The following is a 55823-nucleotide window of genomic DNA, read 5'->3' on the forward strand; positions in this document are numbered from 1 at the left end:
ATGGCTGCCCTTGATCATTGGAACGTTTGATGAAATCGATGGCTGCTGCGACGGTTTCTTCGTCAACAGTTTCCATGCGCTTCTTCGTCAAAGGACCAGTGTCTTCAATGGTACCATCGGCAGAGGACTTGATCACACCGCGCGGACCAAACCGCTCCCGGAACGCCGGATCGGTTGGATAGTCTTCGTTTTCTGGCTCTTCTTCTGCATTGAGGTGATACAGATTGCCAAAGAACTCATCAAACCCATGGTTGGTTGGCAGCATTTCATCGCGGTCACCAAGGTGGTTCTTACCGAACTGCCCCGTGACGTAGCCCTCAGCCTTCAGAAGACCAGCAATTGTCGGATCTTCGACCTGCATACCTTCTTGGGCACCCGGCATGCCAACTTTGGACAATCCTGTTCGAAAAACCGATTGCCCCATGATGTAGCTTGAACGACCGGCAGTACAGGATTGCTCACCATAGTAGTCGGTGAAAATCATACCCTCGTTGGCGACCCGGTCGATGTTGGGAGTGCGGTATCCCATCAGCCCCATGGTGTAGGCTGAAATGTTAGATTGCCCAACATCATCACCCCAAATGACGAGGATGTTAGGTTTGTCTTGTGCGAGTAGCCCGGAGGCCATCGTGGTCAAGACTACGGCCGCCGCCGAAAATGTCCTGACTGTCTTGAGAGGCGTGAAAACCATTGCGTCAAACTCCCTGATAAAAATGCCTCTATTTCAATCAGCGTGTTAAAATTTACAGATCGAAAAAAAGTTGAGGCAACGCTTATAGCGTTTAACGACATGCCCCACTCTGTCAAACAAAATGACGAGAAACCTACGCCGAATACGCTAAGTATCGGGAAAACCATACCAAAGTCGCAGACCCATCACCCAATGCGCAAAGCCTCAAATTTCTGATCTAACCTTTTGGCCTCGTCATCCAGACCATAGGGAGCGTTGATCACAAACATGCCAGACCCAACCATCCGGTGTCCTTGGCGCGCCGGGGGAAATCTAACTTCATGGTGCAATGTCTTGGGGAAGTTTTTGCCTTTAAGCGCAATGACCATGTCGTCCTGCGGTCCATCAACCAAAATCGGATACCAAAGCGCAATGACGCCCACGTTCCACTTTCGATGGACGTCAGCAATCCAATTAGGCAAATTTTTGTAGTCCGACTTGATCTCGTAACTAGGATCAATCAGCAAGATGCCGCGCTTTGGTGTGGGTGGGCAAATCCCCATCACGGTCTCAAATCCATCGCGCACATGTACCTTTGCGCCGCTGCCCTGCATGGCGTTTTTCAAGGCGGATGATTCCTGCGGATGCAACTCACACAACTGCAGGCTGTCCTCCGGGCGCGTCAAGGCCGCCGCCAAAGCTGGAGACCCAGGATAAGCGGCAGCACCGTGTACCGCGCGCACCCCTGCCAAAGCCCTCATGTATGGATGCTCTTTGGCAAACCAGTCCTCAGCACGGCCGATCCCGGCCGCAGCCTCTTGGGTTTTTAAGGCCGCTGCATCATTCAATTGATACACGCCGCGCCCGGCATGAGTCTCCAAGTAGCTTAAAGGTTTGGGTTTTTTTCCCATATAGTCCAACATCACCGCCAAAAGCGCGTGTTTCTGAACATCGGCCAAATTGCCGGCGTGGTAGATATGTTGATAAGACAGCATGTCGCCTTCCTACCCGAGCGCGCAAGCAATGCCCAGACAACGTTCGGCTCCAAGGTCGCCGGATTTTCAAGCATTTGTCTGCAATGGGCGTGTCATCGACCTTTTTTCCTGCATATGAATACCATATATCGAGGCGGAATGTCGCCTTTCGACCACAGCGGGTCTTTCACAACAGGCTTTGTCTTCCTATAAGAAGGTCGCCCGCGCTCGACAGAGTCGCGGGCTTTGGGAATTTCTGGGGAACGATATCATATGCTGGGAAATTTGGCTGGCCTGTTTACATCTGACATGGCCATCGACCTTGGGACCGCGAACACGCTGGTCTACGTAAAAGGTAAAGGTGTTATTCTCAGCGAACCATCTGTGGTGGCCTATCATGTCAAAGATGGCGTGAAAAAAGTGCTCGCAGTTGGGGAAGATGCGAAGCTTATGCTGGGGCGTACGCCTGGCAGCATTGAGGCAATCCGGCCGATGCGTGACGGTGTGATTGCTGACTTTGACACCGCCGAAGAGATGATCAAACATTTCATTCGCAAAGTGCACAAGCGGTCCACGTTCTCCAAGCCAAAGATCATCGTCTGCGTGCCACACGGCGCGACACCGGTGGAAAAACGCGCGATCCGACAATCGGTTCTCTCTGCTGGTGCACGTCGCGCCGGTTTGATTGCTGAACCTATTGCCGCGGCCATTGGCGCTGGGATGCCAATCACTGACCCAACTGGCAACATGGTTGTGGACATTGGCGGCGGCACCACTGAGGTCGCGGTTCTCTCGTTGGGCGACATTGTCTATGCGCGCTCTGTGCGTGTCGGTGGTGACCGTATGGACGAAGCCATCATCAACTATTTGCGCCGCCAGCAAAACTTGCTGGTTGGTGAGGCCACAGCCGAGCGCATCAAAACCTCTATCGGCACGGCGCGCATGCCCGACGATGGCCGCGGTGCATCCATGCAAATTCGTGGTCGTGATCTGCTGAACGGCGTCCCAAAGGAAACTGAGATTTCCCAAGCACAAGTTGCGGAAGCGTTGGCCGAACCGGTGCAGCAGATCTGCGAAGCTGTGATGACCGCTTTGGAAGCCACCCCCCCAGACTTGGCCGCAGACATCGTGGACCGTGGCGTGATGCTTACCGGTGGTGGCGCGCTCCTCGGCGACCTTGATTTGGCTTTGCGCGAACAGACCGGCCTTGCCGTATCTATCGCCGATGAAAGCCTGAACTGCGTGGCGATGGGCACGGGCAAGGCGCTTGAGTATGAAAAACAACTCCGCCACGCGATCGACTACGACAGCTAAAACCACCCCCGCGCATCGCCAGTTTGGAAACAGACTGCTGGCGGTGTAAACTGGGCCAAATCACGTCAGATCCGGAGGCACTTTGGCCAGAGACCGAAATCAGGGCGATGAATTCTCTGCCCCGCTTCGGCGGCTGTTTCTCGGCGTCTTGCTTCTTGTACTCCTCGGCGTTTTCCTCGTCTGGCGCATCGACAGTCCGCGTGTCGAGCGCTTCCGAGCCCAGATCACCGACGCTGTGGTGCCAAACTTTGATTGGGCCATGGCGCCTGTCACCGGCGCAGTGAACCTCCTGCGTGACTTCCAAAGCTATCAACGCATCGTGGATCAAAACCGCGAATTGCGTCGCGAATTGCAACAAATGAAAGCTTGGAAAGAGGCCGCCAGCCAGCTCGGTGAAGAAAACGCCCGCTTGCTTGATCTTAACAATGTGCGTCTGGACCCACAGCTGACCTATGTTACAGGCGTGGTTCTGGCTGACAGTGGCTCCCCTTTTCGGCAATCGGTTCTGCTGAATATTGGCGCGCGCGATGGCATCATCGATGGCTGGGCCGCAATGGACGGTATCGGCCTTGTTGGGCGCATTTCAGGGGTCGGGAAATCCTCCTCTCGCGTGATGTTGCTCACAGACAGCTCCAGCCGCATCCCTGCACGCATTCAGGGGTCAGGCCAAACCGCCCTTATCGTGGGGGACAACACCGTTGCTCCACATGTGGATTTTGTCGAAACCCCGGATCTTGTGCGCCCCGGGGATCGCGTGGTCACCTCTGGTGATGGCGGTGTGTTTCCCGGCGGCCTTCTGATAGGGCAAGTCGCCACAGACCCGGCTGGCCGCCTGCGGGTGCGACTGGCTGCCGATTATGAGCGCCTAGAGTTCCTACGCGTGCTGCGTCACCACGGACAGGAAAGCCTTGAAAGCCCCGGTTCTTTGGTGGCCCCTCTCAGCCCTGACAGCTTTGTGGACAACGGCGATGGCTGAAGCGGCGCTGTCCAACAAATGGCTGATGCGCGTCGTGTTTGCAGTGCTGTGTCTGATTTTGATATTCTCACAGCTCTTGCCGCTGGAAACCACACCTCGGCGCTGGGCGGGACCAGACTTTATGGTGGTGCTGGCCTTGGCTTGGGCGGTGCGCCAACCAGATTATACCCCCGCTTTGCTTGTGGCAGCGATGTTCTTGTTGGCAGACTTTCTTTTGCAGCGGCCACCGGGATTGGGCGCGGCCATCATGGTCGCAGCCTGCGAAGCCCAACATCGTCGCTCTTATCGCCTGCGCGACGCCACTTTTGCTTCAGAATGGTTCAACGCAACTGTGGTGCTGGTATTGATCACACTCGGATACCGGCTGGTCGCCGCAATTTTTCTGTTGCCCTTGCCATCTTTGGGGCTGATGCTGATGCAGATGATGATGAATGTGGCACTTTATCCCGCAGTTGTGTTTCTCTCACATGTGCTGTTTGGCATCCGCCGTGCGACAGTGCATGAAGCCACCATGGGGGCAAACTGATGCGCAAGACCCCGACCGAAATGGCCGAAGTCCACAATCGTCTGTCGCGACGATCACTCCTGCTCGGCGGCACCATGCTGACCTTTATGGCGGGCCTCGGCTTTCGCATGCGCCATTTGCAGTTGGATCAAGCGGACCAATATCGCTTACTGGCAGAAGAAAATCGCATCAACATTCGCCTGATCCCCCCCGCGCGCGGTGAAGTGTTTGACCGCAATGGCGTGGTTTTGGCGCGAAACGAGCCTTCTTATCGCGTCACGCTGGTGCCAGAGGACGCAGGCGATGTTGACAAGGTCATCGAAAAGTTGGCCACGCTGATTGAACTGGACCCCAATGAATTGGACCGCGCGGTCACCGAAATGAAACGCTCGCCACCGTTTTTGCCGGTCACCATCGCAGATCGTATCAGCTGGGATGAATTGTCGCGCATTGCGGTGAACACCCCGGCCCTGCCCGGCATCACACCAGAGGTGGGCCTGTCACGCTATTACCCGCTGCGTGGGGATCTCGCCCATGTTCTGGGCTACGTTGGCCCCGTGTCTGACTATGACCTGTCCAAGATCGACAACCCTGACCAATTGCTGCGGATTCCGCGATTTCAGATCGGCAAAGTGGGGCTTGAAGGCCGCATGGAGGATGAACTGCGCGGGGTTGCGGGCACCAAACGCGTCGAAGTCAATGCCGTAGGCCGTGTCATGCGGGAACTGGATCGGCGTGAAGGCGAGCAAGGGGATGATGTCCAACTGACCATCGACCAGCAATTGCAATCCTACACACAAGCCCGCCTGAACAACGAAAGTGCGGCGGCCGTGGTGATGGATTGCCAAACCGGTGATTTGCTGGCGATTGCGTCCGCCCCAAGCTTTGACCCAAACCTGTTTGTCGAGGGCATCTCGGTGGCGAAATACTCGGCACTGACCAACAATGAATACCGCCCCTTGGCGGCCAAATCCGTGCAGGGCACCTACCCACCCGGCTCAACCTTCAAAATGATCACAGCCCTTGCCGCTCTGGAAGCAGGTGTTGTGGGATATGAAGACACGGTCTATTGCCCCGGTCACATGACAGTCTCAAACCGCCGGTTCCACTGCTGGAAACGTGGCGGGCACGGTCATATGAACCTCAGCCAAGCGCTGCGCGAAAGCTGCGATGTGTATTTCTACGATCTTGCCCTTCAGGTTGGCATCGACAAAATCTCAGAGGTCGCCGGAAAGCTGGGGCTGGGTCATAAATTTGACCTCCCCTTATCCGGGGTGGCGCGCGGTCTGAACCCATCACGTGATTGGAAATCCACTGTACGCGGTGCAGATTGGGTGATTGGAGACACCGCCAATGCCTCAATTGGTCAGGGATTTGTGCTGGCCTCCCCTTTGCAACTGGCGGTGATGACCGCACGTTTGGCCTCTGGGCGCGCGCTCGAGCCTCGGCTGGTAAAATCCATAAACGGTGTTGATCAGGCCCCTCCTCCCGCCGAAGCGCTTGATTTGTCTACCACCCATTTGGGGGAAGTCCGGCGCGGGATGTACGCTGTGTCCAACCATCGACGCGGCACCGCCTATAGCAAACGGATCATCGAAGACCGCTTCCGGATGGCCGGGAAAACCGGCACATCACAGGTGCGCAACATCACTGCCGCCGAACGTGCCCGCGGCGTGACCCGAAACGAAGACCTGCCATGGGAGCGCAGAGATCACGGCTTGTTTGTGAACTACGCCCCCTTTGACAATCCTAAAATTGCGGTTGCGGTGATCGTGGAACATGGCGGCGGCTCCAAAGCAGCCACCCCCATTGGCCGAGATATCACTCTGCAGGCTCTTTACGGTGGCACCCCGCCCCTGACAGCCTATCCCACAAAAGACCGCGACCAGATCAAGATCCAGCAGGACGAGCTAGAAAAACTCATACCAGGGCGTGAAATCACACGCCGCAACCGGGCGTGATACAGCCATGAGTTATCTTGAATATAACGTCAAACATGTGCCCACCGGCCTGCGCAAAGTGTTCTATCTGAACTGGCCCATTCTGCTGTTGGTCTCTGCTGTGGCCGGTGTGGGCTTTCTGATGCTGTATTCGGTGGCGGGCGGATCGTTTTCACCCTGGGCTGAGCCACAGATGAAACGCTATGCACTTGGCCTGTTTGTCATGGTCTTTGTGGCCATGGTGCCGATCTGGTTCTGGCGATCGGTGTCTGGGTTTGCTTACCTCGTGAGCCTTCTGCTGTTGGTGCTGGTGGAGGTCATGGGCAGCATCGGTATGGGCGCACAACGCTGGATCGACCTTGGCTTCATGCGCTTGCAGCCCTCTGAGTTGATGAAAATCACCTTGGTGATGTGCCTTGCAGCCTACTATGACTGGCTACCAACCCATAAAACCTCCAAGCCGCAATGGGTGCTGGTGCCTGTGTTGTTGATCTTGATCCCCACCGCCATGGTCTTGCGACAACCGGATCTCGGCACGTCAATTCTGCTGCTGACGGGCGGCGCCATTGTGATGTTTCTGGCCGGGGTTCACTGGGGGTATTTTGCCGCTGTGATCAGCATGGTTGTGGGGCTTGTCGTCGCCGTGTTTCAATCGCGCGGCACCACATGGCAGCTTCTGAAAGACTATCAGTACCGCCGCATCGACACCTTCATTGATCCGTCCTCTGATCCGCTTGGCGCGGGCTATCACATCACCCAATCCAAAATTGCGCTGGGCTCTGGCGGCTGGACCGGACGTGGGTTCATGCAAGGCACACAAAGCCGGCTGAATTTTTTGCCCGAAAAACACACAGACTTCATCTTCACCACATTGGCCGAAGAGTTTGGCTATATTGGCGCGGTTTCGCTACTGGCGCTTTATGCGCTGATTGTGGTGTTTTGTGTCGCCTCAGCAATGGCCAACCGGGACCGCTATTCGGCCCTGCTGACGCTGGGCATCGCCGGGGCGTTTTTCCTATTCTTTGCGGTGAATATGTCGATGGTCATGGGGTTGGCACCGGTGGTTGGCGTGCCTCTGCCTTTGGTCAGCTATGGAGGATCTGCGATGTTGGTTCTGATGGCCGGCTTTGGTTTGGTTCAAAGCGCACATGTGCATCGCCCGCGGTAAAACATCCCGAGGGGCTCCCGCACAGCACAGACGCCCTGCCGGGCGCCAGAGCCATTTTGGGCGTGGCTCAGCAAGCTGAGCCTAGACATCCAACGTATGAAGGGTTTGCCGCAACAATTCCATCACCGGTCGACGGCTGTCGCGCGCCCAACTCAACAGGCCCACCTCGCGGCTTGTTTCAGAGAGAGGCCGAAACGAAAGATTTGGGTGGTGACGCTCTAACCCGCCCCACCGCGGCAAGACTGCCTGTCCAAGGCCATCTGCCACCATTTGCGCGAGGATTTCCACAGCATCCATGTCACAGAGCACCTGTGGCGTTGGCGCATGCGCAAGCAATGCACGCCAACACAACGCTCCCCCCAGGCCGCGCGGCTATAAACCAAAAACGGCATGCTCTGAGGTGTGCCTGGCTTTTGAAGAAGACCAATGGGTTGCTGCGCCAACACGTCAAACCGCATGGTTTTGGGCAAGGCAAACGGCGGCGCAACCAACACCCCCGCATCAAGGCGTCCAGCCTCAAACTGGGCGAAGACCTCAGCGGAACTCGCCGGGCTGAGCATAAGCTCAACCTCGGGGGCATCACGGCGCAACTGCTGGATCAACGCCGGGCCAAAATCACTCAACGCGGTTGAAATCGCCCCAAGTCGGAGCGGCCCGACCAAACGTTTTTCGGCCAATCGACCTTCCAGTCCTGATCTGAGGATCACCATCTGGCGCAGGTCTGACAGTAAAGCTTCGCATTCCGGGGTCGCAGACATGTATCGCCCATCACGCACCAACAGCGGCACGCGCATTTGTGCCTCCAGTGCAGCCACCCGCTGTGATGCGGCGGCGGGTGTAATGGCTTGTTGGCGGGCAGCTGCCGCCAGAGAGCCCTCTTCAATTGCCATCAGGAGCGTTTCGACAAACCGTATATCCATAGTTTTTCTTATGTTTGAATAATCAAAAATAAGCTAGACTAAATTGAGGGGGCCTTTTACGCCTAGGCCAACGCCATTTCTTGCACAAACAGGACCCCTCATGAGCATTTTTCACCTTGCCTACAACGTGCGCGACCTAGATCAGGCCCGCGCCTTTTACGGCGACCTGCTAGGCTGCAAAGAAGGCCGCAGCACTGACAGCTGGGTCGACTACAACTTTTTCGGCCATCAACTGTCGCTTCACATCGGCGCGCCTTTTGCCACAGCCGCCACCGGGCACGTCGGCGACCACCTTGTGCCAATGCCGCATCTTGGGGTGATCCTGCCCAAAGCCGAGTGGGATGTTCTGGCCCAGCGCCTGCAAGATGCAGGGGTTGATTTTGTGTTGGCACCCTTTACACGTTTTGCAGGGGAGCCGGGCGAACAAAGCACAATGTTCTTCCGCGACCCTTCAGGGAATCCAATCGAAATCAAAGGCTTTGCCGATATATCCGGAGTGTTCGCCACATGATCAACATCCTGTTTGCCGCCACAGAAGAGCGCTGGGCCGACTATGAAGCGCCGCTGAAGCGCGCCCTGACCGATGCAGGTCTTGCGGCAAATTTGCGTCAAGATTTCCCACCTGAGGACGTCGACTATATCGTCTATGCGCCCAACAGCACAGTACAGGATTTTACGCCCTACACACGGTGTAAAGCCGTGCTCAACATATGGGCCGGGGTGGAAAGCATCGTCGGCAACACAACCCTGAACATCCCACTTGCACGTATGGTCGACCCCGGCATGACCCAAGGTATGATCGAATGGGTCTTGGGTCATGTGATGCGCTATCATTTGGGCATGGACCGCAACATCCTTGTACAGGACGGCACGTGGCAGCCCCATGTTCCACCTTTGGCGGCCGAGCGCCGCGTGACGGTGCTTGGCATGGGCGCATTGGGCAGCGCTTGCGCGCGCACCATAGCTCAGGTGGGTTTTGACGTGACCGGTTGGAGTCGCGGTCCCAAAACCGTCGAAGGTGTCTCATGTCTTCATGGCGATGACGGGCTGGCTGAGGCTCTTGAGCGCGCTGACATTCTGGTGCTCCTTCTGCCGAAAACCGCAGCGACCGAGAACCTGCTGAATACCGAACGTCTCGCACAAATGCCAAAAGGGGCAATGATCATCAACCCGGGACGCGGGCCGCTGATTGACGACGACGCATTGCTGGCAGCACTCAAAAGCGGCCATATTGCCCATGCGACGTTGGATGTGTTTCGCATAGAACCGCTTCCTGCAGACCATCCTTATTGGGCACATCCCAATGTCACCGTGACGCCTCATATCGCCTCAGAAACACGGGTGAGTACGGCAAGCCAGGTGATTGTTGAGAACGTGCGGCGTGGAGAGACCGGTGAGCCGCTTTTGCATTTGGTTGACCGCAGCTCAGGATACTAGAGGTAAGCGGCCTAGGCGCAGCCTCTTTTGTCGCTGCGCCACCACGCTCAAGCATCTGAACGCATCGCGTCTTTAACGCAACTTGGGCGGCTGATCCGGATTACGGCCCGGCGCGGCTGGCGCATGCTCTTGCGCCTGCGGTGGCTCTGGCAAATCAAAACGCAATCCCGCACGGGCGAGCTGTGCGGCCACGGGATCCGTTGCGGCAAAGAACCCCACATCCAAAGCACCGGCCTCAATGCCTGAAAATGTGAGCACCTCACTGACGGCCTGCGCCAAGGCCTCTTCCGCTCCGGGCATCGCTTCGACAAAACCCAACATATGAGAACGCATACCGCTTTCATATGTTGTGCCCACCAAGTAAGCCATTTTGGCCAACCCGGCCGTGGTCGACAGTTTTGTATCAAGCGCCGCAATGAGCTGTTCTGGCAGTCCCGCAGGAGCCAAGAAACTCTCGATTTTGGCCTCTACCTCTTCGGGCGCATGGGTCAGCGTCTCTGACAACCACCCCAACGCCTCATTGGGGATCAAAATCGCCGAGGGTGCCACTTCTGGGTTCACCGCCAGACCAATGCCTTGGCCTGCAAGCATGTTTGCAATCGCCCGCCCCGACAGGGCAACGTAAGGCGCCGCACGCCCAACAAACTCTGACAGCCGCTCCTCCGTATCAAACACCAGCACAAACCGCGCGTCAGAGGTTTCAAACACCTCCGGCGCAATCTTGTCGTTCTCAGGCTCTTTCTCGAGTAAAAGAAACAACTCTGCATCCGCCAGCCGCTCGTAAAATCGCAGGCGCGCGGCATCGTCCTGGGTGGCGGCCTCCATGGAGGCATGCGCCTGATCAAGTGGGGTCAGATCGCTCATGACAGAGCCTCCTTTATACGGGTCTGTAGAGACGGCAAAAGTTGAGCCTCAAACCACGGATTCTTTTTCAACCATGCCGTATTGCGCCACGAGGGATGTGGCAAGGGAAAGACGTTAGGGGCAAAATCTCGCCACGCCGCCACAGTGTCGGTGACACCAACCTTTGTGCCGAGATGCCACTTTTGCGCGTAGCCGCCAATCACCAATGTCAACGGGATGTCTCCCAGTTCGTCCATCACCATCGCGCGCCATGTTCTGGCACAAATCGGCGGCGGCGGAAGATCACTGCCTTTGGCGTTATAGCCCGGAAAGCAAAACGCCATGGGCACGATGGCAACACGTGTTTTGTCATAAAATTCAGACGGTTCCACACCCATCCACGCCCGCAATCGATCACCGCTTGGATCGGTGAACGGTCGACCGCTTTCGTGCACGCGCGCGCCCGGGGCCTGCCCCACCACCAGCACCTTGGCGCCCTGTTGAAACCACGCCACGGGCCTGGGGTGATGCGCGGTGGCGGTTGCTGCAAAGCGATCAGCACAGATGTTACAGGCACGGATTTTGTCACTCAAACTCATGCCCTCTGATACCCGGCAGAAGTTATTTCGACAATTATCGAAATAAAAGCTTGCGCGACTCATTTATTTCGATATTTTTAGAAATATGAAACACACTGATCCCACAGATATCTCATTGGAGCGCGCAGCCTCAACTTTTGCGGCGCTGGGCTCTGAACAGAGGCTTTCGGTTCTGCGCTGCTTGGTGCGCGCAGGCGAAGAAGGCCTCTCAATCGGCGATCTTGGACAGCGCAGCGGCGTCACCGGATCCACCTTAACCCACCATATGAAAATCTTGGCCCAAGCAGGGCTTGTGGCCCAAGTGAAACAAGGCCGCTCGATCATCTGCGCCGCCGTTGCGTATGGCGCGGTGCAGGAGCTCTCCGAATTCCTCCTCAAAGAATGCTGCGCAGACAGCACCAGCCCAGACAAGGACCATTCCCATGGCTGATACCACTCAATCCCCCTCTCCCTTTGGAGCGCGGCTTGCCAAAGTCGACAAAGCCTGGCTTGCAGTAGTGCTCATCTTGTTGGCTGTCGCCATTCTGGACACCCCTCAATTTGTCCCAACCGTGGCCTTTACCGCCGACGCGCTCCTGCACACCGCTCCCTTCATTTTATTTGCCGTATTTGCGATTGGGTATTTGAAAGCCACCGGCGCAGAAAATCTGTTGGCCAAAGCTTTTGAGGGACGTGAAACCCGCATGATCCTCTTCGCGGCTTTGCTTGGCGGGCTCTCACCGTTTTGCTCATGTGAGGTCATCCCCTTTATCGCCGCCTTGCTTGCAGTGGGCGCGCCGCTCTCAGCTGTCATGGCGTTTTGGCTTGCCTCCCCCCTGATGGATCCGGCGATGTTCGCGATCACTTCGGGCACGTTGGGCTATGAATTTGCGATTGCCAAAGCCGTGTCAGCCGTTGGTCTGGGGATGCTTGGTGGTTTTGGCACCATGCTGCTGAAATCAACCCCTGTGTTCACTGATCCCCTGCGTGAAAAGCCGCAGGTTGGTGGCTGCTGCGGCGTGAAGAAACCGTTCTCTGCGAAACCAGAATGGAAGTTTTGGAAGGAAGAAGAGCGGCGCAGTGTTTTCCGCGACACCTCTCTGGAGAACGGCTTGTTCCTGCTGAAGTGGCTGACGCTCGCTTATGTGATCGAAGCTTTGATGCTCACCTATGTGCCCGCTGAATGGATTGCACAGGTGCTGGGCGGCGAAGGCTTCCAACCGATCCTGCTTGGCGCTTTGGTGGGGGCACCGGCCTACTTGAATGGCTACGCAGCGGTACCACTTGTTGCCGGCCTTTTGGAACAGGGCATGTCAAACGGTGCCGCGATGTCGTTTGTGATCGCAGGAGGGGTGAGCTGTATCCCCGCAGCGATCGCGGTCTGGGCACTGGTAAAGCCACGCGTTTTTGCAGCCTACATGGGCTATGCGATGCTTGGTGCGCTGATCGCTGGCAGCGTTTGGCAAACCATCGCATAACCTCTGCGCATCACCCCTTAAGACCTCTCATCACCGGCGCAGCTCAGGCTGCGCCGGCTTGCGTGTGGCGCCCGTCTGCCTTGGTCCGTTTTTGGCAATTGAGCCGCACCAAACCTTAACATGTGAATTTTCACCCGCATTTCCGTTGCAATTTTCCACATTTCTCGCTGCAATCCAGCTTCAGAGAGTTGCTAAGCCCCCTCCTGATCACCCATAGTGACGCAAAACGCCGACAGAGCGTTAACCTTGGTGTCTTATAGTGTCATACTGTACAGACACACATGAGCAGTTTCAGGAGCAGTGCATGCTCGAGTTTGACAATGTGAGTAAGTCCTTTTGGACCGGCACGCAGCGCAAGGTGATCCTTGAGCGTGTTTCGTTTCGCGTTGAACTGGGCAATTCTCTGGGCATTTTGGCGCCCAACGGCACCGGCAAAACCACTCTGATCAATATGATGGCGGGGTTGGAAAAACCGGATGAAGGTGTGATCCGCCGCGATTGCCGCATTTCCTTTCCGCTTGGCTTCATGGGCGGCGTTGTCAGCAAACACACGGCCGTGGAAAACAGCCGTTACATCGCGCGGCTCTATGGGCTTGACCCGGATTACGTCGAAGCCTTCTGTCGCTGGCTGTGCAATCTTGGGGAATACTTCGACCAACCGCTTGGCACCTATTCGTCCGGCATGCGCTCCCGCTTCACCTTCGCTCTGATGCTGGCGCTTGATTTTGACATGTACCTGATCGACGAAGGCATGCCCTCCTCCACCGATGTGGAGTTCAACAAAAAAGCAGGCGACGTGCTCCGTGAACGCCTGCGCACCACCACTATTGTTATCGTGTCACACCAGCCTGACGTGCTGGAAAAATTTGCTCGTTCCGCCGCAGTGCTGATGAACGGCAAGCTCTATATGTTCGACACCTTGGAAGAGGCAAAGCAGCTCTATGACTACCAAACCCAAGGCTAAGAAGTTCCGCATCCGCAGGTCGGAATCCTCAGCGGCCCCTGCCGCCGCCATGGCTGAACAACCCGCGGTCGCAAGCGGCACCGATGGCCCTGCGGCCCCCATGAGCCCACCTGCCCCCGCTCAGACCCCCGTGGAACATCCTCAGGCGCAGGCGCGCCCACCTCAGGGTGCGCAGCCTCCCGGCCAGCCCCCCCGCGCCATGAAACTGGCGACACCGACCCCCAAGCGCGCGCCCAAAGCACAGCCGCAGGCGACCACGTCCCCCACACAGGCCGCACCAAAAGCTGCAGCCAATCCCCCCACGCCCCAAGGTGCCGAAGCTGCAATTGACGCCATCAAAGGCGAAGGGTTGACCGGTCGCCAGCTGCGTATGGCACGCCGTATGGCGCAGAAAAATGGCCTTGCGGCCACCTCTGATTACGACGCTGTGCGCCTATTGCGCGAGGCAGGTATTGATCCGTTTCAGCGCACAAACATGCTGGATTTGATACCCTCTGACAAAAATCAGAAGCAGGTTGCGGGCGGCCGTGTGCAATTGCCGCAAACCATGCCCATTGGACAGGCAAACCTGCCCTCCACTGAGACCATGTCGCCCTCAGAAATGCGCGCGCTGGAAATTGGCGAGATCCAAAAGGACATCGCACGCCGCCGCCGCCGCCGCCTATTGCTGTTGCTGGCGCGTCTGTCAGCCTTTGTTTTTCTACCCACGGCGTTTGCCGGCTGGTATTTCTTTTCTGTCGCCACGCCGATGTATTCCACAAAGTCCGAGTTCCTGATCCTGCAAGCGGACAACGCAGGTGGCGCCGGTCTTGGCAGCCTGTTGTCGGGCACACAATTCGCCACCAATCAAGACAGCATCGCCACCCAAAGCTATCTGGCCTCCAAAGACGCCATGTTGCGACTTGATCGGGACGAGGGTTTTAAAACCACGTTCAGCCAGCCCAACATCGACCCTATTCAAAGGCTTGATACCGACGCGTCCAGCGAAGACGCCTATAAAATCTACAAAAAATACGTGAAGATCGGCTACGATCCCACAGAGGGCGTGATCCGCATGGAGGTTTCCTCGCCGGACCCGAGCACCTCCGCACGTTTTGCCCAAGCGCTGATAGGATATGCGGAAACCCGGGTGGACGACCTGTCCCAACGCAAACGCGAAGATCAGGTCAGTGATGCCCGCGAGAGCCTCAACAAAGCTGCCAGCGACCGGCGCGACGCTCAAGCTGCACTTGTGTCCCTGCAGGAAACTTCTGTTCTGGACCCTGAAGGGTTGATTGCATCCTTGCGGCAACAAATTTCCAATGTGCAGATCCAACTGCAAGAAAAAGAGCTGCAACTGGCCGCGCTGGAAGACAACACCCGCCCCAACCAAGCCCGGCTAGAGGGCGTGCGTGGCGATGTGGGTCGTCTGCAAAGCCTGCTATCTCGGCTGGAAAGCAAAATGACCGAAGCCACCGCTGGGGAAAGCTCGCTTGCGCAGAAAACCGCGCAAATCCAAATGGCCCAAGCCGATTTGGCAACCGCGGACGTTCTGATGCAATCCGCCCTGCAAACGCTCAAACAAACCGAGTTGGAGGCCAACCGTCAGGTCCGGTACTTGACCACCTCGGTGGAACCTGTGGCCTCTGAGGACCCGTCTTATCCACGCAGCTTTGAGAACACAGTCTTGGCCTTCCTGATCTTTTCAGGCATCTATCTGATGATTTCGCTCACCGCGTCCATCCTCAGAGAACAGGTGTCCTCGTAATGAAACATGTCAAAGTTGGTGATCTCGCCATAGGCAATGACCTTCCCCTGACGGTCATTGCTGGCCCATGTCAGCTGGAAAGCAAAGACCACGCTGAAATGATCGCGGGCACGATGAAAGAGGCCTGCGCAGCAGCGGGCGCCCAATATGTGTTCAAGGCGAGCTATGATAAGGCCAATCGCACCTCACTTTCGGGGGTGCGCGGCTTGGGCATTGAGGCTGGTCTGGCTGTACTGGATGGCATCCGCCGCGACTTTGGCGTTCCGGTCCTGACCGATGTGCACACCGAAGAACAATGTGCCGTGGCCGCTGAGGCCGTGGATATTCTGCAAATCCCCGCCTTCCTGTGTCGCCAAACCGACATGCTCTTGGCCGCAGGCAACACCGGCGCCGCGGTGAATGTCAAAAAGGGACAGTTTCTGGCCCCTTGGGAGATGGGCAATATCGTCACCAAGATCGAGAGCACGGGCAACACCAACATCCTGCTGACGGAACGAGGCACCTCTTTTGGCTACAACACGCTTGTGGCGGACATGCGCTCCCTGCCCCAAATGGCCAAAACCGGCTACCCGGTGGTGATGGATGCCACTCATTCCGTGCAACAACCCGGCGGCCAAGGCGGCAGCTCTGGCGGGCAACGTGAATTCGCCCCGGTCATGGCGCGGGCCGCTGTGAGTATTGGAACTGCTGCTGTTTTCATCGAAACGCACCAAGATCCGGACACGGCACCATCTGATGGTCCAAATATGATCCATCTTGACCAAATGCCTCATCTCATTGACACATTGATGCGCTTTGATGCGCTGGCAAAAGCCCACCCGATTCAGATTTGACCAAGACCATTTAGAGCAAGAAAGACACTTTCATGAAAAAGCCATCGCCTGACGTGCGCCCAAACACCTGGGAATTCCTGCGTGACCCGATGATCGCCCCCACAGGGTTTCGCGAATATGATGCCCGCTGGCAGTACCCAGAAGCGATCAATCTTCCCGGCATGACTGCGCTTGGCTTCGGCCTTGGCACTCAGATGCGCCGCAGGGGTATTGAGCCTGTGATCGCCGTTGGCAATGACTACCGTGATTACTCCGTGGCCATCAAAATGGCACTGATCGTTGGCCTTATGAAGGCCGGCATTCACGTGAAAGACATCGGCCCGGCGTTGTCCCCAATGGCCTATTTTGCGCAATTCCATCTGGACGCGCCCGCGGTGGCAATGGTCACCGCCTCTCACAACCCCAATGGCTGGACCGGCGTGAAAATGGGTTTTGAAAAGCCACTGACACATGGCCCCGATGAAATGGGCGAGCTTCGCGACATTGTGCTCAATGGCGATTTTGATGCCCATGACGGGGGCAAACATGAAATCATCGATGGGGTACGCGAAGCCTACATTGACGATCTGGTTGGCGATTTCAAAATGTCGCGCCCACTGAAAGTCGTCTGCGCAACGGGCAACGGCACCGCCGCCGCCTTTGCGCCGGAAATCTTCAAACGCATTGGGGTCGAGATTGTCGATAGCCACTGTGATCTCGACTATACCTTCCCGCACTACAACCCAAACCCCGAAGCCATGGAAATGCTGCATGACATGTCAGACAGCGTGAAAAAATCTGGCGCCGATTTGGCGCTTGGGTTTGATGGTGATGGTGACCGCTGTGGCGTTGTGGACGACGAAGGCGAAGAGATTTTTGCCGACAAAGTTGGCGTGATCATGGCCAAAGACCTTGGCAAAATTTACCCCAACGCGACCTTTGTAGCAGATGTGAAATCCACCGGGCTCTATGCCGCTGACCCTGACTTGTTGGCGACCGGTGCCAAAACCGATTACTGGAAAACCGGCCACAGCCATATGAAGCGCCGCGTACATGAATTGGGCGCCTTGGCCGGCTTTGAAAAATCCGGCCACTACTTTCTCGCGGAACCAATCGGGCGCGGCTATGACTGCGGCATGCGGGTTGCAGTTGAGGTCTGCAAAATGCTGGACCGCAACCCAGACATGAAAATGTCAGACATGCGCAAAGCCCTGCCCAAAACATGGTCCACACCAACCATGTCCCCCTATGCTGCTGACACCGAGAAATACGACATTCTTGAGCGTCTGGTGGCCAAGCTTGTCGCAAAATTTGAGGCCGGTGACACCTTTGCTGGTCGTGCCATCAAAGAGGTGGTGACCGTGAACGGCGCGCGCGTGATTTTGGACAATGGAAGCTGGGGTCTTGTACGCGCCAGCTCCAACACACCAAACTTGGTGGTGGTGATCGAAAGCAACGACAGCGAAGAAGAGATGCGCGCCATCTTCGCCGACATTGATGCGGTTATCCGCACCGAACCCGGCGTGGGCGACTACGATCAGACGATCTAAAAGGCTCGATTTTGCGTGTGTACCTCGCAATTTCTGTATTTTTTGTGGCGGTCGCCATTGTGACCGCCGCAACCATACAACTCAACATCATCCCGACGTCTATTGCCCTTGGCGCCGCAAGTGTGGCCTCAATGCTGATCGTTCTTCTGCTAACAAGGCGGCGCAAGCGACCTGAAGCGGCGCCAACCAGCTCGGCAGACATGCTCATCGTCGATGGCTCCAACGTGATGTTCTGGAAAGAAAACACGCCCGACATTCAAACCGTGCAACGGTTGGTTGACCATCTCCGAAACAAAGGCTTCAAAGTTGGCGTCATCTTTGACGCCTCCGCAGGTCATGTGCTTTTTCAGCGCTACATTGACGACGATGAGTTCGCCAAGTTATTGAAATTAAAAACCGACGAGTGTTTTGTCGTGCCCAAGGGCACAATTGCGGACGCATACATCCTACAGGCAGCACGGGATCTGGATGCTGGGGTTGTGACAAATGACCGTTACCGCGACTGGGTGGATAAGTTTCCCGAAGTCCGCACGCCAGGATTTCTGATTGGAGGACGCGTCCAGAACGGCGCCTTTGCTCTGAACAGTCAGATTGCGGCGCCAACCAGCTCCGCCTGACCAGGTCGCAGCACACCTCACCATCCCGCGATCAGTGTCTCTGCCTATGTCTCCTCCGGTTCATATTCCAGAATATCGCCCGGCTGACAGCCAAGGTGTGCGCAGATCGCCTCTAATGTATTGAAGCGTATCCCCTTCACCTTGCCTGATTTCAGCAGGCTCAGGTTGGTTTCTGTCAATCCAATCGCCTGCGCCAGCTCGCGCGAGGTCATCTTGCGTTTCACCAGTTCCATATCAAGGTTGATGCGTATCGGCATGAGATCTCCTCAAAGGAATTGGCTGTTTTCATCGGCAATGTCTTGGGCCTGCCGCAGCGATTGACTGATCGCCAGAAACACCACCGCTAAAACCAGAAACACGATCTCGATGTCCAGCGGGAACAGCTCTGACGTTGGGCGTTGTTCTGCTGGCAGGTGCAGTGTCAGCAACACCGGCAACAGACTCAAGATCACTGTGTTGCTCACCCAAAACGCCATAAACGCATAGGCGCAGCGCCGCAGATACAGCGCCAACGTCGCAAAGCCTCTTGGATCGCGCAGCACCAAAATCCTGTCCAGCGCCCAAAACGCAGCCGCCAAACACCCCAATGCCAACAGCATCATGCCCAACCCAACAATCAACGCCCACATAGGCGCCACAGGCGTATCAAGTGGCAGCTCAAGCGTGTCCATCAGCATCTCTGTCTCGCCAAGAAACGCAGTGATCCACAAAACGGCCACCCCAAAACTGAACACCAAAATCGTGACCAACATGGCCAGACGGGCAAGTAATTTCATGTTTTTGCTCCAAAAGTTGTTGCGCCTCACTAAATCAATTAAACAAAACATGCAATGTTTTTCGTAAAACATAAAACTTTCCGCTTGAAATGAAAAACAGCCAGCCTTAGATAGCCGCCATCACAGACAAGACTGATTTCAAAAAGGACTCACCCATGACACACAACACGCTGACCGTTTGCTTGCTTGCCTCCATCACCCTTGGCTTGGGCGCTTGTACTTCTCCTGTTGATCGCCCCCTCACCGTGGACGGTACGCGCAACGCTCATTTTGATGGCGACTACAACGCCTGCCATGCGCAAGCGGCCTCCTTCACCAACGGCGCAGGCATGCAATCCGCCGCAGCAGGTGCCGCAATCGGCGCGGCCATTGGCGCGCTTGAGGCGGATGATGAATGGGAAGGCGCCTTGGCCGGGGCCGCCATTGGCGGGTTGGTTGGCTCCGCAGAAAACGCCTCTGCAACGGAGGATGAGCGTCGCAACGTCCTGATCCGCTGTATGCAGAACCGCGGCCATGACGTGATCGGCTAAGCCCAGAACGACCGAGGAAAACCCGCGCCAATATTCTTGGCGCGGGCTTCATTCAAATGCTGAGGTTGTTGGCCGCGTTAGGCCGCCAAACCGCGCCCCTTCAAAAGCGCGTCAACGCCGGGCAACCGCCCACGGAACCGCTTGTAAAGCGCTGCAGCGTCTACCGATCCCCCCGTGGACAAGATATGAGTTTCAAGCGCCTTGGCGGTTTCAGGGTCAAAGGCGCTTCCGGCCTCTTCAAAGGCTTCAAACGCATCAGCATCCATCACCTCAGACCACATGTAACTGTAGTAGCCAGAGCTGTAGCCATCCCCAGCAAACACATGCGCAAAATGCGGTGTAGCATGGCGCATGGTGATCGCAGCAGGCATACCCAGCTCAGTCAAAAGTTCGGCTTGCTTGGCAATTGGGTCACTCGGTGCATCCCCCTCATGGAACGCCAAATCAACCAATGCTGATGCCACATATTCCACGGTTGCGAAGCCCTGATCGAAATTGGCCGCGCCCAGCACTTTCTTGAGCATCGCCGCGGGCATCGCCTCGCCCGTGTCTGCATGGGTGGCAAATTCGGCCAACACCTCTGGCACCTCAAGCCAATGTTCATACAACTGGCTTGGCAGCTCTACAAAATCACGCGCCACCGAAGTGCCTGAAACACTTTCATAGGTCACATTGGACAACATCTGATGCAATGCGTGGCCAAATTCATGGAACAGCGTGCGCGCGTCATCATAGGACAACAACGCCGGATCAGCCTTTGCAAAATTGCAGACATTGATCACAACCGGCCCCTGCACCTCTGGGAATTTCGCTTGTCCGCGCATCGCAGAGCACCAAGCCCCCGAGCGTTTTCCGCCTCGTGCGAAATAGTCTCCAATAAACACCGCCACATGCGCGCCATCGCGGGTCACTTCCCAGGCACGGCAATCGTCGTGATAGAGCGGCACGTCCAGTTCTCTGAACTTAAGCCCAAACAGCTTGGTGGCACAGTCAAAGCTCGCCGCAATCATCCGGTCAAGCTGCAGATACGGCTTTAGCGTCGCCTCATCCAGATCATGCTCTGCCTTACGACGCTTTTCCGCATAATAGCGCCAGTCCCAAGGGGCCAAGTCACCATTCACACCATCCGCATGCATCATCTCGGTCAACACCGCCGCATCAGCCTCGGCCTGCGCTTTGGCCGGGGCCCAGACATCCATCAACAAGCCGCGCACAGCTTCCGGCGTCTTGGCCATCTCTGTTTCCAGCTTGTAGTCAGCAAAACTGTCGTACCCCAACAGCTGTGCACGCTCTTGACGCAGCGCCAAAATCTCACCCGCAATGGCGCGATTGTCGGTCTCACCCCCATTGGCGCCGCGTGCCACCCAAGCTGCAAAAGCCTTCTCCCGCAAATCGCGGCGGGGTGAGAATTGCAGAAACGGCACAATGATAGAACGCGATAAGGTCACAACGGGCCCACCGGCCTCTTTCTCCTCACCTGCGGCCCGCGCTGCATCGATGGCAAAGTCGGGTAATCCCTCCAGATCACCTTCTGCCAGCGGCATGAACCACGACCGCTCGTCCGCCAAAAGGTTCTGCGTGAACTCTGTGCCCAACACGGCCAAACGGCCTTTGATCTCTTTCATGCGATCGTCATCCGCGCCTTCCAGCGCTGCGCCACCGCGCACAAATCCACGATGGGTTAGCATCAGGACCCGCTGCTGCTCTTCACTCAGATCAAGGGAGTCCCGCGCCTCCCAAACAGTTTTGATCCGGCCAAACAGCGCTTTGTTGGCCGAAATCTCTGCCGAATGCGCCGCCAGCTTTGGCGAAAACGCACGCTGCAGATCTTCGCGCGCCGGGTTGCTGTCGGCGCCGGCCACGGAGAAGAACACCGACAGCACTTTGTTCAGGCTTTCACCTGCAACTTCCATGGCCTCAATTGTGTTGGCAAAGCTCGGCGACTCCGCACTGTCGGCAATGGCATCAACCTCGGCTTTATGTGCAATCAAAGCCTCCTCAAAGGCGGGGGCAAAATCGGTGTCTGAAATTTTGTCAAACGGGGCCAATTTGAACGGGGTGTCCCAGTCGGACAGAAGCGGATTTGTCATCAGGTGAATCTCCTTTGCGCATACCCTAGGCACGCCTCTCAGAAGGTGCAATCCGCCTCGCCTGATCGTGCATTTATGAACGCAAACATGCCGAGATGAGCATTCATGTGCACGCATCGCCACAGCTGCAAAACAGCCGAGATACAGACGCAATACCGACGTCGAAAATCAGCGTTTTTTGCCGCCACAGGTCGGACAATCCGCACGGGGTTTTAGCCCAATTTTTCGGGTCTCTCCCCACAGCGCGTCATAGATCATCATCTCGCCGCGCAACGCAGCCCCTGCACCGGTGATGACCTTAATTGCCTCTGCTGCCATCATTGTGCCCACCACACCTGGCAAGGGCCCTACCACCCCAGCCTCTGAACAACTTGGTGCCAGTTCTGGGGCAGGCGCTTCGGGAAAAATACAGTGATAACAGGGCGTTCCATTGGCAACATCAAAAACGCTCAATTGGCCTTCCCATTGTGAAAGCGCCCCTGAAATCAAAGGCTTGCCTTGAGTCACGCAAACCTCATTGACCATATATCGCGTGTCAAAATTGTCTGTGCCATCCAGCACCAGATCGTATTCCCCAATGATTTCTTCTGCGTCATCTACGGTCAAACGACGCGGATAGGGCACCACCTCCACAAAGGGGTTCTGCGCCGTCATCGCCTCTGCCGCCGACAGCACCTTTGGTGTCCCAATTGCAGCATCCGTGTGGATCACTTGCCGCTGTAGATTGGAATTGTCGACCACGTCGTCGTCCACCACCCCAATACGCCCCACACCCGCCGCCGCCAAATACAGCAAAACTGGCGATCCAAGGCCACCCGCGCCTACAACCAACACTTTGGCATCTTTTAGTTTTTTCTGCCCTAGCCCGCCCAATTCACGCAACACAATATGACGCGCATATCGGTTTAGCTCTGTCTCACTAAACAGCTCCTGCGCCGTCTCTTCCTGCTCTTGCGCCGCCAGATTAGCATCCGCTTTTGTTCGCAACCGCTGCAAAATTGAAGAATAGGACAAGACAATCGCCACCACCGCGCCAAGGATCAGCCACATAGCCAAACTGCCGCCAGTTGCCACTGCCAAAGGATGCTCCGGCGGAAAAGCCACCTGCACCCCAATGACCGCAAGGTATAGCAATCCAGTCATGGTCCAGCGCGCGCTTTTGGGGGCGCCCGTCGCCCATCCAACGCCCCACAAACCTGCCGCCATTGCAAGCACCAACACCATCAGCTGATCCCCGTCGACCCAAACCCGCCCTGCCCGCGTTCGGTTTCGCTAAGATCTTGTTCTAATTCGAATTCTGCAACCACCACAGGCGCAACAACCATCTGCGCAACCCGCATCCCATGGCTGATTTTTATTGGTTTTTGCCCGGCATTCAGTACGATTACCCCCAGCGGGCCGCGATAATCGCTATCAATGGTGCCCGGACTATTTGGCAACGTCAGCCCCTGCTTTAGCGCCAGACCAGAGCGTGGCCGCATCTGCACTTCAAAGCCAACTGGGATCTCAAGCGACAAACCTGTGGGCACCAAAGTACGGTCTCCCGGAACAAGCGTTATCCCATCCCGCTGCTCTGGCGCGAAATTCGCCCGCACATCGGCGCCTGCAGCACCTGCGGTCTCATAGGAAGGCAGCGGCACATCTCTGTCCGCACCCGCCAACCATTTCAGTTTGATCGGCACGTTTGCCATCGTTTATCTACTCCAAAATCTCGCATCAGAGGCCACGCGACCTCGCGTCATGCCTCTAGTGTCTCGGCAACACGCAGCGCCAGTTTTTCGGCCACAGCCACTTTATCCATACGCGGCCAAGCTTCTGGCCCGACGTCAGAAATCAACGTCACGGCGTTCTCGCTCCCCCCCATAATCCCGGTTTCTGGCCGAACATCATTGGCGACAATCCAGTCACATCCCTTACGGATACGTTTGGACGTGGCGTTGTCGATCACATCGTCGGTTTCGGCGGCAAAACCAACCACCAAGCTGGGCCGTCCCTCACCCATCTGACTCACAGTCGCCAAGATGTCTGGATTCTCAGCGAATTCCAACGCGGGCACTCCGGCTTTGGTTTTCTTAATCTTGCTACCTGAAGCACTGCTAACCCGCCAATCAGCTACAGCCGCGCAGAAAATCGCGGCATCCGCAGGCAGACTCCCCTGTACGGCACGCAGCATCTCTTGAGCGGTTTCAACCTCGACCAAGTGCACGCCTTTCGGCCGTGCAGCGGCCGCCGGGCCGGTCACAAACACCACTTCTGCGCCCAGCTTAACCAACGCCTCAGCAATCGCGCTCCCTTGTGCCCCCGACGAGCGGTTGGCGATATAGCGTACTGGATCAATCGGCTCATGTGTCGGCCCGGACGTGACCAAGATCCGCCGTCCCAGCAGAGGCCCTTCAGACAGAGCCCCTTGAATTGCATGTACAATTTCCATCGGCTCGCTCATGCGACCGGGGCCAAACTCCCCGCATGCCATGTCGCCTTCATTGGGGCCCACAAAACAAATGCCATCCTGTTTCAACCGCGCAAAATTGCGCTGCGTCGCTGGATGTTCCCACATACGTACATTCATCGCAGGCGCCACCAACACCGGCGTGTCCGTCGCCAAAAGCAAAGCTGACGCAAGATCATTCGCCAAACCGTGCGCCATTTTTGCCATTAGATCAGCCGTGCCCGGCGCCACGACGATCAAATCTGCAGAGCGCGACAACTGGATATGGCCCATCTCAGCTTCGTCCGTCAGATCAAACAAATCTCGGTATACTTTTTCGCCAGCCAATGAGGACATCGACAAAGGCGTTACAAACTCTTCCGCCGCCCGTGTCAAAACCGGCGTCACCCATGCACCGCGTTCTCGCAACCGTCGGATCAGTTCAAGAGACTTAAAGGCTGCGATTCCACCGGCTACAATCAGAAGAATGCGTTTGTCCGTCAGCATTTAGCAGACCCCACTTGCGTTAAGTTGTCCAAAGTTATGCTGTGCAGGTCTCCGAAACAACCCGCGACCCGACATGACGATGTCCAAGGCGCCTATTTGAACGCAGCACAGGGGTCATCTCGATCAACCGCTTCGGTGGCCACATACAAATCAAAAGGCGTACCGGCCTCCGGCTCATCCTCAAATTGCCCAAACGAGAGTGATGTAATTTCCGCGGGCAACAGCGACGGCGCCCCCCAATCTGTGCGGGCATGGCCGTTGCCGGTGATCACGGCCACGGGGCCACCAGTCTCTCGCATTGCCTGCACCACCGCCTGCGCCAATCGCGCGTCACGAAGCCGCTGAGCGGTTACCATGCCGGGCAACATTTCTGCCGGCAAAGCATCGCAATGCGCTGCCATTTGCAACGCCTCTCGCGCGTCTTGCTCCGCCAAAGCCAATGGCAACGTCAGCCCATATTGCCCGGCCTCGCCATCCAATGTGCTTGTTAGGTCACCACTCATAATCGCCTCCCGCGCAACATCACGCGGCACCTGCGCACCATAGATTCGCATCCCTTCTGAGGTCGCAAAAATCGGATAATACATTGAAAAATCTGGCCAACCACTGTCGTTCCACGACAGTGCTGCTTCCAGCGCCTCCGCGTCATCCAAAAGCTCCGGCGTCACTTTTTCGGCCTGCTCCGGCAAGAGCATTTCAAACACCAAAGCGCTAGGACCGAGCACGACAACCGCACGCGCCTGGTTGTCGTGATGGTGAGGGTTGTCATGTACCTCTCCCAAAAACACCACATCCACGCCGCGTAGAACGTCGAAATCCAATCCCTGCGCCAAACCGGCGCTTGCGGGCATGAGGGCTGCACAAAGCAGCGAAAGAAACATCTTTTTCATAGCGCAACACTTACGCTCCTCCTGTGCGGATGCAACCCATTGGCGAGGCGATTTCATTCTCGCTTGCCCTGTCCGTCCAATTCCCGCAGTGTTCCCCGCAACACGTGCAAAGGGACATTACATGCTGCCAAAGCAGAGCCTTATTCTCGGGGGCGCCGCATCCGGAAAATCAGCCTTCGCCGAACAGCTTGTGATGGCCACCAATGCCCCGCGTATCTACATTGCCACCGCGCAAACTTTTGATGCCGAAATGGAAATCAAGGTTCAAAAGCATCTCAATCAACGCGGCCCCGACTGGCACACAATTGAAGCACCTATGAACACGGCAAACGTGCTGGTTGATCTCCCTGCAGACGCTGTGGTTCTTCTTGATTGCGCCACAATGTGGCTGACAAATCAAATACTTGCTGAATCAGAGCTTCCCGCGGCGCAGGAGGCCCTGCTAGAATCACTGGCTGCCTGCCCAGCACGTGTTGTCATTGTCTCAAACGAAGTGGGCCTTGACGTGGTGCCCGACAATGCTCTGGCGCGGCGGTTCCGCGATGCCCAAGGCGCGCTCAATCAAGTGCTCGCGGCACAGGCTAATCTCGCTGTGCTTGTGGTTGCAGGCCTGCCAATAGTGTTGAAGGGAGCGCTGCCATGACCGAGTTGCATTTGGTGCGCCATGGGCCAACCCACGCCAAAACCATGGTCGGCTGGTCCGATCTGCCTGCCGACCTCTCTGACACCGCCCAATTGGCGCGCTTGTCTAACCATCTGCCGGAAGACGGCATTGTCATCAGTTCCGATTTACAGCGCTGCATTGCGACAGCGGACGCCGTGCAGCAGCATCGCACGCGCTTGCCACACGATCCTGAATTGCGCGAAATTCACTTTGGTGACTGGGAACTCAAAAGCTTCGCTGAAATCGAAGCAGAAGACCCTGATCATATCCGCGCCTATTGGGAAACCCCGGGTGATGTACGCCCACCAAACGGAGAAAGCTGGAACGAGGTCTCCAAGCGCGTAGATCGTGCAATTGACCGCTTGATCACAACGCATCGCGGTGCCAAATTGATTGTGGTGGTGCATTTTGGTGTGATCCTTACACAGATCCAACGTGCCCAACAGTTGACTGCCGAAGAAGCCTTTGGCCACCGCATAGAAAACCTATCCGTTACTTCGATAAAAATCCACGACAGCAAATGGACAGTGAAAGCAATAAATCAAATATTGTGATGAATTTCATCAATTTGTTTCGTTTTGATGATGAATTTGCGCATGCTAGGCTGTTGCTATGACCTATGATTTGTACCTCGGCGATTACGCCTATTCCTCCTGGTCGCTGCGCGGCTGGCTTTTGTTTGAAAAATTCGGTATCGCCCGCGACACAACGCTGGTGGATTTCTCCGACCAATCGGTGGCCGAGCAACTCGCCAAGATCGCCCCTGCCCGCACGGTGCCCACTGTCGTCACGCCAGATGGCGCGATCCTGTCTGACAGCCTCGCAATTGCCGAAGAGCTGGCCAGCCGCCATCCCGATGCGGGTCTTTGGCCCCTTGCACCCGCGGCTCGCGCAACGGCTCGAAATTTGGCGGCAGAAATGCACTCCGGCTTTATGACATTGCGCAACGACTGCCCGATGAACCTGCGTCTTTCCTATTCAGATTGCAAACCGTCTGAGGCGCTGTTGAAAGACATTCAACGGCTTGAAACCATTTGGGAACATGCCCGCAACACCTACGGCAGTGCTGGCCCATGGCTCTGTGGCGACTACAGCGCCGCGGATGCCTTTTATGCGCCTGTCGCCGCACGTATCGCAGGCTACAATCTGCCTGTCGGAAAGATCGCCCAAGACTATGTAAATACCCATCTCTCCGATCCGGCGTTCCGCCGCTGGCGTGCAATGGGTATGGTGCATGGTGCCACCCTGCCATGGTACGCCAAAGACTATCCCACACGTGCTTGGCCCGGCCCCAAAGCACACACAGCCAAAGCCATCGACAGTGGCACAGCCGAAAATGCCGTGTGTCCCTACTCTGGCGTCTCAGTGACCCATCTGATGGAAATCGACGGTCGTACATTTGGTATGTGCAACGCTTTTTGCCGCGATAAGACTGTGGCTGACCCAGAAGCTTGGCCCGCATTTATGGCGTTGCTGTAAAGCTGTTAACCTTTCACTAACCAAGCCTCGTCTACCATAGTTAACAATTGTTAATCAGTTTGGTGGCGGGGTTTTGCCATGGTGACACGCGCCTATACGGTCGCTTTTGAAGGGGTGGAAGCCCATCAAGTCGAGGTACAATGCGCAGTGACGCCGGGGCTGCCAGCGTTTTCGATAGTCGGTTTGCCGGACAAAGCTGTGTCAGAAGCCCGAGATCGGGTGAGATCCGCACTGGCAACCATGGCGATAGCATTGCCCTCCAAACGTATCACCATCAACTTATCACCTGCAGACCTCCCCAAGGAAGGCAGCCACTTCGATTTGCCCATCGCAGTCGCGCTTCTGGCAGCTATTGGGATAATCCCAGAGGACGCCTCTGAAAGCACTGTAAGCTTAGGCGAACTCTCGCTAGATGGCTCGCTGGTTGGTGTCACCGGCGCACTCCCCGCCGCGATGAGTGCAGCCGAAACTGAGCGCAACTTGCTTTGCCCTGCCGCAAGCGGCCCAGAAGCAGCGTGGGTCGCAGCCACACAAGTCATTGGCGCTGCATCGCTGGCAGATGTGGTGCGGCACTACACCGGCCAGTCACCTCTTGCCCCCTCTGAACCAGGGGAGGTTCTCGCCCCTGTCAGCGCGCTAGATCTACGAGATGTCAAAGGCCAAGAACGAGCCAAACGTGCCTTGGAAATCGCCGCTGCAGGCCGGCATCATCTCTTTATGGTTGGCCCTCCTGGCTCTGGAAAATCCATGCTCGCCGCCCGCCTGCCTACAATTTTGCCTCCACTTACGCCCGCCGAGGCATTGGAAACCTCAATGATCCATTCTATCGCCGGGCTTCTGGATCAAGGTGGCATTTCACGCAGCCGTCCTTTTCGCGAGCCCCATCACACCGCATCGATGCCCGCCATTGTTGGCGGCGGTCGTCGTGCGAAACCGGGTGAAATTTCCCTCGCACACAATGGAGTGCTGTTTATGGATGAGTTGCCTGAATTTTCGCGCCCTGTGCTAGAGACGTTGCGCCAACCGATAGAAACCGGACAGGTCATGATCGCCCGGGCAAATGCTCACGTCACCTACCCTTGCAAATTCATGCTGATTGCAGCTGCAAACCCATGTCGCTGCGGGCATATGTTTGACGCGGCTCAGGCCTGTGCACGAGTGCCCGACTGCGGCAACGACTATCTTGGACGCCTCTCAGGCCCACTGCTGGATCGACTTGATCTACGTATCGAGGTTCCCCCAGTGGCCTATCAGGATCTGGACCTGCCGAACGATGGCGAAACGTCGTCAACTGTCGCAGCGCGTGTCGCCCAAGCTCGCCAACGCCAGCACGCACGCTTTGGCAAAGACGCTGACACGCGGGCAAACGCAGACATGCAAGGAGAACTGTTGCAAACATATGCTATGCCAGACGACGAGGGCCGTACTCTTCTGACGAAAGTCGCTGAACGATTTGGACTGTCCGCACGCGGATACCACAGAGTGCTGCGCGTGGCGCGAACCATCGCGGATTTGGAGGGCAGCGACATGGTACACCGTTCGCATCTGGCAGAAGCCGTTAGTTTTAGACTGTCTTCGCCTCACGAATTATAGAACTCTCGCTCCAAAGACAGACACGCCTATAAACGGCACGTACTTTGCGCTGGTATTGCTTCAATCCAACTCAGAAATCGACGAGCCCTTTTCTAAAATGTACAGGCTTGGTTGCACCTCATCTTTCTTGTTTTAGTGTCGACCACGCTTGCATGACCGATTTAGCTCGGGACCTTTTATTCTTGTACCGTAGTGCGTTTCCACTTTCTAATGTTGCGCATTCAGGGGCAAATTCACTACGCGAAAGGCCTCCCAAGATCGACGGATATCTACTTGATATTATTATGTAGTTCTGGTGAAAACGCAGTCAACCGCCTTAAACCAATTGTGCATTCGTAGACACCATGCGCCCCAATGCAACTTCAGGAACTTCCGGCGGAATGCGAATTTTTTCTACGGTGCGTACCAATGGTCGCTGAACAAACAAGCGAGTTCTTTGTCCATGCACTCAACAATAGAACCACGGGTTCTTTGATTGTCAAAATGCGCCGCCAAATTGTGTTCCTAAAGGGCGTCCAAAATCTGTCTTAGTCTAAAGGAAGGGCGAAGATCCCAAAACGCAAACACCGACAAGATCAGACATTCAAAAGACGATGCTTCTTTAATAGATCAACTATCATTTTCTTGGCGTTCTGGCGGTGCGCTCTATGAAGTGACACAGCGAGATTCGCATCGCCAGAGCGGATTGCCTCAAACACTTCGCGGTGGTCCTCGTTTGACTTGACGGGCATGGGACGCATAAAGAGCGTCACTTTTCTAGCGCGCCGCACTTGATCACTCATCATTTCAAAAATCGAAATCACCCGCGAGTTGCTGCTGAGATGAACAAGCTCACCATGAAACCGGTCATCCGCCTTGGCCCAGCTTTCCAAGTCGCTTGCATCAAGGGCGCGATCCATGTCATCGATGGCGGTCGCCAAAGGTGCAAGCTGGCTATCGTCAAGTGAAAGCTCTGCCGCACACCGCGCCGCGAGGCTTTCGAGTTCAGTAAGTACATCATAAATCTCAGCCATGTCTTCTGGTGAAATTGGAAGTATTCGAACCCCTTTGCGGGGGCGTAGCTCCAACAAACCCTGGCTTTCCAGCATCAGCGCAGCCTCGCGCACCGGAGTTCGAGAGACACCTAGTCGTACCGCCAACTCGCTTTCCAAGTGATCGGATCCCGGGGCCAATTCCCCTGCGAAGATCATATCACGAAGTGAATGAAAGGCGCGTTGCGTGTTTGAGGGGGGTTTGGTTTGGGCGGATTTCAATTCTATTCCAACTTGAGTTTCTGGCCAGTCTGTGAAGAGGCGTAAATGGCAGTTTCTATCTCTATAACTTTCAGATAACTCCGCGCCTCGTTTTCAATTGTTTGTTCGCCAAGAAGGCCAGAAATGACATGGGACTGCAAGTGGTGGACGCAATCGCCACCAAATCCAGGGCATGCATTTGGTTCTAATAGGCAAGATTCCTGTCTAGATCCAAATCGACGCAACCATAGGGATCCGTCACCTCGGAGGGACAGAGTTCCTTCTGAACCTTCCAGTAGTCCCTCTCCCATTGTGCATCGATGGTTATCTGCGCTGTGATCCAAAGTTCTGTTGCCATCAAATAGAGAGCGCACTCCTCCATGATGTTCACTTAATATGTACCCTGCATCTTCACCTGCAATCGCCGGGTTCACCTGTCTTAAGTCTGCGTAGACAGACACCGGGTCACCTAAAAGGTATCGAAATGTATCTACCCAATGAATCGCCGTTTCATGCACCAAAAATCGTTTCATTTCGCGAAAGTAGGGCTGGCGTGCCAGATAGGCATCTCGCCCCTGCCCATCGCCTGGTCGCAAACGAAACGTCAGTTGCTGCACATTACCGATTTCGCCGCGGTCCAAAACACGCTTCATCTCTCGATACCAAGGTTGGAACCGAAAGTTCTCATGTACGACAACTCTGGCACCTGCGGAATCCGCAAGCATCGCCATTTCACGAGCCTCTTCCAATGACTGGCAGAAGGGTTTTTGGCAGACTAGGGTTTTAACGCCACAATCAAGCGCCGTACGAATGCTCTCAGCGTGGACAACAGGAGGAAGAATGATATCCAATACGTCCGGCGATGTTTCGTTTAGCATTTTTTCGAGGTTGTCGTAGGCGGGCAAACCGGTCTCCCGAGCCTTTTCAATGTCTCGACTACAAGAGCCGACCAGAATAGCATCATCTATCCGCGCCCAGCTGCCATAGTGAAACTGACTGAAATATCCTGCGCCGATACAGGCAACCCTAATTGGTGAAGAGGCCGCCATTCTAGGCCTCCTCTAAGCTCATTAGAACCTCAACAGCCTCCGCAGCCGCTTGCGTGCTGGCAGTCCCCCCCAAGTCCCGCGTTATAGTGGCACCTTGGGCTACGACCTGTTCCACAGCCTCACGCAGCCTTTGGCCGTCAGCGCGCATTTCGGGACTTTCGTTCTCGAAACCAAGCCAATCAAGCATCATTGCGGCGGACAGAATCATAGCAAACGGGTTTGCTACCCCTTGCCCCGCTATGTCTGGCGCAGAACCATGACAAGGTTGGAAAACAGCGTGGTCCAACCCAATGTCGGCAGATGGTGCCAAACCAAGCCCACCCATCAATCCAGCGCCAAGGTCTGACAGAATGTCGCCAAACATGTTTTCAGTGACGAGAACGTCAAAGTCCCATGGCTTCTGCACCATCCAAAGTGCAGTTGCATCGACATATGCATGATCAGCAGTAAGCGTTGGGTGTTTTTTGGCCTCGGCATCGAAAATCTCTCGAAAAAAAGCAAAGGCACGAAACACATTAGCTTTGTCAACACAGGTCACACGCCCGGGCCCACGCCCAGCCAACTTGCGTTGATGCGCCAAATCAAATGTGAACTTAAATAATTTTTCCGAGATTGCGCGTGTAATCAGCAATGTCTCTCGCGCTTCATTTTCGGTCACTTCCCCGCAACCCTGAGTATGGAACAGCCCCTCAGTGCTTTCTCGAACGAGCACAAAATCGATTTCTTTTCCCTCAGGCATTTTCAGTGGCGTGTTCTGACCGGCACGAACGGTGACAGGGCGAACGCCGGCAAAAAGGGTAAGCGCTTTGCGCAATTCGATTTGGGGTGAAATTTCCGTCCCATCAGCATAGCGCACGTTTGGCAAGCCCATCGCGGATAAAAGAATCGCATCAGAGCGCCGAGCGATTTCGAGTGATGCGTGCGGGAGAGATTCGCCGGTTCGAGCATAGTGGTCCGCGCCAGCGGGAACATCTGTAAAGCCGAGGATGTAACTAGACGCACGCTCCGAGAGTTTACGCAGAATTTTTACTGTCGGCTCAGTGATTTCAGGGCCGATACCATCGCCTGAAAACACAGCAATCTCGATCGTTTTTGACATGGGCACGCGTTCCTTTCAGTAGCTTCTTTGACAGATTTTCCTGCCTCAAGCCATTTAAAAATTTGACAATGCATTCATTAATGCATACGCAAATATATGCAACAATAATCGCGATGAGTCTGGGAGGACACGAAATGAAACTCAATTTTGCAAAGCTTGCAGGTGTGGCAGCGCTGGCGACTGGAGCTGCTGGATTTTTTTCCGGTTCCGCGTTGGCGCAAGATTATCCATACCGTGACATTACAACTGCCGTGGTTTGGGGCGCCGGTGGCGGAACCGATACGATCAACCGCATGATCATGGCCGAAATGGAAAAGCACCTTCCGGTCTCAATCAATGTTACGAACAAAACTGGCGGTGTCGCTGGTTCTAACGGCATGGTGTACGTGATGAACCAGCCAGATGATGGCTACACGCTGGTTGGTTTGTCAGAATCCAATGTTACCGCAGCCGTTCAGGGTGGTTGGGACAAGAAATTTGATTTCTGGTATCCGTTCATTGTTGGCGGTTCACCTGATTTGATCTCAGTCCCAGCAAACAGCCCCTACAACTCTTTGACAGATCTCATTGACGCCGCAAAGGCAGCGCCAGGTACAATTCCCGCGGCCGCGTCAGGTGCGGGTTCTATTCATCACCTAAACTTGCTTGCGATTGAAAACGGAGCAGGAGCCCAATTCAAATTTGTCCCGTACAAAGGTTCCGCCCCCGGACAAGAAGCAGCCTTGGCTGGTGAAGTTGCGCTGGTTGTGACTTCGCTTGCAGAGCAGGCCGCATTGATTGAAGGAGGCAAGTTGAAACCTCTGGCCATGCTTACCGAGGATGAAGCCGAAATCGCTGGCGTTTCAGTACCCTCAGCATTTGATATCTACGAAGGCTTAGACAAGTACTTGCCGCTTAAGCAAGCCATTGGTTTTGCCGTTCATAACTCTACAAGCGACGACGTCAAAATCGCGCTTGGAACTGCGTTTGAAAAGGCTATTGCGGGCGACGCCGTGGCGGAGTGGGCAGCAGCGAACAAGTACGATGTCGGCGGTCAGCATGGATCTGACGCCAGCAAGATCTTTGAAACGCTCGAAGCCAACTTCGCCTACACGATGAAAGACCTTGGAGCGACGACGGTAGATCCAGCCTCTCTTGGGATCAAAAAACCCTAAGGCGATCTCGCACAAACTGCATGGGGCAAGATTTTCGCTTGCCCCTTCTTGGCTCTTGGGAGCACTACACCGGAGGCAACATTGAATTCTTCTGACGATATCGCAGTCTTGCGCGCACGAGACTTCTGGGGAGCGGTAACTCTTGGCACGCTGTCAATTTTCTTCCTTTGGCGCACTTCCTACATACCGTTATTCGGCGAAAACCGAGGCGGCGTGACCGGCGGCGACTGGTATAACTCGGCCGCGCTTGTGCCATTTGGCATCTTCACGGGTTTGCTTACCCTATCGTTGGTTTTGCTGGGCATTTCAGTCAAAAGCGGCGGTGCACGTTTAGCATTTTCTGCAGCAGGTTTGGGTTGGGACCAAGCTGAAGCGATCCGTTTCTCAACCCTTGGACTTATAATGTTCTTCTACATTGTGGGCCTTGTGCCTCGGGTAGATTTCATCCTGTGTTCGGGCCTTTTGATCACCGCGTTAATATTCGGCTTCCACGGTGGCCAACAGAAACGCATGGTTTTGTCTTCCGCCGCAGTTGCGACAGCGGGCGGATATGCATTGTTTGCCCATTTGCCGCGCAGCGAGTGGGCCTTGCATTTTGATGACTGGGTCACGTTGTTTACTTGGGCGGTTTTGGCTGTGGTGGCGGTGTCTCGAAGCCCAAGGGACAAAATTGCTCGGGCCACACCCATCTTGTCAGTCCTAGTGCCGCTTGTGTTGGTTCTCGCCATGGCTTTCGGCTTTCGCCAGAACGTCCCCAATCGCGGCGGATTGATATTCAAACAAATCGAATACCACTATTACGTCTCTCTAAAACCGTTGTGGAGCCGCTAAGATGGAGTTTGTTTTTTCTCAACTGGCGGGCTTTGGCAGCGCGTTTGTCGCGCTCGTCGCCGACCCGCTTACATATGCATATTTAATCGTATCAGTCTTCCTTGGCATCACGTTCGGGGCTCTTCCAGGGCTCACAGCGACCTTGGCCGTCACAATCTTGACTGGGTTTTTCGGCAACAAAATTCCATTGGACTATTCGCTGATTGCTCTGCTTGGGGCCTATGTCGGGGCAATTTACGGAGGATCCTACCCGTCGATTCTTCTCAACATTCCGGGGACTGCTGCAAGTGCTGCCACCGCAATGGACGGCCACCCACTGGCAAAAGCTGGTCGTGGGGGCGAAGCGTTGGGTTTGATCACCACAGCTAGTTTTATTGGCACACTTATCGGTACATTTGCCTTGTTGATATTTGTCTGGGTGCTTTTGCTAGTTTCTCAAAATATCGCCAGCCCGGAGAAGGCATTGCTGGCACTTTTCGGTATTTTGTTATCCGGTACGCTGATGAGTGAGGATCTGGTGATCAAAGGATGGATTTCCGGCCTAATTGGTCTGGCGATGGCAATGGTCGGCTTGGATCCGCTGCTGTCGGAACCGCGCTATACATTTGGCTGGCCTTATTTGCTTTCGGGCTTTCAGGTTGTCCCCGTGTTGATGGGCGCTTTTGCCGTGCCCCAGATCATGGAGGGGTTAAGACACGCCGAGATCGGCAAAATGGTTGCGTTGCAGGGCCGCATCCTGCCCAACATGAAAACCATCCGACATTACATGCCCACAATCGCTCGATCTGGCGTCATCGGCACTGGCGTAGGTGCGCTTCCCGGCGTGGGTGAGGACGTCGCTGGTTGGGTGTCCTACGGTGTCAGCAAATCCGTCTCCAAAGAAGCTGGCCAATTTGGTAAAGGCTCTATCGATGGTTTGCTATCCTCTGAGACAGCCAACAATGCCTGTATTGGCGGCGCACTGATACCACTGTTGGTTTTAGGTATACCAGGATCACCTCCGGCTGCGGCGCTAATGGGGGCGTTCAAGATCAACAACGTAATCCCTGGACCAACAATTGATCCGGCAATCATTCTGCGCGTCGTCGCAATTCTGGTGCTTGCGTCCCTGACGATGTTCATTCTTGGTCTGTTCACTGCGCGGATATTTGTGAAGATTTTGCGCATTCCGCAAACAGTCTTCTTACCAGTGGTTATGGTACTGACCGCAATCGGCTCCTTTAGCGTCGGCGGCGGAATAAATGATCTCTACCTGATGTTGGGTGTCGGATTTGTAGCCTACTTTATGAACCTGATGAAGTATCCCATAGCCCCGCTGGTCATCGGCGTCATCCTAGGCAGCTTGTTTGATGAAACGCTACGCAGATCCCTCTTTTTGTCGGACGGCAGCTTAGGTGTCTTTCTATCTCGCCCCGGCGCAGCTGTGTTACTTATGCTCAACATTACGCTGGTTGCTGCTCAGATACCGGCGTTACGCCGAAGGTTGTCGTTCAAATCGAGAAAGGAAGCCTGATGTATGCAGTCATCGTTACCTTCCGGATCAAGCCGGAACACTTAGACAGTTTTCTGCCCTTAATGCGGGACAACGCTGCAACGTCTCTTAAGGAAGAGCTTGGTTGCCGGACTTTTGACGTTTGGCAGGATTCTTCGGAGGTGTTTCTGTACGAAGTCTATGAAAGTGCCGAGGCGTTTCAGCGGCATCTTTCTTCAAGCCATTTCAAGGCATTTGACGCAACCGTGACAGATATGATTGCACACAAGGAAGTTCGGATTTTTGAAGAGGCTGTACAATGACTGCCCCCACAGGAACTTGGCGTGTTCACGCCATCAAATATGCCGATCGCAACGCCCGCACTCGCGCGGATAGCTTTATCTTTGATGACAACCATGATGCCCCGCACGCCATGGATTACTACATGTGGTTGTTGAGGGATGGCGATCGTGTGATCCTCGTGGACACTGGATATGACAGCGAAGAGGCCACATTGCGGGGCCGTCCAATTCGTTTGGATCCAAGGGAAGCCTTGGAGCCATTTGGGCTAAAACCCGACGAAATTAACCAAATCATCGTCACACACCTGCACTATGACCATGCTGGCGGACTGGCATTGTTTCCCAACGCACATCTGCATTTGCAAACCGCAGAGATGGCCTTTGCCACCGGCCCTTGCATGTGTCACGACACCATACGTGCGCCCTTTACGGCTGTTCATATCTGCGAAGCTGTTACACGCCTTTACCGGGGCAAACTGACCTTCCACGACGGCGACAGCCAAGTTGCCGACGGGGTGTCAGTGCACTGTATCGGTGGGCATTCTAGAGGATTGCAGGCAGTGCGCGTGCGAACACAAGTGGGCTGGATGGTCCTGGCGTCAGACGCCGCCCATTTTTATGAGAACTTTCAGGCCCGCAAACCGTTTCCGATAGTGGTCGACCTTCAGGACATGATGAACGGCTTTGGCAGACTACATTCTCTCGCCTCTCGGCCAGATCTGATCATTCCAGGTCACGATCCATTGGTGCGGGATATATTTCCGCAAGAGCTGGCCCGTCACATCTGTCGCCTAGACCTCGGGCCGAAAAGGGAACTTTCTAGATGAAACTTGGAGTAATTGCCGACGATTTCACCGGGGCGTCCGACATCGCCTTAACCCTTGCTGAGGCCGGTATGTCTGTCACACAGTTCATTGGTGTTCCAGAGGACAAAGCGGATGCTGAACTGGATGCAGGGGTTGTTGCACTCAAGTCGCGCACAGCACCTGTCGATGAAGCCGTGGCCGATAGTTTGGCTGCCTGCGAATGGCTCCTTGCCCAAGGAGCGGAGCAGATCGTATTGAAGGTCTGCTCCACCTTTGACAGCACTCCGGAAGGCAATATTGGACCGGTCCTAGAGGCCTTGGCCAAACGCACCGGTGCAAAGCACATTGTAACGTCACCTGCGTTTCCAGAAAACGGGCGAAGCGTGTATCAAGGTCACCTGTTTGTTCAAGATGTGTTGCTCAACGAGTGCGGCATGCAAGATCACCCTTTGACCCCCATGCGAGATCCCGATCTGCGCCGCGTGCTGAGTGCACAGAGCAGCTGGGAAATCGGCCACGTACCTACTCAAATTGTAACACAAGGTGCTCAGCATATCCGTGCTGCTCTTCCCCCTGGCCCCGCTATGGTGATTGTGGATGCTATTCATGATGCCGACTTGATAGAAATCGGAAAGGCAGTAAAGGGACAGCCCCTGATATGTGGTGGCTCTGGTATCGCGCTGGGCCTCCCGGCCAACTTCGACGTCGTGCCAACGACCTCGAAGTGGCCGTCTTTCCAAGGGCCCGGGGTGATACTCTCTGGCTCCTGTTCGCGCGCAACCCGCGCTCAAGTGTCGTTCTATCAGCGTAACAATCCTGCTTTTGAAGTCAGTGCTGAAGCGGTTGTCTCTGGAGAAATAACTGCGCAGCACCTTACCGAATGGGTACTTGACCAAGTCAAGGTTCCTTTGGTGTTCTCTTCAGCAGATCCCGAAGAAATTCGGGCAGCACAGCATAAGTTTGGGCCTGAAAAGGCGGCACAGGCGATTGAAACACTGTTCTCAGAGTTGGCTGCGCTATTGAGCGAACGTGGCGTAACTAGAATGATTGTGGCTGGGGGCGAAACTTCAGGCGCGGTTGTGAACGGGCTGAACGCACGAGCACTGAGTATTGGTCCGCGCATTGCGCCCGGCGTGCCAGCTGTACGGATGGTAGACAAGCCGCTTGCGCTTGCTCTTAAATCAGGCAACTTCGGAACAGAAGATTTCTTTGTCACAGCTCTTTCTATGATGGAGCGTACCGCATGACCGAAGAAACCAAAGCCCGTGAAGACATTTGTCAAATCGCCAAATCGATGTTTGAACGGGGCCTGACCTGCGGCGCTTCCGGCAATATTTCTTTGCGCTTGAGTGATGGTAGGTATCTTGTAACGCCCACAGGCAGTTCAATGGGATTTCTCGACCCATCTCAAATCAGCCTAATGGACGCGAACTTTCGGCATCTCGGCGGTGACAAGCCAACTAAGGAAATCCCGCTACACTCTGCCTTCTATGACACCCGCAGCGGTACAGGCGCGGTGGTGCACTTGCATTCTAGCCATTCCGTGGCCTTGTCCATGTTACCAGACACTGACCCTGACAACGTGTTGCCGCCGCTCACGCCCTATGGCCTGATGCGGTTGGGCAAGGTCAAACTTTTGCCTTTTTTCCTACCCGGTGATGCCGGTATGGGGGAGGCCGTCCGAGGCTTGGCGGGCAAACGATCAGCGGTTCTCTTGGCAAATCACGGACCGGTTGTGGCAGCCAAGGACCTGTGGGCAGCCACATTTGCCATGGAAGAACTCGAAGAAACGGCGAAGCTGGCTTTGCTCACTCGCGGAATGCAACCTCGCCAATTGACCAACGCAGAGGTACAGGCGGTCATTGAACGATTTGATATTGATTGGTGATGCAAAGCTTGATCATTTCGTCCTCTCTCTACGGGGTGATGCACAAACTGTGACCGAAACGATCGCACGCCCTAAAACGGGTGCTAAGTCATTCTCTTTCTTTAGCTATTCCCCCTAGCAAGATGTCAGAGATCGCGTCCAAATGCCTCCCTTCAATGTGCAGTCTGCATCGATCTCCTACTTTCAGGTGTCAACCGTTCTCAGTGAAATGCTCCCCCGGATGCCTCATTGAGCTGAAAGCGGCTCATCCGACCGCGGCAGTTGAAGACTGGGCGGACCATTGCAGCGATAGGGTCGCAATTGTGTCCCACGACTGCCTCAACCAAGTTGCCGCTGTAGTCTAACATCACTTCCGGCCGGAAAACGGGCCACTCTTAGAGCCACTTTCTTGCAATGAAACATTTTTATGTACCTCGCTCAGTCAAACTATCTTGTGCGCCTAATTGAAGCGCAACCGTTCGAAGCAAGTGTACCAACCCCATCGGATCGTCAGCCCACCGCTCGATAACTGCCGGATCGATTTGATGACCGACGTAGGGGCGTTGCGGCTTGTTGAGTGCGTGTTTCACTTCGTAAAGCAACAAACCTTGCCGCAGTGGCTGAGAGGTGCAGCTCGCTATCTGATAAGCTCGACTGTTTTATCCCGGAAAGGCAGCACCGTGACGTTGGACAGATGGATCATCTTGGCCATAAATGCACTCCATGGCTTCTCTATCACCGGGCCGAACCATCTGTCTGATGAAGACACCATGCCCGAAGGAAACAGTGCGATAACCCCACCATTTTCACGTGCGTCATGTCGCACCTACGCATTTTCAAACTCTTTTCCAACGCGGCAGGCTCCTGCGAGAAAGGAACAGGGATCATGAATTCGTCAATCTCGCCGACACCTGTTAACAGCGAGTATGTGAGAGTTTTGTAGTCTGTACGAACCCGGCCGATGAGTCCCGCCAAAACCATGCCATGTGGGTGATTTGCTGTTACGACAACCGGGCCAGATTTTGGGATACGATCTATTTCCTTTTCAGGGGGTTCGATATCAATCCCGATAACATTCAGGGCTTTTGCCCAAAACCTCTGCACGTGAGGAACCCCCAATTTTTCAAAACGCCGGATCTTACGCAACTAGCTCGAGCTGGCCCTTGCAAGTTCTATCCCTAGAATGGCACGCTGCCGCACAGGATTTGTGAATGTACCGGAGTAAGACAGCCGGCGTCCGTCATAGGGTTGATCCGACAGCGACGCCACATCCCCTTGTCCACTCCTCTCTGCAAATCTCTCGTTACGGGAGTTGCGCGCTGATTTCCGTACCTTTGCCATCCTTACGAGCCCATCTGATCAGTCTTACTAGCTACGTTGAACCAACACAGAACACACAGCTCGTCGGGAAACCCGGGCTGCGGTCGACCCGAGAAAGTAATCTTTTGCGGAGGGATGGTGCGCGCCGACAATAATCAAATCCGCACCAATCTCGCGAGCGACTTCGGTGATGCGTATACCAGGTTTTCCTGTAGTAATTTCGCAATTAACACTGCCGTCGTCTCCGGCAAGCGATTTCAATGTACCCATCATTTTGTCAGTCAGATGGTTTTCGGATTTCACAGTTACAAACTCCGCGGTAAAACCCGGAATCTGTTCAAGTACAGTGAGAAGCGTAATTTTTCCACCAGGTGTGAGAACCTTCCGCGCGGTCGCGATTTTTTCTTTGACCAACTTTTCATGGTCGATCGCGACGGGGATCAAAATAGACTTGTACATGGGAGGTCTCCTTAGAAGGTTGAGGTCTTATCAATGGGAAGAACAAAAGCGCTATCGCAACGAGCACAGTGACCCGAAGCCACTGTGTCTACGTCTGCTGGTGAAAGGGACAACCCGGCACCACCAACTTGGTTCTCGTCAAAATCTGCGGTCCTCAAATAGATGCCAGCCAATTGATTGCTAAAGCCCCTAACCAAGCTCAAGCTCGCGTGGGTTGTAGTGGCTACCGTCCACGACAGCATGCCACCAACGACGGCGAAAAAAACAGGCGCTCCGGATTTGGAAAATTGTGACGCGATCGCGGCAACAGCTATGGCCGCCGGTGCCCAGCAGATGACTACAGAACCAACTGCAAGGAATTCAAAGCGGAATGGTAGCCGGAAAACGCGGTCCAATGTCGGCATCATGTCAAAACTTCCGCGAAGACGCGGCAACGCAATGATCCAGGCAACCACAATGCCTGATACCAGGCGTTGGAACATGGCGAGCTGCTTTGATATATCCATGGTCACGCTCCACACTCAGCCAAAAGTGTCTCAGGAGGCTGGAAGCCTCCGAAAAAGTGAAGCTGTTTGCAAAAGTATATCGGAACATTCAAATTGTCGTTTTTTGCAAGCCCGATAGCCTTACGACGACATTCGGCGAACAGACCCGCTGCCCCCAACGTTGTCTCGTAGGACAATTCGGGAACAGCCTTTACATGGAGCGCTGAGAGTGTCCGGCGCTCAAGTACTGGTTTGGCATCCTTATCGATCTTGACGCTGTATTTTTGTGCTACTTGGTATGAGACCGGGTTGAACCAATCAACAAATTGTCGCTCGCGCTCCGCGATGGCAAGCGCACTTAAGATACATGAGTTCACCAAGTCAGAGGCGCCAATCTCTCTAAAAACCGCTGTTAAAAGTGCTGTGGTCGCTGAGAGAAAAGGCCGAACCATGTCAATCATATATACCTCAGTTCAGGACAAGGACGGCCCATATAGAAAGAAGCGGGCCGCCCAAAATGTTTCTAGGCGCTGCGGTACAGCTTGGTCATCGAGAACTCCCGATGCCCCAGAGCTTCCGCAGCAGTATTCCGGCCATTGGCAGTCCGGCGGATCATCTCAATCAGCTCGTCGCCTGCCTCGTCGATTGTTTGATCCCGACGAAGAATGCCAGAAACATCCACGTCGACATGCTCACCCATTGTACGCACGGTGCGCGGGTTTGCGGTAATCTTGATCACGGGAACAATCGGGTTACCAACAACGTTGCCTTGTCCAGTTGGAAAAGTGTGTATAACAGCTCCGCCAGCAGCCATCAGAGTGACACATTCCGCGGCTGCAGACGAGCTGTCCATGAAATACAGGCCTTCTCCAGAATTTGGCTGTTCAGCAGGTTCAAGAATATCGATGTATTGTGATGTACGGCCGATTTTCTCAAGGTTGCCAAGAGCCTTCTCTTCAATAGTGGTCAAACCGCCGAGGATATTGCCTTTGGTTGGCTGACTATCACTAAGATCATCTGTCTGGTGCGCAAAGATGACGTCATCTTGGTAGGCCTTCCACATCTTAAGCCAGCGCTCTCCGACTTCCTCGTTGATCGCACGCTTCTGACAGATGTGCTCCGCGCCAGTGATCTCTGAGGTTTCTCCAAAGAAACCCGTAATCCCCTCAGGAAGCAGCTTATCGTACATGTTGCCAACTGTCGGACATGAACCGAGACCAGTGGTTGTGTCGCTCTCCCCACATTTCGTGGAAACCCAAAGTTCCGAGATTGAACACTCTTCACGCTGAATTTCAGTAGCCTTATGTACAAAGTCTTTGGCGGCCCATGACGCGGCCCGAATGGTTTCGAAGTCACCCTTCTGTTCAATGGAAAATTCTGCAACCTCCTTGCCTGTGATCCGGATACCGTCCGCAATGCGTTTGGTCCACTCTGGTTCAATTCCGATCACGACAACCGAATGTACATTAGGGTTGGTCCCCGTCCCAATAATCGTGCGGAAATGTGTTTCCAGATCCTCGCCAAACTGTAAACGACCATAGGCATGTGGGAGAGCCATGGTGCCTTTAACATTATTCGCCACAGCCTCGCACGCTGCGTTCGAAATGTCATCGACCGGCAAAATGATCACGTGATTACGTACCCCCACGCGGCCATTTTCACGTCTATAGCCCTGGAAGGTGATGTTGGAATATTTCGATGCCATGATGTGAGGCTCCTTACCAGCGTTTGGTTTTGCAATTGTGGGTGTGGACGTGGGCACCTTTAGGAATGTCAGCGACAATTTTGCCTATGTCCTCGCCGTATTTGATGGCCGTTCCGCCATCTTTAAGGTCCACGAGTGCGATTTTGTGACCGATCGGGACATCAGAACCTGCTATCAGACGGAAAGTGGAATTATCTTGGGTGACACAGCAGAGCATGTCGGTACCTGCGGTCAGTCCTTCAACCACTACAACGCCGACATTGTCAGCCTCCTCGTGCACCAACAGGTGCGGTATCTCATTCGGTGCTGGGTTTGACATTTGGTTCTCCGATTTCGTCATGGTTTAAGAATGATTTTGGGGGCGTGCGTTTTGCCTGAACGAAGCTCAGCGAAAGCGGCAAACCCAGCAGAAAGCTCCCGCGTTTCAAACCAATCGAGAGCTCCGAGACGACCTTCAAACATCGCCCGACAGGCGTCGCGAAAGTCTTGGGCTGTATATGTGTAGGTGCCAATAAGAGTTATTTCCTGAAGCGTGATACGCCGAATATCCAGTCCTCCCTCGGCGCTACCAAGACCGATGTGAAGGATCACACCACCAGGGCACACAAGTTCACATGCAGTTGCCCTTGTGGATGCAAACCCAACGGCATCAATGACCAAGGGAACACTTTGTTCCGGCTTCTCGACAACATCGATGCCACAGGTATCACACAGATAAGCAGCGCGGGCTGCGTTGGGTTCGGATAAAGTGACACCCTCAGCCCCCATCGCCTTAAGCGAGAGCGCAGCGGCCACACCTATAGCCCCCCCCCCAATGACATGCGCACACCGAATATCTGTTGGATGTAAGGCAGCAAGACCCAACCTCACTGCGTGCCAACTGACAGCGATCGGCTCTGCCAATGCGGCCTGCTCAAGCGTGATATGGTCCGGAATTTCAACCAAATTGCTCTCGGGAACAGCAACCTGTTCGGCAAAAGCGCCTTCACGGGGGGGCATGGAAATGATTTGCCTTGACGGACAGAGGTTTTCCCGACCGGAGCGGCTTGCAGCGCTTTTGGGATCGGTCACAAGCGGGTTGATTGTCACCCGCCGCCCGTCAGACGTCACTCCAGCGCCTTCGTGACCAAGGATCAAAGGTGCAGGACGTCTGTCATCGTGCCCCAAGAAGGCATGCATGTCGGACCCACAAACCCCGACGCTATCGATTCTCACGAGAGTTTCGCCCTTTTCCGCCACCGGATCAGCGACCGAGCGATATTCGAGTGTCTCAACGCCTGTATATACAAGTGCTTTCATTTTGCTGTGAACCCTCCATCGACCATAAGCACTTGTCCGGTCACGTAGGCGCACGCATCAGAGCAAAAGAACATCAAAGGACCATCTATGTCTTCTGGTTCGCCGTTTCTCCCCACACAGGTTTGCGCCGCATTACGTGCAGCACGTTCAGGATCGTCAAAAACTGCTGCGGTCAGCTCTGTCCGGAAGAAGCCTGGACCGATGGCATTTACGCAGACTCCGCTGGAAGACCAGGCTTCAGCCATTGCTCGTGTGAGCTGCACCAAGCCCCCCTTGGAAGCTCCATAGCTAAGACCACCCGGAAAAGCGCGGCTCGACTGGAGCGACGCAAAATTAACTATCCGCCCCCATCCTTTGGCCTTCATGCTTGGCACGAGGTGTTGGGACAGAAAAAATGGGACCGCCAGGTTGAGTTCGAGGGTGATGTCCCATCCTTCAGGCGTCAACTCATCCGCAGGCTCGCGGGTGTTGATCCCAGCCGCGTGCACCAAGATATCCGGCGGACCGAATGGATCTGATGCCGCTTTGGCCAAGGCGCCCAACTCGTTGCGATCGGATAGATCCCAAGGCAGGGCATGAATCTGTGCATTTTCTTCCAAAGCGGCTGCACGGCGCGCCACACCGACAACATTAACACCAGCTTGGGCAAGGACCTCGGCTGCGCGGCGCCCGAGGCCCGAACTGGCTCCGGTTACAAGCGCTACATGTCCTTTGAGATTAGTATGTTGCGTCACGGCTTAGATCAATCTTCTGCAGTCAAATCAAAGTTTTCACCCGGGAAGAACTTGGCAAGCCGAATGTCGGCAGTCCGCGCATGTGCTTCCATACCTTCGAGGCGAGAAATCCGTGCGGTTGCTTGTGCAATGGGTTTCATTGCGTCAGCGGTCGAGCGCTGCCATGTCACGATCTTCATGTATTTGTGGACGCTCAAACCGCCCGTATAAGTTGCCGCTCTGCTTGTGGGCAGCACGTGATTTGTGCCCGACGCTTTGTCACCAAAGGCCACAGTTGTCTCTTCCCCAAGAAAGAGCGATCCATAGCACGTGAGCCGATCCAGCCACCAATCAAGATCCTCGGCCATGACCGTCAAATGCTCCGGAGCGTAGTCGTCAGATGTCGCCGCCATCTCAACTCGGTCACTACAAAGGATAACCTCGGCGTAGTCTCGCCAAGCGGCGGCCGCATTTTCACGGTTCACTTCTGGCAGGTCCACAATAAGAACCGGCACCAATCGCATAACTTCTTCGGCTAAAGCGCGATTGTCTGTCACTAGCCAAACCGGAGAATTGTAGCCGTGTTCAGCTTGTCCAACGAGATCAGTTGCAACCACCATCGGATCTGCGGAAGCGTCCGCAAGGATAAGGCTGTCGGTCGGACCAGCTATCATATCGATGCCGACACGTCCAAACAGGATGCGCTTGGCCTCGGCCACAAACTGATTTCCCGGGCCAACAAGTATGTTGGCTTTGGGAAGTCCAAATAGTCCGAATGTCATTGCGGCGACTCCCTGCACCCCCCCCATGGCCATAATTTTATCTGCGCCACAGATATGCGCAGCATAGACAATGGCCGGAGCAACACCGACGCCAGGACGGGGTGGTGAGCACGCTACGATGTGTTTACATCCGGCGACCTTTGCTGTGGTTACGGTCATGATTGCACTTGCAATGTGGCTGTAGCGTCCCCCCGGGACATAGCAACCAGCGGCGTCAACCGGGATCATCTTTTGACCCGCGGTCATCCCCGGCACAACTTCTACCGCGATGTCCGTCATTGACGCCTTTTGAGCCTCGGCAAAGCGTTTGACATTGCCGTGGCTGAACTCGATGTCACGCTTTAGCTTTTCTGGCACGGCGGCAATGGCCGCTTGAATTTCAGCATCGCTGAGCAACACGCTGCCTTCATATTTGTCAAACTTGGTAGCATACTCCAGCGCCTTTGCATCACCCCCCACTTCGATGTCGTTCAATATTCCCTGAACGATATCACTGACGTCCGACGCACCGCTTCGTGCGGTCAGCGTGGCATTCTTTAGGTATTCACGAGTCATATTGCATGTCCTTTTCTTACCGCGTCTTTCGGCGGCTTAGCGGTAGACATCAGGCAGAAGTGAAGTGGAAAACGCCGGAATGTAGGCGATCATCAAAGTCACAATCAGCATGAAAAAAACGAAGGGGATTGCTCGATAGGCAATCTTAAGGATGGATTCGCCTGTAATCCCTGACACCACAAACAGGTTTAACCCTAGTGGCGGCGTGATGAAGCCGACCCCCAATGCCGTAATCATCATGATACAGAACTGGATTTGGTTCATCTCAATCTCTTGCGCCAGCGGATAGAGTATTGGCGCGAGGATCACGATATTAGGAGTAGTTTCCATGACGCAGCCAGCAGCGACAAGGATCAGAACCATAATCGCGATCAACATATATTCGTTAGACGTCATTGAGGTGAGTGCTCCCACGAAACCCTGAGGCACACCAATGATTGCAAGCGCTTCTGCAAGCGGTATGGAAAAGGCGATGATTGGCAAAATTACACCATTCACTTTAGCGGAGCTCACGAGCATAGCTGGGAAGTCACTGAGCCTCAGTGTTCCAAGAAGAAAGCCCATAGCGATAGTAACCACAACGGCAACCGCACCAGCTTCTGTCGGTGTCAATCGTCCCGAAAAAATACCGTAGAAAATAATGCCAGGCACCAAAAAGGCATACCACCCAGACTTCACAGTTTTCCAAAGGTTCGCGCGCCACTCAGCCGCGGTCATAACCCCGCCACCTTCCCAAAGGTTGAGACGATTCATCACAATGTTTGTCACAAGAATGGCGGTCAGTATCAAAAGTCCCGGGATCAGTGCCGCGAGGAAAAGGGTTGATACAGCTATGCCCAAGACGAGGCCGATGATGATGTAAGCAATGGACGGTGGAATAAGAATACCCGTACAGGCGCCCGCGGCCACTAAGGCGCAAGCGTAAGGGCGCGGATAGCCACTCTCCACCAGTCTGTCGATCGTCATCCGGCCAACCGCTGCCGCCCCCGCAGCGTCAGATCCAGAGATTGCAGCAAACATACCACACACCAGTACTGTAGCGGATCCAAACCCACCCTTTGCCCAACAGGTGAGCGCTTCAGCTACATCCAAAAATTTCCTGCTCAAACCTGTTCTGACAAGAACGTCGCCCGTCAGAATAAACAGCGGCACAGCGGTCAAGGCAAAGGCATCGATACCTGAAAACAGCTTTTCACCGAGGAGGCTTAGCGGCAATGCACCAGACACGAGCAGCATCGTTATCGTTGCAGCGCCAATTGCAGCCCAAACGGGCACGGCCAGTGCTATTAGGACCACAAAGAGTATAACGGAGGCATAAAAGTCCCATCCCAACTCGAGGGCTTGGGCACCCATTTGTTGCCACATCATCGTGTGAGGCCTCCTTTAATCGAACAGTTTGTCACCTTCGTAGACGGGACGGCCCGCTCGAAGGTCAGCAAAATCGCGAAGGAATGATTGCACCAGTCGAAAGATCACCAAGGCAAAACCAAACGGCACCGCAAAGAGGAAAAAGACCTGGCTAATCCGCAACCCGTGTGTAACGGACCCGAATGTCCAGGAAACATGAACTGTCTCCCACGACCAGTAGAGCGCAAAAAGCGCCACAATGAACATGACAAGATCGCCAAAGATATACAGGAACGATTTAACTTGCTGCGGAACGTAGTGCATCAGAACATCAATGCGAATGTGCCCGCGCTCTTTCACTGCCGCGGCTGCACCAATCCACGCGAGATAGATAAAGGCATATCGGACGATTTCTTCGCCCCATATGGATGAATAGGCGAACACCTCGCGGCGGACCACTTCGATAAACATCGTGCCAACAAGCATGACATAGAAGACCAGCAGCAGCCAACGCTCGGCGTTTTTATCGATTGCTCTAAAGAGCTCAGACATAGATTTCTCACCTCAGTCGCTCAAGGCGACAGGTTGTTGCGGTTTCAATTGGGACGAAAGAAGACTGGCCGACAGAAGTCACCGCCGGCCAAGCTAATTTAGGCGTCGTGTACGTAGTATTTGGCACGCGTGTCTGCTGCCTCTTCCAGCTTGGAAAAAGTATCCATTGATCCGGCGAGTTCAGTCTTGAAACTGTCCCATTCGGTACGCTGGTAGCCGCCGACGTCTTTCCACTCAGCTAGTTGATCGTCAGACAATGAATGGAACTCCACACCATTCTGGACCAACTGCGACATTGCGTAGGAACGCGCAGATGGCACTTTCGAGAGGTTCTGTTGCTGAGTGACTTCTCCTGCGAACTCGATACCTTCTTTTACATCCATTGGAAGGCTGTCGAACCATTCAAGATTGACCGAATAGACTTGGCTGTCCGGTACAGCTTGCGTGAACGTCACGTGGCTGAGAATTTCGCCAAAGCCAAACACATGAAGTGCCCCTACTGAGGGGTCAAGTGCGTCCGCGACACCTTGCCGGATGGCGGATGGGGTTTCGCCCCAGGCCACGGGCGTTGGGTTCGCGCCAACCAAACCATAGTATTGCTGCAGCATTTTGGAACCGGGAACGCGGAATTTCACCCCAGACATGTCACCTGGCGAAATAATGGCGCTTCCGCCTTTGCGAACCGCGACCACGCGCGGGTCAATCACAATGTACATCAGCGCTTTAAAGCCAGATGCCGCAATCTTCGGATCGACTTCCGATTTCCAGGTATCCGACGAAGTCAAATTCGTGAAACGTTGGTTCGAGCCACAGAAATAGGGAAGGTTGATCAGGTCCACAACGCTTGCGAAAGGCGCAAAGTTCGCCAAGGAATGTTGAGCGCACTGAATCGTTCCACCCTGTACAGCCTGCGCTAGTGCCCCCCCTGCCCCCAACTGGCCGCCGGGCGCAAGCTTCACGTAGACTTTGCCATTTGTCATGTTCTGGATGTTTTCTTTCAAGTCCAGCTGCATGATCGGATAGCTGCGGGAAGCTCCCATGACGTAGGCAGTTGCAAGGGTCATTTTGAATTCTGCAGCGGCTTCGCGATCGCGTTCTTCGGCCGCCATTTGCGCCGAAGCTTCACTGGACCACAACACTCCGGATGCACCTGCAACCATTGCAGCCGTAAATGCTCCTGAGCCAGTAAGCTTGAGAAAATTTCGACGCTCAGCCGACTTCAGTTCACGTTTCGATTTGTCCATGCGTTTTCCTCCCGATTGGACGTCGCTCGGCCTACTTCGAGGCCTTTTCTTCTTCTGAATTTCTTTTCGCCTCGCTACGGAGAATACCGATGGAGAAGGCAATCGCCGCTCCACTTAAAATTAGCATTTCCCAGACAACATTGACCGGAGGCGCCTTCGTAGTCGCGCCGATCACAACGTTCAAAACGAACGCCATCAGAAGTATTGTTGCAATCAGGTATGGCATGTGACCTCCCTCACCTATCCACGGCCCGAACCGAGTCGAGCCTAAATGTAAGCGCTTACATTTTTTTATGCAAGCGCTTACATTTTGAGCGTGATAAACTCTGTATGGAATTGAGACTTTTACCATTGGCTAACATACGTTAGCTGGAAACCGAGCCACTAAGAAAACCGATGACAGACAATACGAATGACGATGGTATCCCGACGCTTGCTGACGTGGCGCGACACGCAAATGTGTCCACGGCAACTGTTTCCCGCTGTCTAAACTCTCCTGAACGCGTTGGTAAGAACACCCGCGAACGCGTAATGCAAGCTGTTCAAAACTTGGCGTATACTCCAAATTTCGGTGCACAAGCGCTCGCGGCGCGCCAGACGAACACCATTGCCGCTGTAATTCCGACTATGGAAAACGCAGTGTTTGCGCGAGGGCTACAAGCTTTCCAGGAAGAATTGGTGCGTCATGGAAAAACGCTATTGCTCGCATCTTCCGCTTACGATGCCGATCTTGAAGAGCAACAGGTGCGTACATTGGTGGCTCGTGGCGCGGACGGTCTTTTGCTAATTGGATATGATCGAGCTCCCGACATCTATGCATTTCTCGCAAAGCAAAAAGTTCCCACAGTCATTGCTTGGTCTTTCAATCCTGAAGAGAACCGCCCAGCAGTCGGCTTCAACAATCGTGCTGCTATGACAGAACTTGCCAAGCAAGTTATTCGCCATGGCCATAAGCACCTCGCATGCATTTCAGCGCCAACAGCCTCTAACGATCGCGCTAGAGAACGCGTTGCAGGCATCCGAGACGCCAAAGCCAGCGTCGGACTGAATCCAAATGACTTACTTGTGATTGAAACGCCCTATGGCATTGAAAGTGGGGAACGTGCATTTCGTCAGGTGTTGACCGACGCTCCGAACACCACCGCTGTGATGTGTGTAAATGATGTACTTGCGGTCGGTGCGCTGCGAGCAGCAAAAGAAATGGGGATTCGCGTTCCAGACGATATCTCAGTTACAGGTTTTGATGATATCGAGATCGCCACACTTGCGGAACCGCCGCTCACCACGGTGCACGTCCCACATAGAGAAATGGGCAGACGTGCGGCTGATATGCTGATACAGATCCAAAAAAGCGACCTTACGGTGCAAAACTTGGAGCTCACGACCGAAATTCGGCTACGTCAGTCTCTGGGTCCAAACCGAAACTAACCGCATTATAATTCAATTGTCTTTAACTCCGGGTCGAGAATTGTCATTGGTCGAAAACTGACCAAAGGTCAGTATGGGCGGTAAGCTGCCGCGACATCATGGGCCTTTTGCTCCCTAGCCCTTCATCCAATCGGCCACATAATATTTCAAGCGTGTATTGCGTTCACAAGCGACCACCCGGCATGAAAGGCTTCGCTGAACCTATTGAAAAACATTGATGTATTTTCGGCTTTTGGGCTTTCAAGACCTTGATAACATCGAAAGTCGCCCGAGGCTCTACTGCCCCTATGCGTGAATGTCCGACTGTACTTCCGGTCAATTCTATAGGAGAAAATGCAGAGAAATCAGCCTTTTCTCCGATGCCAATTTAGTTTGCTCATAGATGGCGAGTTCGGGTAAAAATGTCATTCGCATTGGCCACCGTGAGAGACGGCTCATAGCACAATACCACCAACAAATTCATCCAATGCCAATGGGAAACCTTCACGAAGGAAAATTCGGGGGTACGTGCTTGGCTCCGCGAAGTTTGCTATAGGCCTCAACGATCACTTCTTGACAGAAACAGTCGGCATTATTAAGCCAACGTCACTACTTCCAGCCAAATTTCCCGCCACGAAGTCTGTGATCACCTGTGTTCATAAGTCCGCGTAGGGTCTTAATGTCTTGCCTGACGCGATGAGCACCTTCACTGCCGTTGCGAAGGGAAGCCAAAATGTCACGTTCTGTCAGGAGGCTAAAAATCAAATCCGCGCTGCATTGCGCGGCGATTTTGGTTGTGATGACCGCTCCAAGCTTTGCACAAAACGCTGCCCTCTCCGATCAGGACACCACCCGCACCCCATCAGTCGCTGATCCCACAGTACCGCTTGGCCAAGCCTCACCGTCCGCTACACGTAAATCAAATCCACCAATGGAAGGGGCCATACCGGCACCTTTATCTGAAGAGCCTTTGGGCTTAGATGCAATAACGCCAGCAGCGACGGACATTTCCGATGGTTTGGACACTGCATCAATGGATACACTGACTTCAAAAGCTGCGGTGTCTCCCGAAATTGAGCCGTCGGTAGACAAAACACCCATACAACATCGATTTGGAGAAGCTTTCTCAAAATCAAACAAACTTCTCACAGATGGTGGGCCTTCAATTTGGGCAATTGCGTTGTTATCTGTCGCAACCCTCGCGCTCATTATGTGGAAAGTTTGGCGTCTTGCGCTCATTGGAGCTTGGTCAAGAGCCAAAGCGCACAAAGCCGTATCTCTATATGAAGACAACAACCCAGCCAGCGCAACGGAAGTGGTCAAAGACCGCCGCGGTCTGCGTTCGAAAGTGGTCTTTGCGGCAATCACTGCGCGCGAAACTCTGCCCGAGGACGCTGCACGTGAAGAAACATCGCGCGTCGCAAAACGTGAGTTGGGCGACGCCTCCATCGGCCTGCGTGCGCTTGAATTGATTGCCACAATCGCCCCTTTGCTCGGCCTTTTGGGCACAGTAATGGGCATGATCGCCGCCTTTCAGACCCTGCAAGAAAGCGGTAGCCGCGCTGACCCCTCGTTGCTAGCTGGCGGCATCTGGGAGGCCTTACTTACCACCGCAGCAGGCATGGCGGTTGCGATCCCTGCTGCTGCTGCATTGACATGGTTTGAAGCCGTTATCGACAATATGCGTCGGGACGTCGAAGACTCAGCAATGCGTATATTTGTGACTCGCCAGCCCGCCGCGGTCGATATGGAAGCTCCTTTGGCGGCGGAATGATTGATGCAATTCACCGACCGGCGTAAATTTCGACGCAGACCCAGCCTCACACCTATGATCGACGTAGTTTTTTTGTTGCTTGTGTTCTTCATGCTCGCCTCCCGCTTTGGCATCAACCAAGTGCTTCCAATGCCATTGGCTTCTCCAGGCGGTGACTTTTCTGGAGCGCCCAAGCTGGTTGACGTCTTACCCGAACACCTACGTCTAAACGGCATTGGCCGCAGCCCAGAAGCTCTGGTTCCAGCTCTTAACGACCTAGTGGAAACCCCCAACGAAACAATTGTTTTACGAAGTTCTGAGGGTGCCACAGTTCAACGTATCATAGCTGTTTCAGAACGCTTGCGCACCGCCGGCTTCACCTCAATTGTGCTGGTAGAGTAAGCCATGGACTTCGCTTCCAACGATAGAAAACCTCGTGCCGAAAGCATCGTTCCGATGATAAACGTGGTTTTTTTGTTGCTGATCTTTTTTTTGATGACCGCGCAAATTGCACCGCCGGACCCTTTCGACGTCTCTCTGCCCACAGCATCGGAAGCCACGGATACCAAAACGGATTTTGTCCTCTTTGTTGGAAAGAACGACGCACTCCAATTTGAAGACACGACTGGCGAGGCTGTTTACTCTGCGCTGACCAAGCACACGTCAGAAAGTCGCACGGTCCAGCTGCGCATCGACGCAACGCTTGATGGCGACCGCCTCGCTCAAGTTATGAAAAAGCTGACTGCAATTGGAATGTCGAGCGTCGAAGTGGTGGTTCAGTCACCATGAAACGCATCTTGGAAACTCTTGTGTTTGTCGGGCTGGCCCTGAGCCTACACGTCTTTATGGCTACGCTGGGCAAAGATGATGGCGGAGATGCCGACGGCGCAGGCGGCAACGCATTTGTGTCAATTACCGGCGCCCCCGCCAGCATTGAAGCCGTGCTCGCAGACTGGACGGCCGCCCCAAGCCATCAAGCTCAGATGATGGCGGATATGGCTCCATTGAATGCCGAAGTCAATGACGCGCCTCTGCCATCTTTGACGCTGGATGAAGCGCCAAATGCAAGTGTCAAAATCGCGGCCCTTACCTCCACAAATCCCCCTACGCTGCCCGATCTTGATCTGGCTCGGGCGCCGCTGCCTCCCCAGCCGAAGGTAAAAACCCTCTCAGAGCCAGAGCTCAGCGCGCCAAGAGAGGTTGCTCCCCCCAAGGTCGCAAGGCCCGACAAGGTGTCCTCTCCTCATGCCATTCCGCCAGCGCTCAATCTTACCCAACCAGTCTTAGACCATTCCATTGAGCCCCCGGAACCACCACATGACACGGCAAATGAGTCGATCGAGAAACCTAAGGCAGATCCGGAGACTAAACCTAAAATCAACGTGGCGAGCAATTCTGCCCCCAAAAAGAAGGTTGCTGACAAAACCTCTATCGCTTCTGCGGGCGCTGCCCCGCAAAAGGCCAAAGGCGCGGGCACTAGCACACAGGCCGGAAGTCTCAAAAAGTCAACGGGCTTGGGCAAAGGCCAAGAGGCCAGTTTAATGTCTGTTTGGGCTGGTAAGATTCAATCACGCCTACAGAGAGGAGTGCGCGTAAGCAAAACGGATGCCGCCAATGCTCAGGTGGTGTTACGGCTAAAAGTCGCGCCCAACGGGCGGCTCCTCAATGTTAGCATCGCCAAGTCCAGCGGATCCCACGAGCTGGATCAAACGGTGCTCACTTCGGTGCGGCGGATTGGTCGGTTTGCAAAGGCTCCGAAGCAGCTAACCAACAGCAGCTACGGATTCTCCCTGCCAATCCGTGTGAAATAGGACTAGGGCACTACAAATGGCGTGTCGCCAACCATCGCAACCTGAGCATCGGTGCTATATACCTCGCTCAGCAACGCCTCGGTCACTAAATCTGACGGTTTTCCTTCTCGTTCGATACGGCCAGATTTGAGCACAACCAAATGATCGGCATATTGAGCCGCAAAATTTATGTCATGTAGCACAATCACTACCGTCTTGCCTTCATCGTCCGCCAAGCGCCGAAGCAACGCCATAAGGGTGCGGGAAGCAGCAATATCCAGATTGTTAAGCGGCTCATCCAACAGCAGATAATCGGTGTCTTGTGCATAGATCATTGCCACGTGCGCCTTGTGTCTCTGACCACCGGACAGCGTGTCCAGAAACCGATCTGCAAGCGGCGTCAGTTCAAAGGCAGCCAGCGCCACATCCACCATTGCATAGTCGTCCGCCTTAAGACTCCCCTGACAGTGCGGATAGCGGCCAAATTGGATCAACTCGCGCACGGTCAAACGGGTGGCAAAGTGCACTTGCTGCGGCAAGATCGCCAGCTTTCGCGATAGAGCTCGGCGATTGGACGGTTTTACCGCTAAATCATCAACCGAAATCCGCCCGGTTTGGAGTGGCAAAAGCCGGGCGACATGAGAAAACAGGGATGATTTTCCGGCACCATTGGGTCCAATCAACGCAGTAACGCCGCCTTTAGGCAAAGTCACCGAGATGTCGCTTAAGATACGGGCCCCGGCTACTTCATAACTCAGATTTTCAATTGAAATCAAATCCATCCCTTTCGCAACAAAAGCGTGAGAAATACAAAGCCACCAACAAAATCGATGACCACAGCAAGCGGTGTTGACAAACCCAACACACGCTCCAGAATGGTTTGCCCTGCAACCAGCACAATCCCCGCGATCAGCGCCGAAAGAGGTATCAGGACCGCATGGGTTTCATTGGGCGAAATCAACCTTGCAATGGACACGACCAGAAGTCCGAGGAACGCTACTGGCCCGACCAAAGCCGTGCTCACCGCCACCAATATTGCCACCAGGATCAGGGCCTGTTTCTGCCGTCGTGCCACGGGCTCACCGAGATTTGTGGCCATTTCAAAGCCCAAACCAAGCACATCTAATTGCCTACGCATCTGCCAACTCAAT

63 protein-coding genes (2 of these 63 running past the window's edge) are annotated in these 55823 nt (G+C 54.6%); 31 read left to right on the plus strand and 32 right to left on the minus strand.

Going from position 1 to position 55823, the window contains the following annotated elements:
• Together ABWV47_RS05555 and ABWV47_RS05560 are read right to left on the minus strand one after the other, a co-directional pair.
• A protein-coding gene (locus ABWV47_RS05555; RefSeq protein ID WP_353309603.1) for an arylsulfatase crosses the window boundary here: on the minus strand, positions 1–628 show its beginning. It extends 884 nt beyond the left edge of the window; the window shows 628 of its 1512 coding nt (coding positions 1–628); the start codon lies at positions 626–628; its stop codon lies off the left edge, out of view.
• A 248-nt stretch (positions 629–876) separates the two neighbouring features.
• On the minus strand, positions 877–1665 hold the full coding sequence (locus ABWV47_RS05560) for a 23S rRNA (adenine(2030)-N(6))-methyltransferase RlmJ (RefSeq protein WP_353309253.1): 789 nt from the start codon (positions 1663–1665) through the stop codon (positions 877–879).
• A gap of 252 nt (positions 1666–1917) precedes the next feature.
• On the opposite strand from ABWV47_RS05560, the gene ABWV47_RS05565 reads away from it, so the two are divergent.
• From ABWV47_RS05565 to rodA, 5 genes are all read left to right on the plus strand, one after another.
• On the plus strand, positions 1918–2958 hold the full coding sequence (locus tag ABWV47_RS05565; protein ID WP_353309255.1) for a rod shape-determining protein: 1041 nt from the start codon (positions 1918–1920) through the stop codon (positions 2956–2958).
• Positions 2959–3040: 82 nt separating this feature from the next.
• Positions 3041–3934, plus strand: a complete 894-nt coding sequence (gene mreC / locus ABWV47_RS05570; RefSeq protein WP_353309258.1) for a rod shape-determining protein MreC — start codon at positions 3041–3043, stop codon at positions 3932–3934.
• Entirely contained in the window at positions 3927–4460 is a 534-nt protein-coding gene (locus tag ABWV47_RS05575; RefSeq protein WP_353309261.1) for a rod shape-determining protein MreD, read from the plus strand. The genes mreC and ABWV47_RS05575 overlap by 8 nt, the downstream gene beginning before the upstream one ends.
• Entirely contained in the window at positions 4460–6400 is a 1941-nt protein-coding gene (gene mrdA / locus ABWV47_RS05580) for a penicillin-binding protein 2 (protein WP_353309263.1), read from the plus strand. The genes ABWV47_RS05575 and mrdA overlap by 1 nt, the downstream gene beginning before the upstream one ends.
• Positions 6401–6407: 7 nt before the next feature.
• Entirely contained in the window at positions 6408–7547 is a 1140-nt protein-coding gene (gene rodA / locus ABWV47_RS05585) for a rod shape-determining protein RodA (protein WP_353309265.1), read from the plus strand.
• Positions 7548–7628: 81 nt separating this feature from the next.
• On the opposite strand, the gene ABWV47_RS05590 is transcribed toward rodA, so the two are convergent.
• Both ABWV47_RS05590 and ABWV47_RS05595 read right to left on the minus strand, forming a co-directional pair.
• The gene (locus tag ABWV47_RS05590) at positions 7629–7844 is read right to left on the minus strand and encodes a type 2 periplasmic-binding domain-containing protein (RefSeq protein ID WP_353309267.1); all 216 of its coding nucleotides are present in this window, start codon (positions 7842–7844) and stop codon (positions 7629–7631) included.
• Positions 7766–8467 (minus strand): LysR family transcriptional regulator, encoded by a 702-nt coding sequence (locus ABWV47_RS05595; protein WP_353309269.1) that lies wholly within the window; start codon positions 8465–8467, stop codon positions 7766–7768. Before ABWV47_RS05595 ends, ABWV47_RS05590 begins: the two co-directional genes overlap by 79 nt.
• A 100-nt stretch (positions 8468–8567) precedes the next feature.
• Here ABWV47_RS05595 and ABWV47_RS05600 point away from each other — a divergent pair, with 100 nt between their 5' ends.
• On the plus strand, positions 8568–8978 hold the full coding sequence (locus tag ABWV47_RS05600; RefSeq protein ID WP_353309272.1) for a VOC family protein: 411 nt from the start codon (positions 8568–8570) through the stop codon (positions 8976–8978).
• Positions 8975–9904, plus strand: coding sequence for a 2-hydroxyacid dehydrogenase (locus ABWV47_RS05605; protein ID WP_353309275.1), 930 nt, complete (start codon positions 8975–8977; stop codon positions 9902–9904). The genes ABWV47_RS05600 and ABWV47_RS05605 overlap by 4 nt, the downstream gene beginning before the upstream one ends.
• A gap of 72 nt (positions 9905–9976) precedes the next feature.
• Here the strand turns inward: ABWV47_RS05605 and ABWV47_RS05610 are convergent, their stop codons facing one another.
• Together ABWV47_RS05610 and ABWV47_RS05615 are read right to left on the minus strand one after the other, a co-directional pair.
• Positions 9977–10768 (minus strand): SseB family protein, encoded by a 792-nt coding sequence (locus tag ABWV47_RS05610; protein ID WP_353309277.1) that lies wholly within the window; start codon positions 10766–10768, stop codon positions 9977–9979.
• Complete coding sequence (locus ABWV47_RS05615) at positions 10765–11346, minus strand: uracil-DNA glycosylase family protein (RefSeq protein WP_353309279.1); 582 nt, start codon at positions 11344–11346, stop codon at positions 10765–10767. Before ABWV47_RS05615 ends, ABWV47_RS05610 begins: the two co-directional genes overlap by 4 nt.
• 85 nt (positions 11347–11431) lie before the next feature.
• Between ABWV47_RS05615 and ABWV47_RS05620 the strand changes: the two genes are divergently transcribed.
• From ABWV47_RS05620 to ABWV47_RS05650, 7 genes are all read left to right on the plus strand, one after another.
• The gene (locus ABWV47_RS05620; RefSeq protein ID WP_353309282.1) at positions 11432–11776 is read left to right on the plus strand and encodes an ArsR/SmtB family transcription factor; all 345 of its coding nucleotides are present in this window, start codon (positions 11432–11434) and stop codon (positions 11774–11776) included.
• A complete protein-coding gene (locus ABWV47_RS05625) occupies positions 11769–12803 on the plus strand; it encodes a permease (protein WP_353309285.1) in 1035 nt (344 codons plus the stop codon). Before ABWV47_RS05620 ends, ABWV47_RS05625 begins: the two co-directional genes overlap by 8 nt.
• 304 nt (positions 12804–13107) lie before the next feature.
• Complete coding sequence (locus ABWV47_RS05630; protein WP_353309288.1) at positions 13108–13767, plus strand: ABC transporter ATP-binding protein; 660 nt, start codon at positions 13108–13110, stop codon at positions 13765–13767.
• The gene (locus tag ABWV47_RS05635; protein WP_353309291.1) at positions 13745–15514 is read left to right on the plus strand and encodes a KpsE/RkpR family capsule polysaccharide export protein; all 1770 of its coding nucleotides are present in this window, start codon (positions 13745–13747) and stop codon (positions 15512–15514) included. The genes ABWV47_RS05630 and ABWV47_RS05635 overlap by 23 nt, the downstream gene beginning before the upstream one ends.
• A complete protein-coding gene (gene kdsA, locus ABWV47_RS05640; RefSeq protein ID WP_353309294.1) occupies positions 15514–16347 on the plus strand; it encodes a 3-deoxy-8-phosphooctulonate synthase in 834 nt (277 codons plus the stop codon). Before ABWV47_RS05635 ends, kdsA begins: the two co-directional genes overlap by 1 nt.
• 32 nt (positions 16348–16379) lie before the next feature.
• Positions 16380–17876 (plus strand): phosphomannomutase/phosphoglucomutase, encoded by a 1497-nt coding sequence (locus ABWV47_RS05645; protein ID WP_353309296.1) that lies wholly within the window; start codon positions 16380–16382, stop codon positions 17874–17876.
• 44 nt (positions 17877–17920) lie between these two features.
• Complete coding sequence (locus ABWV47_RS05650; RefSeq protein ID WP_353309299.1) at positions 17921–18493, plus strand: NYN domain-containing protein; 573 nt, start codon at positions 17921–17923, stop codon at positions 18491–18493.
• Positions 18494–18537: 44 nt separating this feature from the next.
• On the opposite strand, the gene ABWV47_RS05655 is transcribed toward ABWV47_RS05650, so the two are convergent.
• Complete coding sequence (locus ABWV47_RS05655) at positions 18538–18750, minus strand: helix-turn-helix domain-containing protein (protein WP_353309302.1); 213 nt, start codon at positions 18748–18750, stop codon at positions 18538–18540.
• Positions 18751–18759: 9 nt separating this feature from the next.
• Entirely contained in the window at positions 18760–19269 is a 510-nt protein-coding gene (locus ABWV47_RS05660; RefSeq protein WP_353309305.1) for a hypothetical protein, read from the minus strand.
• 155 nt (positions 19270–19424) lie between these two features.
• Between ABWV47_RS05660 and ABWV47_RS05665 the strand changes: the two genes are divergently transcribed.
• Entirely contained in the window at positions 19425–19799 is a 375-nt protein-coding gene (locus tag ABWV47_RS05665) for a YMGG-like glycine zipper-containing protein (protein WP_353309308.1), read from the plus strand.
• Positions 19800–19876: 77 nt separating this feature from the next.
• Here the strand turns inward: ABWV47_RS05665 and ABWV47_RS05670 are convergent, their stop codons facing one another.
• From ABWV47_RS05670 to ABWV47_RS05690, 5 genes are all read right to left on the minus strand, one after another.
• Positions 19877–21889, minus strand: a complete 2013-nt coding sequence (locus ABWV47_RS05670; protein WP_353309310.1) for a M3 family metallopeptidase — start codon at positions 21887–21889, stop codon at positions 19877–19879.
• Positions 21890–22057: 168 nt separating this feature from the next.
• Positions 22058–23113: a HesA/MoeB/ThiF family protein gene (locus ABWV47_RS05675; protein WP_353309313.1), complete on the minus strand. Its 1056-nt coding sequence runs from the start codon at positions 23111–23113 to the stop codon at positions 22058–22060.
• The gene (dut, locus tag ABWV47_RS05680) at positions 23113–23580 is read right to left on the minus strand and encodes a dUTP diphosphatase (protein WP_353309315.1); all 468 of its coding nucleotides are present in this window, start codon (positions 23578–23580) and stop codon (positions 23113–23115) included. The genes ABWV47_RS05675 and dut overlap by 1 nt, the downstream gene beginning before the upstream one ends.
• A gap of 47 nt (positions 23581–23627) precedes the next feature.
• Entirely contained in the window at positions 23628–24824 is a 1197-nt protein-coding gene (gene coaBC / locus ABWV47_RS05685; protein ID WP_353309318.1) for a bifunctional phosphopantothenoylcysteine decarboxylase/phosphopantothenate--cysteine ligase CoaBC, read from the minus strand.
• Between the two features lie 92 nt (positions 24825–24916).
• Positions 24917–25714, minus strand: coding sequence for a ChaN family lipoprotein (locus ABWV47_RS05690; protein WP_353309320.1), 798 nt, complete (start codon positions 25712–25714; stop codon positions 24917–24919).
• 121 nt (positions 25715–25835) lie between these two features.
• Between ABWV47_RS05690 and cobU the strand changes: the two genes are divergently transcribed.
• The 4 genes from cobU (at position 25836) to ABWV47_RS05710 (ending at position 29450) form a co-directional block, all read left to right on the plus strand.
• Positions 25836–26357: a bifunctional adenosylcobinamide kinase/adenosylcobinamide-phosphate guanylyltransferase gene (gene cobU, locus ABWV47_RS05695; RefSeq protein WP_353309323.1), complete on the plus strand. Its 522-nt coding sequence runs from the start codon at positions 25836–25838 to the stop codon at positions 26355–26357.
• On the plus strand, positions 26354–26932 hold the full coding sequence (locus ABWV47_RS05700) for a histidine phosphatase family protein (protein ID WP_353309325.1): 579 nt from the start codon (positions 26354–26356) through the stop codon (positions 26930–26932). The genes cobU and ABWV47_RS05700 overlap by 4 nt, the downstream gene beginning before the upstream one ends.
• A gap of 58 nt (positions 26933–26990) precedes the next feature.
• Positions 26991–27857 carry a glutathione S-transferase gene (locus ABWV47_RS05705; RefSeq protein ID WP_353309328.1) on the plus strand — a complete coding sequence of 289 codons (867 nt, stop codon included), beginning with the start codon at positions 26991–26993 and terminating at the stop codon, positions 27855–27857.
• Between the two features lie 78 nt (positions 27858–27935).
• Positions 27936–29450 carry a YifB family Mg chelatase-like AAA ATPase gene (locus ABWV47_RS05710; protein WP_353309330.1) on the plus strand — a complete coding sequence of 505 codons (1515 nt, stop codon included), beginning with the start codon at positions 27936–27938 and terminating at the stop codon, positions 29448–29450.
• 575 nt (positions 29451–30025) lie between these two features.
• Here ABWV47_RS05710 and ABWV47_RS05715 read toward each other — a convergent pair.
• The 3 genes from ABWV47_RS05715 to ABWV47_RS05725 are packed head-to-tail and all read right to left on the minus strand — an operon-like array spanning position 30026 to position 32830.
• Entirely contained in the window at positions 30026–30703 is a 678-nt protein-coding gene (locus tag ABWV47_RS05715; protein WP_353309332.1) for a GntR family transcriptional regulator, read from the minus strand.
• A gap of 2 nt (positions 30704–30705) precedes the next feature.
• Positions 30706–31731, minus strand: a complete 1026-nt coding sequence (locus tag ABWV47_RS05720) for a Gfo/Idh/MocA family protein (protein ID WP_353309335.1) — start codon at positions 31729–31731, stop codon at positions 30706–30708.
• A gap of 1 nt (position 31732) precedes the next feature.
• Positions 31733–32830 carry an isocitrate/isopropylmalate dehydrogenase family protein gene (locus tag ABWV47_RS05725; protein ID WP_353309338.1) on the minus strand — a complete coding sequence of 366 codons (1098 nt, stop codon included), beginning with the start codon at positions 32828–32830 and terminating at the stop codon, positions 31733–31735.
• Here ABWV47_RS05725 and ABWV47_RS05730 point away from each other — a divergent pair.
• From ABWV47_RS05730 to otnC, 7 genes are all read left to right on the plus strand, one after another.
• A complete protein-coding gene (locus ABWV47_RS05730) occupies positions 32824–33984 on the plus strand; it encodes a Bug family tripartite tricarboxylate transporter substrate binding protein (RefSeq protein WP_353309341.1) in 1161 nt (386 codons plus the stop codon). The genes ABWV47_RS05725 and ABWV47_RS05730 overlap by 7 nt on opposite strands.
• An 81-nt stretch (positions 33985–34065) precedes the next feature.
• Entirely contained in the window at positions 34066–34815 is a 750-nt protein-coding gene (locus ABWV47_RS05735) for a hypothetical protein (RefSeq protein ID WP_353309344.1), read from the plus strand.
• Position 34816: 1 nt separating this feature from the next.
• Positions 34817–36328: a tripartite tricarboxylate transporter permease gene (locus ABWV47_RS05740; RefSeq protein WP_353309347.1), complete on the plus strand. Its 1512-nt coding sequence runs from the start codon at positions 34817–34819 to the stop codon at positions 36326–36328.
• The gene (locus ABWV47_RS05745) at positions 36328–36609 is read left to right on the plus strand and encodes a putative quinol monooxygenase (protein WP_353309350.1); all 282 of its coding nucleotides are present in this window, start codon (positions 36328–36330) and stop codon (positions 36607–36609) included. Before ABWV47_RS05740 ends, ABWV47_RS05745 begins: the two co-directional genes overlap by 1 nt.
• Positions 36606–37415, plus strand: a complete 810-nt coding sequence (locus ABWV47_RS05750) for an N-acyl homoserine lactonase family protein (protein WP_353309352.1) — start codon at positions 36606–36608, stop codon at positions 37413–37415. The genes ABWV47_RS05745 and ABWV47_RS05750 overlap by 4 nt, the downstream gene beginning before the upstream one ends.
• Positions 37412–38641: a 3-oxo-tetronate kinase gene (gene otnK, locus ABWV47_RS05755; RefSeq protein WP_353309355.1), complete on the plus strand. Its 1230-nt coding sequence runs from the start codon at positions 37412–37414 to the stop codon at positions 38639–38641. Before ABWV47_RS05750 ends, otnK begins: the two co-directional genes overlap by 4 nt.
• The gene (gene otnC / locus ABWV47_RS05760) at positions 38638–39282 is read left to right on the plus strand and encodes a 3-oxo-tetronate 4-phosphate decarboxylase (RefSeq protein WP_353309358.1); all 645 of its coding nucleotides are present in this window, start codon (positions 38638–38640) and stop codon (positions 39280–39282) included. The genes otnK and otnC overlap by 4 nt, the downstream gene beginning before the upstream one ends.
• A 714-nt stretch (positions 39283–39996) precedes the next feature.
• Here the strand turns inward: otnC and ABWV47_RS05765 are convergent.
• The 13 genes from ABWV47_RS05765 to ABWV47_RS05825 all read right to left on the minus strand — a co-directional run bounded on the left by ABWV47_RS05765 (position 39997) and on the right by ABWV47_RS05825 (position 49948).
• Complete coding sequence (locus ABWV47_RS05765; protein WP_353309361.1) at positions 39997–40407, minus strand: lysophospholipid acyltransferase family protein; 411 nt, start codon at positions 40405–40407, stop codon at positions 39997–39999.
• Positions 40408–40629: 222 nt separating this feature from the next.
• Positions 40630–41040, minus strand: coding sequence for a universal stress protein (locus ABWV47_RS05770; RefSeq protein WP_353309363.1), 411 nt, complete (start codon positions 41038–41040; stop codon positions 40630–40632).
• An 11-nt stretch (positions 41041–41051) separates the two neighbouring features.
• Positions 41052–41561 (minus strand): hypothetical protein, encoded by a 510-nt coding sequence (locus tag ABWV47_RS05775; protein ID WP_353309365.1) that lies wholly within the window; start codon positions 41559–41561, stop codon positions 41052–41054.
• A complete protein-coding gene (locus ABWV47_RS05780) occupies positions 41549–41986 on the minus strand; it encodes a hypothetical protein (protein ID WP_353309368.1) in 438 nt (145 codons plus the stop codon). The genes ABWV47_RS05775 and ABWV47_RS05780 overlap by 13 nt, the downstream gene beginning before the upstream one ends.
• A gap of 62 nt (positions 41987–42048) precedes the next feature.
• Positions 42049–43230, minus strand: a complete 1182-nt coding sequence (locus ABWV47_RS05785; protein ID WP_353309371.1) for a UxaA family hydrolase — start codon at positions 43228–43230, stop codon at positions 42049–42051.
• 13 nt (positions 43231–43243) lie between these two features.
• Complete coding sequence (locus tag ABWV47_RS05790; RefSeq protein WP_353309373.1) at positions 43244–43549, minus strand: UxaA family hydrolase; 306 nt, start codon at positions 43547–43549, stop codon at positions 43244–43246.
• A 17-nt stretch (positions 43550–43566) separates the two neighbouring features.
• Entirely contained in the window at positions 43567–44529 is a 963-nt protein-coding gene (locus ABWV47_RS05795) for a zinc-dependent alcohol dehydrogenase (protein ID WP_353309376.1), read from the minus strand.
• Positions 44526–45263: an SDR family NAD(P)-dependent oxidoreductase gene (locus ABWV47_RS05800; RefSeq protein WP_353309378.1), complete on the minus strand. Its 738-nt coding sequence runs from the start codon at positions 45261–45263 to the stop codon at positions 44526–44528. The genes ABWV47_RS05795 and ABWV47_RS05800 overlap by 4 nt, the downstream gene beginning before the upstream one ends.
• 8 nt (positions 45264–45271) lie before the next feature.
• Positions 45272–46579, minus strand: coding sequence for a histidinol dehydrogenase (hisD, locus tag ABWV47_RS05805; RefSeq protein ID WP_353309381.1), 1308 nt, complete (start codon positions 46577–46579; stop codon positions 45272–45274).
• 36 nt (positions 46580–46615) lie between these two features.
• Positions 46616–47947: a TRAP transporter large permease gene (locus tag ABWV47_RS05810; RefSeq protein WP_353309383.1), complete on the minus strand. Its 1332-nt coding sequence runs from the start codon at positions 47945–47947 to the stop codon at positions 46616–46618.
• 15 nt (positions 47948–47962) lie between these two features.
• A complete protein-coding gene (locus ABWV47_RS05815; RefSeq protein WP_353309386.1) occupies positions 47963–48478 on the minus strand; it encodes a TRAP transporter small permease in 516 nt (171 codons plus the stop codon).
• A 98-nt stretch (positions 48479–48576) separates the two neighbouring features.
• Complete coding sequence (locus ABWV47_RS05820) at positions 48577–49722, minus strand: TRAP transporter substrate-binding protein (RefSeq protein WP_353309388.1); 1146 nt, start codon at positions 49720–49722, stop codon at positions 48577–48579.
• 31 nt (positions 49723–49753) lie between these two features.
• Positions 49754–49948, minus strand: coding sequence for a hypothetical protein (locus ABWV47_RS05825; RefSeq protein WP_353309391.1), 195 nt, complete (start codon positions 49946–49948; stop codon positions 49754–49756).
• Positions 49949–50118: 170 nt separating this feature from the next.
• Here ABWV47_RS05825 and ABWV47_RS05830 point away from each other — a divergent pair, with 170 nt between their 5' ends.
• Positions 50119–51150: a LacI family DNA-binding transcriptional regulator gene (locus ABWV47_RS05830; RefSeq protein WP_353309394.1), complete on the plus strand. Its 1032-nt coding sequence runs from the start codon at positions 50119–50121 to the stop codon at positions 51148–51150.
• 819 nt (positions 51151–51969) lie between these two features.
• Here ABWV47_RS05830 and ABWV47_RS05835 read toward each other — a convergent pair.
• Entirely contained in the window at positions 51970–52230 is a 261-nt protein-coding gene (locus ABWV47_RS05835; RefSeq protein WP_353309397.1) for a hypothetical protein, read from the minus strand.
• 109 nt (positions 52231–52339) lie between these two features.
• On the opposite strand from ABWV47_RS05835, the gene ABWV47_RS05840 reads away from it, so the two are divergent.
• Genes ABWV47_RS05840 through tolA form a run of 4 tightly spaced genes read left to right on the plus strand, consistent with a single transcriptional unit; the run spans position 52340 to position 54693 of the window.
• Complete coding sequence (locus tag ABWV47_RS05840) at positions 52340–52903, plus strand: MotA/TolQ/ExbB proton channel family protein (protein WP_353309400.1); 564 nt, start codon at positions 52340–52342, stop codon at positions 52901–52903.
• A 3-nt stretch (positions 52904–52906) separates the two neighbouring features.
• Positions 52907–53284, plus strand: coding sequence for an ExbD/TolR family protein (locus ABWV47_RS05845; protein WP_353309402.1), 378 nt, complete (start codon positions 52907–52909; stop codon positions 53282–53284).
• 3 nt (positions 53285–53287) lie between these two features.
• On the plus strand, positions 53288–53671 hold the full coding sequence (locus ABWV47_RS05850) for an ExbD/TolR family protein (RefSeq protein ID WP_353309405.1): 384 nt from the start codon (positions 53288–53290) through the stop codon (positions 53669–53671).
• Positions 53668–54693, plus strand: coding sequence for a cell envelope integrity protein TolA (tolA, locus tag ABWV47_RS05855; protein WP_353309408.1), 1026 nt, complete (start codon positions 53668–53670; stop codon positions 54691–54693). Before ABWV47_RS05850 ends, tolA begins: the two co-directional genes overlap by 4 nt.
• 2 nt (positions 54694–54695) lie before the next feature.
• Here the strand turns inward: tolA and ABWV47_RS05860 are convergent, their stop codons facing one another.
• Together ABWV47_RS05860 and ABWV47_RS05865 are read right to left on the minus strand one after the other, a co-directional pair.
• Positions 54696–55448, minus strand: a complete 753-nt coding sequence (locus ABWV47_RS05860) for an iron ABC transporter ATP-binding protein (protein WP_353309605.1) — start codon at positions 55446–55448, stop codon at positions 54696–54698.
• Positions 55445–55823 carry the 3' end of an iron chelate uptake ABC transporter family permease subunit gene (locus tag ABWV47_RS05865; protein WP_353309411.1) on the minus strand. It continues 566 nt past the right edge of the window, so 379 of the gene's 945 nt are visible here — the last part of the coding sequence; the start codon falls outside the window, past its right edge — the gene reads right to left on this strand; its stop codon occupies positions 55445–55447. Before ABWV47_RS05865 ends, ABWV47_RS05860 begins: the two co-directional genes overlap by 4 nt.

Origin of the sequence: Shimia sp. NS0008-38b (genome assembly GCF_040370365.1) — a bacterium.
Taxonomy (GTDB): Bacteria; Pseudomonadota; Alphaproteobacteria; order Rhodobacterales; family Rhodobacteraceae; genus Shimia.

Bases quoted from the DNA above. Each gene is read 5' to 3' on its own strand.
- ABWV47_RS05790 (WP_353309373.1), bottom strand. From the start codon at position 43,549: ATGTCAAACCCAGCACCGAATGAGATACCGCACCTGTTGGTGCACGAG.
- kdsA (WP_353309294.1), top strand. From the start codon at position 15,514: ATGAAACATGTCAAAGTTGGTGATCTCGCCATAGGCAATGACCTTCCC.
- dut (WP_353309315.1), bottom strand. From the start codon at position 23,580: ATGGCAAACGTGCCGATCAAACTGAAATGGTTGGCGGGTGCGGACAGA.
- ABWV47_RS05565 (WP_353309255.1), top strand. From the start codon at position 1,918: ATGCTGGGAAATTTGGCTGGCCTGTTTACATCTGACATGGCCATCGAC.
- ABWV47_RS05700 (WP_353309325.1), top strand. From the start codon at position 26,354: ATGACCGAGTTGCATTTGGTGCGCCATGGGCCAACCCACGCCAAAACC.
- ABWV47_RS05605 (WP_353309275.1), top strand. From the start codon at position 8,975: ATGATCAACATCCTGTTTGCCGCCACAGAAGAGCGCTGGGCCGACTAT.
- ABWV47_RS05745 (WP_353309350.1), top strand. From the start codon at position 36,328: ATGTATGCAGTCATCGTTACCTTCCGGATCAAGCCGGAACACTTAGAC.
- ABWV47_RS05635 (WP_353309291.1), top strand. From the start codon at position 13,745: ATGACTACCAAACCCAAGGCTAAGAAGTTCCGCATCCGCAGGTCGGAA.
- ABWV47_RS05825 (WP_353309391.1), bottom strand. From the start codon at position 49,948: ATGCCATACCTGATTGCAACAATACTTCTGATGGCGTTCGTTTTGAAC.
- ABWV47_RS05660 (WP_353309305.1), bottom strand. From the start codon at position 19,269: ATGAAATTACTTGCCCGTCTGGCCATGTTGGTCACGATTTTGGTGTTC.
- ABWV47_RS05705 (WP_353309328.1), top strand. From the start codon at position 26,991: ATGACCTATGATTTGTACCTCGGCGATTACGCCTATTCCTCCTGGTCG.
- ABWV47_RS05665 (WP_353309308.1), top strand. From the start codon at position 19,425: ATGACACACAACACGCTGACCGTTTGCTTGCTTGCCTCCATCACCCTT.
- ABWV47_RS05845 (WP_353309402.1), top strand. From the start codon at position 52,907: ATGCAATTCACCGACCGGCGTAAATTTCGACGCAGACCCAGCCTCACA.
- ABWV47_RS05785 (WP_353309371.1), bottom strand. From the start codon at position 43,230: ATGGCATCGAAATATTCCAACATCACCTTCCAGGGCTATAGACGTGAA.
- otnC (WP_353309358.1), top strand. From the start codon at position 38,638: ATGACCGAAGAAACCAAAGCCCGTGAAGACATTTGTCAAATCGCCAAA.
- ABWV47_RS05625 (WP_353309285.1), top strand. From the start codon at position 11,769: ATGGCTGATACCACTCAATCCCCCTCTCCCTTTGGAGCGCGGCTTGCC.
- hisD (WP_353309381.1), bottom strand. From the start codon at position 46,579: ATGACTCGTGAATACCTAAAGAATGCCACGCTGACCGCACGAAGCGGT.
- ABWV47_RS05610 (WP_353309277.1), bottom strand. From the start codon at position 10,768: ATGAGCGATCTGACCCCACTTGATCAGGCGCATGCCTCCATGGAGGCC.
- ABWV47_RS05575 (WP_353309261.1), top strand. From the start codon at position 3,927: ATGGCTGAAGCGGCGCTGTCCAACAAATGGCTGATGCGCGTCGTGTTT.
- ABWV47_RS05840 (WP_353309400.1), top strand. From the start codon at position 52,340: ATGTGGAAAGTTTGGCGTCTTGCGCTCATTGGAGCTTGGTCAAGAGCC.
- ABWV47_RS05670 (WP_353309310.1), bottom strand. From the start codon at position 21,889: ATGACAAATCCGCTTCTGTCCGACTGGGACACCCCGTTCAAATTGGCC.
- ABWV47_RS05795 (WP_353309376.1), bottom strand. From the start codon at position 44,529: ATGAAAGCACTTGTATATACAGGCGTTGAGACACTCGAATATCGCTCG.
- ABWV47_RS05675 (WP_353309313.1), bottom strand. From the start codon at position 23,113: ATGGTGTTGGTGCTTGCAATGGCGGCAGGTTTGTGGGGCGTTGGATGG.
- ABWV47_RS05630 (WP_353309288.1), top strand. From the start codon at position 13,108: ATGCTCGAGTTTGACAATGTGAGTAAGTCCTTTTGGACCGGCACGCAG.
- ABWV47_RS05780 (WP_353309368.1), bottom strand. From the start codon at position 41,986: ATGATTGACATGGTTCGGCCTTTTCTCTCAGCGACCACAGCACTTTTA.
- ABWV47_RS05750 (WP_353309352.1), top strand. From the start codon at position 36,606: ATGACTGCCCCCACAGGAACTTGGCGTGTTCACGCCATCAAATATGCC.
- ABWV47_RS05835 (WP_353309397.1), bottom strand. From the start codon at position 52,230: ATGGGTGTTTTGTCTACCGACGGCTCAATTTCGGGAGACACCGCAGCT.
- tolA (WP_353309408.1), top strand. From the start codon at position 53,668: ATGAAACGCATCTTGGAAACTCTTGTGTTTGTCGGGCTGGCCCTGAGC.
- ABWV47_RS05690 (WP_353309320.1), bottom strand. From the start codon at position 25,714: ATGAAAAAGATGTTTCTTTCGCTGCTTTGTGCAGCCCTCATGCCCGCA.
- ABWV47_RS05615 (WP_353309279.1), bottom strand. From the start codon at position 11,346: ATGAGTTTGAGTGACAAAATCCGTGCCTGTAACATCTGTGCTGATCGC.
- ABWV47_RS05560 (WP_353309253.1), bottom strand. From the start codon at position 1,665: ATGCTGTCTTATCAACATATCTACCACGCCGGCAATTTGGCCGATGTT.
- ABWV47_RS05815 (WP_353309386.1), bottom strand. From the start codon at position 48,478: ATGTCTGAGCTCTTTAGAGCAATCGATAAAAACGCCGAGCGTTGGCTG.
- ABWV47_RS05725 (WP_353309338.1), bottom strand. From the start codon at position 32,830: ATGTCAAAAACGATCGAGATTGCTGTGTTTTCAGGCGATGGTATCGGC.
- ABWV47_RS05810 (WP_353309383.1), bottom strand. From the start codon at position 47,947: ATGATGTGGCAACAAATGGGTGCCCAAGCCCTCGAGTTGGGATGGGAC.
- ABWV47_RS05740 (WP_353309347.1), top strand. From the start codon at position 34,817: ATGGAGTTTGTTTTTTCTCAACTGGCGGGCTTTGGCAGCGCGTTTGTC.
- mrdA (WP_353309263.1), top strand. From the start codon at position 4,460: ATGCGCAAGACCCCGACCGAAATGGCCGAAGTCCACAATCGTCTGTCG.
- ABWV47_RS05820 (WP_353309388.1), bottom strand. From the start codon at position 49,722: ATGGACAAATCGAAACGTGAACTGAAGTCGGCTGAGCGTCGAAATTTT.
- ABWV47_RS05620 (WP_353309282.1), top strand. From the start codon at position 11,432: ATGAAACACACTGATCCCACAGATATCTCATTGGAGCGCGCAGCCTCA.
- ABWV47_RS05600 (WP_353309272.1), top strand. From the start codon at position 8,568: ATGAGCATTTTTCACCTTGCCTACAACGTGCGCGACCTAGATCAGGCC.
- ABWV47_RS05655 (WP_353309302.1), bottom strand. From the start codon at position 18,750: ATGCCGATACGCATCAACCTTGATATGGAACTGGTGAAACGCAAGATG.
- coaBC (WP_353309318.1), bottom strand. From the start codon at position 24,824: ATGCTGACGGACAAACGCATTCTTCTGATTGTAGCCGGTGGAATCGCA.
- ABWV47_RS05830 (WP_353309394.1), top strand. From the start codon at position 50,119: ATGACAGACAATACGAATGACGATGGTATCCCGACGCTTGCTGACGTG.
- ABWV47_RS05645 (WP_353309296.1), top strand. From the start codon at position 16,380: ATGAAAAAGCCATCGCCTGACGTGCGCCCAAACACCTGGGAATTCCTG.
- ABWV47_RS05720 (WP_353309335.1), bottom strand. From the start codon at position 31,731: ATGGCGGCCTCTTCACCAATTAGGGTTGCCTGTATCGGCGCAGGATAT.
- ABWV47_RS05590 (WP_353309267.1), bottom strand. From the start codon at position 7,844: ATGGATGCTGTGGAAATCCTCGCGCAAATGGTGGCAGATGGCCTTGGA.
- ABWV47_RS05770 (WP_353309363.1), bottom strand. From the start codon at position 41,040: ATGTACAAGTCTATTTTGATCCCCGTCGCGATCGACCATGAAAAGTTG.
- ABWV47_RS05710 (WP_353309330.1), top strand. From the start codon at position 27,936: ATGGTGACACGCGCCTATACGGTCGCTTTTGAAGGGGTGGAAGCCCAT.
- rodA (WP_353309265.1), top strand. From the start codon at position 6,408: ATGAGTTATCTTGAATATAACGTCAAACATGTGCCCACCGGCCTGCGC.
- ABWV47_RS05850 (WP_353309405.1), top strand. From the start codon at position 53,288: ATGGACTTCGCTTCCAACGATAGAAAACCTCGTGCCGAAAGCATCGTT.
- cobU (WP_353309323.1), top strand. From the start codon at position 25,836: ATGCTGCCAAAGCAGAGCCTTATTCTCGGGGGCGCCGCATCCGGAAAA.
- otnK (WP_353309355.1), top strand. From the start codon at position 37,412: ATGAAACTTGGAGTAATTGCCGACGATTTCACCGGGGCGTCCGACATC.
- ABWV47_RS05595 (WP_353309269.1), bottom strand. From the start codon at position 8,467: ATGGATATACGGTTTGTCGAAACGCTCCTGATGGCAATTGAAGAGGGC.